This is a genomic window from Microvirga terrae, from assembly GCF_013307435.2.
GTDB classification, from domain to species: domain Bacteria; phylum Pseudomonadota; class Alphaproteobacteria; order Rhizobiales; family Beijerinckiaceae; genus Microvirga; species Microvirga terrae.
Genome location: NZ_CP102845.1, coordinates 1749344 through 1805648, shown reverse-complemented (window position 1 = coordinate 1805648; position 56305 = coordinate 1749344). Strand labels below are relative to the sequence as shown.

Below are 56305 nucleotides of genomic sequence, written 5' to 3'. Positions count from 1 at the left end.
CGATCCATTTCAGCCCGTGGCTGGCGATCTCCCAGTTCGCGTCCTTCATGGCGGCGACCGCCTCGGGGTTGCGCATGAGCGCCGTCGCGACCCCATAGACGGTCACTTGAAGGCCGCGTTCGGTGAACATGCGCCACAGGCGCCAGAAGCCCGCGCGGGAGCCGTATTCGTAGATCGACTCCATGCTCATGTGCCGCTGGCCGAGCCAGGGTTGAGCGCCCACGATCTCCGACAGGAACGCCTCGGAGGCGCGGTCGCCGTGCAGGATGCTGTTCTCTCCGCCCTCCTCGTAGTTGATCACGAACTGGACGCAGATCCGGGCTCCGTTGGGCCAGCCGGGATGGGGCGGGTTTCGGCCGTAGCCGACGAGGTCGCGCGGATAGGAGGTGTCAGGCAAGGTCAGCTTCCTCGATAGGTGGAATAGCTCCAGGGCGAGACGAGCAACGGGACGTGATAATGCCCGTCGGGCTCCGCAATGGTGAAGCGGATCGGCACGACGTCCAGGAACGGCGGATCGGCCGTGGCGGTGCCCAGGGCTTTGAAATACGCCCCGATGGCGAAAACGATCTCATAGGTCCCGGTGCGAAATGCCTCGCCGATCAGCAACGGCGCATCCGTGCGCCCATCCGCATTGGTGGTCGTGCGAACGACCGAGCGGCGTTGAGCCCCTTCGAGGGCGAAGAGCTCGATGGCGACGCCCCTGGCGGGCTTGCCGTTGGCGGTATCCAGAACGTGTGTGGACAGGCGTCCCATGAAACCTCGCGACAGGTCTGGTGTCCTTCGGGGTGTGGACTCTTTCGACGCCATGGTCCGCCGTCAAGCGCATCCATAAGTCTAGTTGCACAAGTCTTGGGCTTCCGCGACAGGGATCCTGTTGAAAAACCGGCCGAATGGGCCTTCCGCCGAGGGAGGCCGGGCCCTAGGCTGTGACGTCCTTCTCTGACCAAGTGGCTGCATGATCGACCCGCAAATCTCCGAATGGATCAGCCAGCTCATCCGCTGGGTCCATGTGATCACGGCCATCGCCTGGATCGGCTCGTCCTTCTATTTCATCCATCTGGACCTCAGCCTCAAGAAGCGCGATGGGCTGCCTGAGGGCGTCGGCGGCGAGGCATGGCAGGTCCATGGCGGCGGGTTCTACAACATGCGCAAATATCTCGTTGCGCCGCCCGAACTGCCCAGGGAGCTGACCTGGTTCAAATGGGAGAGCTATTCCACCTGGATCAGCGGCTTCTTCCTCATCGTGTGGGTGTATTATCTGCACGCGGATCTCTACACCATCGACCCGGCCATTCGCGCCCTCGAGGCCTGGCAGGCGCCGGCCATCGGGATCGGCGGCATCGCCCTGAGCTGGTTCGTCTACGAGGGGCTCTGCCGCTCGCCCCTCGGCAAGAACGGCGTCGTCCTGGGCGTCGCGCTCTTCGCCTACATCCTGGCGGCGGCCTTCGCCTTCACGCAGGTGTTCAACGGCCGCGCCGCGTTTCTCCACACGGGCGCGATGATCGCCACCTGGATGTCCGCGAGCGTCTTCTTCATCATCATCCCGAACCAGAAGAAGGTGGTGGCGACCCTGCTCGCCGGCGGCACGCCCGACCCGAAGCTCGGCAAGGAAGCCAAGCTGCGTTCGACGCACAACAACTATCTGACGCTGCCCGTCATCTTCCTGATGCTGTCGAACCACTACCCGCTCGCCTGGTCGTCGCGCTACGCGGTCGCCATCATCGGGCTGATCGTGATCGCCGGAGCGGTCATCCGGCATTACTTCAACTCGCAGCATGCGGGCAAGGGCTCGCCGTGGTGGACCTGGGCGGTGGCGGCTCTCTGCGTCTGGGCGGCGATCTGGCTGTCGATCATCGGCAAGCCCGGGAACGCCAACCTGGCGGCCGCTCCCGCGGATGCGACACCCGCGACCGTCACGGCCGCCTTCGACGAGGCTGTGCTCACGATCCAGTCGCGCTGCTCCATGTGCCACGCGGCCGAGCCGGTCTGGGACGGGATCAGGATCGCCCCGAAGGGCGTGCGTCTCGATACGCCGGAGGAGATCGCCCGGCATGCGGAGATCATCCGGGTCCAGAGCGTGCTGACCCACGCCATGCCGCCCAACAACGTGACCGAGATGACCCTGGACGAGCGGAAGGCCGTGGCAGCCTGGCTCGCCGCCAGGGACACCGCCACGCGCTGAAGCACAATCCTGTAACGACAACGACAACCCATGGAGGATCCCGTGACCGAACTCACGCTCGAGACGGCCCAGAAAATCGCCACCGAAACCCTCAAGACCGCGCGGGAAAAATCCTTCAAGCCGCTGTCCGTTGTCGTCTACGACGCCCGCGGCGCCCTCAAGGCCCTCCTGTCCGAGGACGGCACGAGCCTCAAGCGGGCCGAGATCGCCATGGGCAAGGCCTATGGCGCCCTGGCCCTGGGGGTGGGCTCGCGCGCCCTCCACAAGATGGCGACCGACCGCCCCTATTTCGTCGCCTCGGCCACCCATGCGGTCGGCGGGCAGCTCGTGCCCGTTCCGGGCGGCGTCCTGATCAAGGACGGACAGGGGCAAACCCTGGGTTCGGTGGGGGTCTCCGGCGACACCTCGGACAACGACGAGATCGCCGCAGCGGGCGGGATCAAGGCTGCCGGACTGGTGTTCGACACCGGCGCCTGAGCCTCTTACCAAACGTCAAGTTATTGATATGTCTGGTTTTTATAGGCGTTTTGGGATAGTACTGGACATAAACAGTTGATTGATCAACAAATAGGGCAAGGTTACTGCCCTAAAGGCTCTGACCGAGACAATCCAGAACCCTGAAATAAAATCAGAAAGGGAACGCGTCCGATGTCATCATGGATCAAACGCACGGCTCTTGCCGCCGTCGCCACGGCCGCCCTCATGGGCGCCGCGTCGGCTGAAGTCGTCTACAACCGCGCCAATTCGGGCGAGCCGGAAACGCTCGACACCCACAAGACCTCGACCGTCCAGGAATCCCACATCCTGCGCGACATGCTCGAGGGCCTCGTGACCTACAGCGCCAAGGGCGAAGCCATCCCCGGCCAAGCCGAGAAGTGGGAAGTCACCGACGACGGCAAGACCTATCGCTTTACGCTCCGCAACGGCCTGAAGTGGTCGAACGGCGATCCGGTGACAGCAGAGGATTTCGTCTATTCTTACCGCCGCATCATGGATCCGGCGACCGGCGCGAAATACGCCAACATCCTCTATCCCATCAAGAATGCCGAGAAGATCAACAAGGGCCAGGGCAAGCCCGAGGAACTGGGCGTGAAGGCGGTCGACGCCAAGACCGTCGAGATCACCCTCGAGTCGCCGACCCCCTATTTCATCGAGCTTTTGACCCACCAGACCAGCCTGCCCGTGCACAAGGGCTCGGTCGAGAAGTTCGGCAAGGACTTCGTGAAGCCGGGCAACATGGTGACGAACGGCGCCTACAAGCTGGTCGAGTTCGTGCCGAACTCCCACATCAAGCTCGCCAAGAACGAGAACTACTACGGCGCCAAGGACGTCCAGATCGATACGGTCAACTACTTCCCGACGCCGGACTTCGCCGCCATGGTGCGCCGTTATGAGGCCGGCGAGCTCGACACGACGGACGACGTTCCCGCCGACCAGATGAAGTCGCTCAAGGAGCGCTTCAAGGATCAGGTCCGCCTCGGCCCGTATCTCGGCACCTGGTACATGGTGGTGAACTCCTCCAAGGCTCCGTTCAACGACGTGAAGGTGCGTCAGGCTCTCTCCATGCTGGTCGACCGCGAGTTCATCGCCGAGCAGATCTGGGGCCAGACCATGCAGCCGGGCTACTCGTTCATGCCTCCGGGCGTGGGCAATTACGGCGAGCCGGCCTACATGAGCTACAAGGACCAGTCCCCGATCGACCGCGAGGACGCCGCCAAGAAGCTCCTCACGGAAGCTGGCTTCGGCCCCGGCAAGCCGCTGAAGGTCGAGATCCGTTACAACACCACGGACAACAACCGGAACACGGTCATTGCCATCTCCGAGCAGTGGAAGCAGGCCGGCATCGAGACCTCCTTCATCAACACGGACGGCAAGACCCACTTTGCCCACCTGCGTGACGGCGGCGACTTCGACATCGCCCGCTACGGCTGGATCGCCGACTACTCGGATCCGAACAACTTCCTGTTCCTGCTCAAGAGCGACAACAAGGGCTTCAACTACGGCAAGTACAACAATCCGGAGTTCGACAAGCTGCTCGACAACGCCGCCAAGGAACTGGATCTGAAGAAGCGTGCCGACATGCTCAAGCAGGCCGAGGCGATCCTCATGAAGGACATGCCCTGGATCCCGATCATGTACTACGGCAAGAGCAACCTGATCTCGCCGAAGATCAAGGGCTTCGTGCAGAACACCCGGGGCGTCTATCCGACGCGGTTCCTGTCGAAGACGCAGTAAAAATAAATCCGATAAGGGGGGCGGTCTGCTCGTCAGGCCGCCCTATTCTTTTATTGTTATGCTGTAGCAGCAGGAGGAGCTTCCCGTGCTCTCCTTCATCTTTCGCCGCTTCTTGTCGGCCATCCCTACCCTTTTCATCATCGTCACCATCTCGTTCTTCCTGATCCGGCTCGCCCCCGGCGGGCCGTTCGATCTGGAGCGGCCTCTGGAGGCCAAGGTGATGGAGAACCTCAACCGGATCTATCAGCTCGACAAGCCGCTCTTCGAGCAGTACCTGCTCTACCTCGGCGCGGTGGTGCGGGGCGATTTCGGCCCCTCGTTCATCCTGCGCGATTTCTCCGTGGGTGAGCTTTTCGCGCGCGGCCTGCCCATCTCGATGACCCTGGGCGCGCTCGCCCTTTCCTTCGCGGTCATCGTCGGCGGCACCCTCGGGTCCATCGCGGCTCTGCGCCAGAACAGCACCGTCGACTATCTGGTCACCGGCATGGGCGCACTCGGCCTCACCATCCCGAACTTCGTGGTGGCGCCGATCCTTCAGATCGTGTTCGGCCTGGCGCTCGCGTGGCTTCCGGTGGCCGGCTGGGCCAACGGCAACATCCGCAACCTCGTCCTGCCGGTCCTCGTGCTGTCTCTGCCGCAGATCGCGGTCGTCGCGCGCATGACCCGCGCGGCCATGATCGAGAACCTGCGTTCCAATCACATCCGCACCTTGCGGTCGCTGGGCCTGCCCACCCGGGTGATCGTGGCTCACGCCCTGCGCGGAGCCGCCCTGCCCGTGGTGTCCTATCTCGGCCCCGCCGCAGCCGCTCTGCTCACCGGCTCCGTGGTGGTCGAGACCATCTTCGGGCTGCCGGGGATCGGACGCTACTTCGTCGAAGGCGCGCTCAACCGCGACTACACCCTCGTCATGGGCACGGTCGTCGTCGTGGCCGTGTTCGTTCTGCTCTTCAATCTCGTGGTCGATATCCTCTACGCCCTTATCGATCCGCGCATTCGCTACGAGTGAGATCTCCCATGGCCGAAGGCGCCGTTCTTCCCGTCGAGACCATGACGGGCCCCATCACTGGACGCTCCCTCTGGGCCGAGGCCCGGGGGCGTCTCATCCGCAACCGCGCGGCGCTCACCAGCATCATCGTGCTGAGCCTGATCGCGCTCGCCTGCATCTTCGGGCCGTTCTTCACGGGCCATCCCTTCGACCGGGTCTATCCGGATTACGTGAAGGTGCCGGCGAGCCTGGAGGCCTATCCCAAGGCCGACCAGATCGAGCCGAACATCGAGCGCATCGGCGCCCGTGTTCGCGCCAGGGCCGAGAACATCACCATCGACAACGATGTTGTCCACATGACGCTCGTGAGCTCCAGCAGCCGGCCGATCGACGAGCGGCTTCTCGCCTATTTCGAACGCTCGGACCTGTTCGGGCCGGCGCGCGTCGTCGAGAAGCAGCAGGAGGGCCAGCGTCTCGTCGTCGACGTGCCGCTGAAGCGCCAGTACTTCTTCTTCGGCACCGACACCAACGGGCGCGACCTTCTCACCCGCACCATGAAGGCGGGTCAGGTCTCGCTCGCCATCGGCCTGCTCGCCACCTTCGTGGCGATCCTGATCGGGGTGATCTACGGCGCCACGTCGGGCTACCTCGGCGGGCGCGTTGACCTCGTGATGATGCGCGTCGTCGACATCCTCTACTCGCTGCCTTTCATCTTCTTCGTGATCATGCTGGTCGTGTTCTTCGGCCGCAACTTCGTGCTGATGTTCATCGCGGTCGGCGCCGTCGAGTGGCTCGACATGGCCCGCATCGTCCGCGGGCAGACGCTGTCCATCAAACGGCAGGAATACGTCCAGGCTGCCGAGGCCCTGGGCGTCGAGACGAAGGGCATCATCCGCCGCCACGTGATCCCCAACACGCTGGGGCCCGTGGTCGTCTACATGACGTTGCTCGTCCCGAAGGTCATCCTGCTGGAGAGCTTCCTGTCCTTCCTCGGCCTCGGCGTCCAGGAGCCGAACACCAGCCTGGGCGTTCTGATCTCGGAAGGCGCCAAGAACATCCAGGGCGCCACCTGGATGCTCATCTATCCCTCCGTCACGCTCGTCGCGATCCTCTTCTGCCTGAACTTCATCGGCGACGGCCTGCGCGATGCTCTCGACCCGAAGGATCGCTGACATGGTTGAACCCGTTCTTTCCGTCCGCAACCTTCACGTCCGTTTCCGCACCGGCGACGGCATCCTCCATGCGGTGAAGGGTATCGACCTCGACATCAACCCGGGCGAGACCGTCGCCATCGTGGGCGAATCCGGCTCGGGCAAGAGCCAGACCATGATGTCCGTGATGGGGCTGCTCGCCTCGAACGGCTGGGCCGAAGGCTCGGTGAAGTATCGCGGAGACGAGTTGGTGGGCCTCTCCCCCGACAGGCTCAACGCCTATCGGGGTTCCAAGCTCACCATGATCTTCCAGGAGCCGATGACCTCCCTCGATCCGCTCTACCGGATCGGCGATCAGCTGAGCCTCCCGCTCACCACCCATGGGGGTCTGAGCAAGGCGCAGGCCCGCAAGCGCGCCATCGAGCTCCTGGAGCTCGTGCGCATTCCGGACCCGGCCCGGCGCATCGACGCCTACCCGCACGAGATGTCCGGCGGCCAGCGCCAGCGCGTGATGATCGCCATGGCGCTCGCCAACAACCCGGACGTGCTGATCGCCGACGAGCCGACCACCGCCCTCGACGTGACCGTGCAGGCCCGCATCCTGGAACTCCTGGCGGATCTGCAGAAGCGGCTCGGCATGTCGATCGTGTTCATCACCCACGATCTCGGCGTGGTGCGCCGCTTCGCCGACCGCACCTACGTGATGAAGCGCGGCGAGGTGGTGGAGAGCGGCGATACCGAGGCGATCTTCGCCGCCCCCAAGCACCCCTATACGCAGATGCTCATCGACGCCGAGCCGACCGGCCGCAAGGAGCCGGTCGCGTCCACGGCGCCGCTGGTGCTCGATGCGCGCAACATCGGGGTTCAGTTCACGCTGGAGAAGAGCTTCTTCGGCAAGGCCACTCACGTCCTCAAGGCCGTCGACGACGTGAGCCTGCGGGTGCGCGCCGGCGAGACGGTGGGCGTGGTGGGCGAATCCGGCTCGGGCAAGTCGACCCTCGGCCGCGCCATCCTGCGCCTGCAGCCGGCCTCCGGCCTCGTGCGCTTCGAGGACCGGAACCTCATGCCCCTCGACCGGGGCGGCATGAGGCCCCTTCGGCGCCATCTGCAGCTTGTCTTCCAGGATCCGTTCGGCTCCCTCTCGCCACGCATGACGGCGGGGGAGATCGTGACCGAGGGCCTCCTCGTCCACGAGCCCAGCATCTCCCGCAAGGAGCGCGACCGACGGGCCGCCCAGGCGTTCGAGGAGGTGCAGCTCGACCCGGCCTGGCGCAACCGATTCCCGCACGAGTTCTCCGGCGGGCAGCGCCAGCGCATCGCCATCGCGCGCGCCATGATCCTGCACCCGAAGCTCGTGGTGCTCGACGAGCCGACCTCCGCGCTCGACCGCTCGGTCCAGAAGGAGATCGTCGATCTGCTGCGCAATCTGCAGAAGGCCCACGGCCTCGCCTACATCTTCATCAGCCACGACCTCGCGGTCGTGCGCGCGCTCTCGGACGAGATCATGGTGATGAAGAGCGGCAAGGTGGTGGAGCGCGGCACCGCGGAGGAGATCTTCGACAGGCCGCACGAGGACTATACCCGCGACCTGATCGCGGCGGCCTTCCTGACGGAGCGCGACAAGGCCGAAGCGGCTGCCCGTCCCCTGGCCTCCTGAGAGGCGAGCCTTTGTCTCCGCACGGGATCACCGGCCTTGTGCCGGTGATCCCGATTGCCTGAAACGCGGCGCTTTTCCAATCGGGATGGCCGGGACAAGCCCGGCCATGACGGGCAGGGTGTCACCTCGCGTGGACCACTGAAAGCGGGAACCAGATCGCCGGGCGCGGATTTGACTCCGCGCCATGGCAAAGCTCGCAGCCTATCGCGCCAAGCGCGACTTCACTAAGACCTCCGAGCCGGCGGGCAAGGCCTCCCGGCGCCGGGGGGCGTCCTTCGTCGTCCAGAAGCACGACGCCTCCCGTCTGCACTACGATTTCCGCCTGGAGCTCGACGGCGTCCTGAAGAGCTGGGCTGTGGCCAAGGGACCGAGCCTGGTCACGGGCGAGAAGCGCCTTGCGGTCCATGTGGAGGATCACCCGCTCGATTACGGCGACTTCGAGGGCACCATCCCGGAGGGCCAGTACGGCGGCGGCACCGTCCTGCTGTGGGATCGCGGGACCTGGGAGCCGGACGGCGATCCGCACGAGGGCTACGACAAGGGCCGCCTCACCTTCCGCCTCGAGGGAGAGAAGCTGCACGGGACGTGGCACCTCGTCCGCATGGCCAAACGCCCACGCGAACGACAGGAATCCTGGCTGCTGATCAAAGCCGAGGACGCCTATGCACGGACCGAGGATGATCCGGATGTCCTCGACGAGAAGCCGCTGTCGGTGAAATCGGGCCGCTCGCTGGAGCAGATCGCGCCCGACCGCCCGGCCAAGCGTTCCACGACGAGAAAAGCACCGGCGACAAAGGCGGTATCGCCGAATGCTGAAAAGACCACGAAGCGAGCCTCTGCGAAAGCCAAGCCATCCGACCGTTCGATCGAAGTGGCGGGCGTGACCCTCACCCATCCCGACCGCGTGTTGTGGGAAGACCAGGGAGTGACGAAGCAGGAACTGGCGGCCTTCTATGCCGGCATCTCCGATTGGCTGCTGCCGCATCTGGTCGACCGACCGCTGACGCTCATCCGCTGCCCGGGAGGGGCGGAGAAGAAGTGCTTCATCCAGCGTCACTCCTGGGTCGGCATGAGTCCCTTCATTCATTCGGACACGGTGGAGGACGGGACGACCAAGCAGGAGATTCTGACGGTCCGCGACATCCGGGGCGTCGTGGCTCTCGTGCAATCGGGCGTGCTGGAGATGCACGTGTGGGGCGCGACCCTGGCCGATCTGGAACGGCCCGACCGCCTCGTCTTCGATTTCGATCCCGGTGAAGGCGTGGACTGGCCCGCGGTGATCGCGGGAGCGCGCGCCGTCCGCGAGCGCCTGAAGGCGCTGGGGCTCGAAAGCTTCGTCAAGACGACCGGCGGCAAGGGCCTTCACGTGGTCGTGCCGCTCAAGCCGCGGGCGCCGTGGAAGGATGCTCTCGCGTTCACGCGGGACATCGCCGAAGCCATGGCGGCCGACGAGCCGGACCGCTACACGACCACGTCCGCCAAGCAGGAGCGCGAGGGACGCATCTTCATCGATTACCTGCGCAACAATCGCGAGGCCTCGGCGGTCGCGCCCTACTCCACCCGCTCGCGGCCCGGCGCTCCGGTCGCCACGCCGGTGACCTGGGAGGAGCTGTCGTCGGATCTCAAGCCCAACGGGTTCACGGTCGAAAACCTGAGCAATCGTCTCAAAGCGCTCAAGCGGGATCCCTGGGCCGACATGGGCAAGGCCGATCAGGTGCTGCCGGAGCGCGCACGGTCGAAGCGCGCGCCGCGGAAGAAGTAGCGTCAGAAAATCGGAGCCCTGAGCCCCTCCGCCTCGAGCGCTTTCTGAACGGCAGGTCGGGCCAGCACGCGCTCGGCCAGCGCGTTCAGGTTCGGGATGCTGCGCGGCGGACGCGGCATGCCGCGTCCCCAGCGGACCAGCATGAACAGGAAGAGGTCGGCGGCGGAAAAGCGTTCGCCGAGAAGCCACGTCTTGTCTCCGAGCTGCGCGGAAATCACGTCGAACATGCGGTCCAGGCGCTCGCGCGCCGCGTCCTTGACGGTCGGCGCGGCGGCCTCGTCGGTCACGTGCTCGTGCGGATAGAACCAGGCGCGAAACTCCGTCTGCGGCGTGTTCGTGAGGTGGATGATCCACTTGTAGAACTCGGACCGCTCCGCGGTTCCGAGCGCGGGAGCAAGGCCCGATTCGGGAAACCTGTCGGCGAGATGCAGCACGATGGCGGCAGTCTCGAACAGCACAAGGTCGCCATCGATGAGAACCGGGATGCGCCCGCTCGGGTTGAGCTTGAGATAATCCGGGCTCTTCTGGGCGTCCTGCCCGCGATCCACGAGGCGCAGCTCGAACTCGGCGCCGATTTCCCGGAGCATCATGTGCGGCAGCAGGCTGGCATTGCCGGGATAGTAGTAGAGTGAAAGCATCGTGGCAGCCCCTTCCAATTTGACTGGCAGGTCTCTGGTACGTCCTGCCGCAAAGCCCGTAAAGAGCGCGCCGGCCGCGATCCCAACCTTCCTTTCACGCGGTTCCGCCCTATCGTCCTCAACACGTGGAGGATCGGGGATGGCGGATCAGGAACAGGACTTGCGGAAGACGCTTCGGGTCGAGCCCGGCGAGAAGGCCCGGCTGAAGGACCGCGACCCGCGGGACAAGACGATCTTCGAGGACAGCGACGAGACGAAGGCCGCGACGGCTGCTCTCGCGAAGGACATCGACATCCTACAGGACCGACTCTATGCGGAGGGCTCCCGCGCCCTGCTCGTCATCCTTCAAGGCACGGACACGTCGGGCAAGGACGGCACGATCCGCGGCGTGTTCAACGCGACCGGGCCCCTGGGCGTCTCGGTCCATGCCTTCGGTCCGCCCTCGCGGCTCGAACTGGAGCACGACTTTCTCTGGCGTGTGCATGGCGCCTGCCCGCGGCGTGGCACCATCGGGATCTTCAACCGCTCCCATTACGAGGACGTGCTCGTCGGCAAGGTGCGCAAGCTGGCGCCGGAGGATGTGATCGAACAGCGCTACGAGCAGATCAACGCGTTCGAGAAGATGCTCGCGGAGAATGGCACGACCATCCTCAAGTTCATGCTTCACATCTCGAAGGATGAGCAGAAGGAACGCTTGCAGGAGCGGCTCGACGACCCGACGAAGCACTGGAAGTTCAACCCGGGCGACCTGGAGGACCGGGAGCACTGGGACGACTACCAGGAGGCCTACGAGATCATGCTCAACCGCTGCTCGACCCCGTGGGCGCCCTGGCACATCATCCCGGCCGACCGCAAATGGGTCCGCAACGCGGCCATCGCGACCATCGTCAAGGCAACCCTTGAAGAAATGGATCCGCAATACCCGGAAGTCTCCTGGAAGCCGGGCGACTTCAAGGTTTTCTAGAGTATCGGACCCAAAAGTGGAATCCACTCTTGGGATTTGATCCGATGCTCCACTCGTCGAAGGGCACCTCGGCTCTACTGCTGGATGCCCGGATAGGCCCACAGGCCCGAAACGCGCATGAGATCGCGGTAGATCACCATGCGCTCATCCTTCGAGACCTTGGCCGCCTCCTCGAGGGACGGCGCATCGAGAGCGACGACAGGCAGGATCGGCGCGTCGATGCCGTATTGCCGGAAGGCGTCCTCCAGAAGCGTGCGGGCCCGGCGCATGTGGCTGGAACTCGTCACCAGGATGACCGCGTCGGCCGTGTGGCGCTTCAGGAGATTGGCGACGTTGAGCACGTTGCCGACCGTGTCCTTGGACTTGTCCTCGATCAGGATGCGGTCCCGGTCGACGCCCCTTTCCACCAGCCACTTGGTCATGACGTCGCCCTCGGTGACGCCCGCCTGAGGCTGGCCGCCGGTGACCATGATCCGGGCCGTGGGATTCGCGTTCGCGGCCTTCAGGGCCACGTCGAGACGGTCGAGGAGCGGCTTCTCCGCCGTGCCGTCCTTGGCCAGCGCATAGCCGAGGGCCACGATCATCACGCGGCCCGAAATCGTCGGCACGTCCATGTTAGGGCGCTCGGCCATGATGGCCTCCGCGCGGGCGAAGCGCTGGCGGTAGGCGTCCGATCGCGCCCGATCGAGTGCCGCCAGCGCCTGATCCGTCAGGGCGGCCTCGTCGGCCTTGCCCTCGATGCGGGCGAGCGCCGCGAGCCAGGCCTGGGCCTCGAAGGAGGCCGGATCCTTGGCCAGGATGTCCTCATAGGTCGCGCGGGCGCCGGCCAGGTTCTTCTGCAGGATCTGGGACGACGCGACGGCGAATCGGAAATCGAGGCGCTCCGGCGCCAGGGTGGAGGCCTCCGCGAAGGCCTTCTCCACCACGTCGTAGCGGCCGTGCAGGGTGATGCCCTTGAAGACCTCCGCCTCGGCCTTCTTCACGTCCCCGCCCGACCAGTAATATTGCATCCCTGTATCCACGAGCGTCTTGATGCGGCCCGTGTTGCCCGGGTCGAACGCGAGCGCTGCGAACGAGGTGGAGAACGTGAGGAGAGCGGCTGCCGCGAGGGGCGCGATCTTACGCATGGAAGGCTCCTTGATTGTGCCGGGCCATTCAAGCTGGATCCGACGATGATCGGATGTCAAACCGATTTCCATCCACAGCCCGTGCTGAACTTTCGGATGGTCTTGCCGAGGCTGGGTTTAAGCGCGACAATAATCCTTATGAAGAGCATTCTCGTTCCGATCGAAGACCACGGCATCGTCGAGCCGCAGCTGCAGGCGGCCCTGCATCTCGGCCGCCTGTTCGACAGCTATATCGAGGGGATCGCCATCACCCCCGATTACCCGGTCGTCCTGCCGGTGGACATCGCCATCGGCGTGCCCTCCCCGATCACGCCGGAGAACCGCCTGGAAATGGCCCGCGCCTGCCGCGAGCGGTTCGAGGCTTTCATGACGACGCAGCAGATCGCGCGCGCCTCCGCGGGCCTGCCGGGCCTGAGCTCGGGTTGGCGGCAGGACGGCCTGATGGAGGACGCCTTCCTGGGCGCCTATGGCCGCGTGTTCGATCTCGTCGTGGTGGGCCGGCCGGACGGCTCGAACGGCCAGACCCGCCTGTCCACCGTGGAGGCGGCCCTGTTCGAGACGGGCCGCCCCGTTCTCATCGCGCCTCCCAACCCGCCCAGGACCTTCGCAGAGACCGCCGTGATTGCCTGGAACCGGAGCACGGAAACCGCCCGCGCCGTGCTGGGATCGATGCCCCTGCTCAAGAAGGCCCGGCGCATCGTCGTGCTCGAACTCGAGGATTGGGGCGTTCCCGGCCCGTCGGGATCGGAGCTCGCCCGGCATCTGAGGATGCACGATCTGCCCGCGGAAGCCGTCACGGCGGCGGATCCTTCGAACAGGCCCGGCGAGACCATCCTGTCCGAAGCCGGCGCTCTGGGCTGCGACCTGCTCGTGAAGGGCGCCTATACCCAGAGCCGTCTGAGGCAGATGTTCTTCGGCGGCGCCACCAGCCATATCCTGAGCAACACGACGATTCCCGTCCTGATGGCTCACTGACAGGAAATGCCATTCGCCATGTTCAGAGACGTCGCCGTCGTCCTCGACGATCGCTTCCAGCACCTGTTCAAGGGATCGGCGCGTCTGGAGAAGCTCTACGAGGGCTGCCGCTGGGCGGAGGGCCCGGCCTATTTCCCGGCGGGCCGCTATCTGGTCTGGAGCGACATCCCCAACGACCGGATGATGCGCTTCGACGAGACCTCGGGCTCGGTCAGCGTCTTCCGCCATCCGGCAGGCTATTCCAACGGCAACAGTGTGGACCGTCAGGGCCGCCTCGTCACCTGCGAGCACGGCCACCGGCGGGTGACCCGCACGGAGCACGACGGTTCCATCACGGTGCTGGCGAGCCACCATGAAGGCAGGCGCCTCAACTCTCCCAACGACGTAGTGGTGAAATCCGACGGCTCGATCTGGTTCACGGATCCGGCCTACGGCATCGATTCCGACTATGAGGGCCACAAGGCGGACAGCGAGGTCGGCGCCTGCCACGTCTACCGGGTCGATCCGCATTCCGGCGACCTGCGTGTCGTGGCCGACGATTTCGTCCGCCCGAACGGGATCGCCTTCTCGCCCGACGAGACGCGCCTCTACGTGGCCGATACGGGCGCGACCCATGTCAAGGACGGCCCGCGCCATATCCGGGTCTTCGACGTCGATGCCGACGGCAATTTGACGAACGGGAAGGTCTTCGCCACCTGTACGGCGGGCCTGTTCGACGGCTTCCGGCTCGACGAGGCCGGGCGGATCTGGACCAGCGCCGGCGACGGGGTCCATTGCTACGACCCCGACGGCACGCTGATCGGCAAGATCCTGGTGCCGGAAGGGGTCGCCAACCTGGTGTTCGGCGGACCGAAACGCAACCGGCTCTACATCTGCGCCACCACGTCGCTCTACGCGATCATGCTGCCGGTGAACGGGGCCCGGACGTTCTAGCTCCGGGTTCGGCGAGATCAGCGGGCGCCCTGAATCTGGGCCTCGACGGCCGCCTTGTCGATCACCGACCAGACCTGCACGATCCTGCCCTCCCGGAACTCGTAGAAGACGTTTTCCGCGAAGGTGACGCGCCTACCATCGACGGGAACGCCGAGAAACTCCCCCTTCGGGGTGCAGTCGAAGCGCAGGCGGCTTGCGATGCGCGGCGAATCCGACACCAGCAGGTCGATGACGAAATGAAGGTCGGGGATGTCGCGGACGTCCCTCTCCAGCATCGCGCGATAGCCGTCGAGCCCGATCCGCCGGCCGTTATAAACGACATCGTCATGGACGAACCGCTCCAGCCCTGGCCAGTCCCGCTCGTTCAGGCAGGCGATGTAGGCCCGGTAAGCATTGGAAAGATCGGATTCGGTCACGGCGATGGCTCCGTGTTCGCGGATATATGAGACGAAGTTTGCCGCCTGGGCGGAATGATTCAAGGGTGGCGGGAGGTTGGCCCCTGTCATCGGTTTGCGCTCGACGCTAGCGCCCGCAACGTCATGGCCGGTCTTGTGCCGGCCATCCCGATCGGATGAGCGGTGTGCCTTACGGGTCGGGATCCCCGGCACAAGGCCGGTGATGACGACCCGGGCGTGGCTCCCGGCTAATCGCTCACGCGGTCGCGCCCCGCGACCGTCATGAGGGTGGCGGTGAGCAGGGCGATCTGCTTTTCCGTCCCGTCTCGGACCGCGAACACGTCGGTCTGGGCCAGGGTGAGCGTCCGGCCCGCCTTGACGACCCGGCCCCGCGCGACGATGCGCTCGCCGATCCCGGGCGCCAGGAGGTTGATCTTGAACTCGGCCGTCAGGACGCCCGCGCCGGGCGGCATCAGGGTCAGGGCCGCATAGCCGGCAGCGGAATCCGCGATGCTCGCGATGGCTCCCGCGTGGACGAAGCCGTGCTGCTGAGACACCGCCCGGGATGCCGGCAAGGCGATCTCCACCAGGCCCGGCGAGACGCTGACCAGGGATGCGCCCAGGGTTTCCATCAGGCCTTGAGCCGCAAAGCTCGCCCGGACGCGTGCCTCGCCGCCTGGATCTTTCGGTGCCGTATCGTTCATGGAGGTCTCCCCGGGGTTCATCCAGAATCGGCGATCAAAAGCCTTGGAATCAAGCCGCTTTTCCCGCATTGATCCGCCCCATGAGGCATACCGGTTCGTCTTCCGCCCCAAAAATCCGCTCGGGCATCCTCGTCGGCATCGGCCTGATGCTGCTGGGCGTGTTCATGTTCGCCATGAACGACGTCATGGGGAAATGGCTCGTCGCCACCTATTCGGTCGGCCAGGTCCTGCTCCTGCGCAGCGTCGCGGCCCTGGCGGTCCTGCTGCCCGTCATGCGCCGGCAGAAGGTTCCCTTCGCCATCCCGCCGAGGCCTGGGCTGCACGCGGTGCGGATCACCCTCTCGACCCTCGAGGTCGCTTGCTTCTACTGGGCCGTCACCTATCTGCCGCTCGCCGACGTGATGACCTATTATCTGGCCGGGCCGATTTATGTGGCGGCCTTCGCGGCGTTCTGGCTCGGCGAGAGGATCGACAAGCCGCGCATCCTCGCCATCGGGGTCGGCTTCGTGGGCGTGCTGATCGCCCTGCGTCCGTCGCCCGCCACGCTGTCGCTGCCGGCCCTCATCGCGCTCGCCGGAAGCCTCTTCTATTCGCTCCTGATGATCACGACCCGCAAGCTGCGCGAGACCGACGACGCGACGCTCGTGTTCGGCCAGATTCTCGGTGCGCTCATCTTCGGCCTTGTCACCGCGCCCCTCGCCTGGGTGACGCCCGGGCCCGTCGAGCTGGCGGGTCTGTTCCTGCTCGGCATCGTGTCCATGGCGGCTCATGTCTGCGTGAACCGTTCGCTCAAGATCGCGCCGGCCTCCGTGGTCGCACCGTACCAATACACCCTCATCGTGTGGGCCATCGTGCTGGGCTACCTGTTCTTCGGCGACGTCGTGGGATTCTGGACCCTGGTCGGCGCCGCCGTCATCTGCGGCGCGGGTCTTGCCCTGATACTGCTCGAACGCGAGGCCGCGCGGCGCGGCCGCGTGGCGAAGGACATCGAGACGCCGGTGCTGCCGGAGGCGTGATATCCACGCTCGGGCCATCCGTTTCTCAAAGGGATGGTCCGAGAGTCGAACTTGACATGCTGCACTGCGAAGCCGTCAATGAACCTATAAAACACGGGGAGTTCGATGCGCCTGAAGCTTACACTTGCCGCCGCTGCGGCTGGCATTCTCTTTGCATCCGCGGCCTTCGCCCAGGACATCAAGATCGCCCTCATCGCGGGCAAGACCGGGCCGCTCGAGGCCTATGCCAAGCAGACCGAAGCCGGCTTCATGATGGGTCTCGAATATCTCACGAAAGGCACGATGGCGGTGAACGGCCGCAAGATCAGCGTCATCGTGAAGGACGACCAGCTCAAGGCCGATCTCGCCAAGACCCTGCTCGAACAGGCCTACAACGACGACAACGTCGACCTCGCGGTCGGCACCACGTCGTCGGCCGCGGCGCTCGCGATGCTGCCGGTGGCCGAGGAGAACGGCAAGGTGCTGATCGTGGAGCCAGCCGTGGCCGATGCGATCACGGGCGAGAAGTGGAACCGCTTCATCTTCCGCACCGCGCGCAACTCGACCCAGGATGCTTACGGGGCCGCGGCCGCCGTCCCGGCGAGCGGCGACGTCTCGATCGCGACGCTCGCGCAGGATTACGCCTTCGGCAAAGACGGGGTCGCGGCGCTCAAGAACGCGCTCGCACAGATCCGGCCGAACGCCAAGGTGGTGTTCGAGGAATATGCGCCGCAGAACGCAACGGACTTCACGGCCTCCGCCCAGCGCATCTTCGACGCGCTCAAGGACAAGCCCGGCAAGAAGATCATCAACATCATCTGGGCCGGCCAGCATCCCTTGCCCAAGATCGCCGACCTGAAGCCCGAGCGCTTCGGCATCGAGATCGCGCCCGGCGGCAACATCCTGCCGGCCATGCAGATCTACAAGAACTATCCCGGCATGGAAGGCGCCGTGTACTATTATTATGCCTTCCCGAAGAACGCCATGAACGACTGGCTCGTGACGGAGCACCAGAAGCGCTTCAACGCGCCGCCGGACTTCTTCACCGCGGGCGGCTTCGCGGCCGCGTCAGCGGCCGTCACGGCGATCCAGAAGGCGGGCGGCACCGATCCGGAGAAGCTGATCGCCGCCATGGAGGGCATGACCTTCGAGACGCCCAAGGGACCGATGACCTTTCGCAAGGAGGACCATCAGGCCCTGCAGGACATGTACCATTTCAAAGTCAAGGCCGACGGCAAGGACGCGAACGACCTGCTCGACCTCGTCGGCGTCATCCCGGCCGACAAGATGCCGATCCCGGTTCGCAACAAGCGCTGAGCCGACGTGATCCCATCCACGACAGCGACGCCCGCGCTCGAAACGCGCGGGCTGACCGTTCGCTTCGGCGGCCATGTAGCGGTCAACGACGTGTCGTGCCGGTTCACGCCGGGCACGCTCACAGCGATTGTCGGCCCCAACGGCGCCGGCAAGACGACCTACTTCAACCTGATCTCCGGGCAGCTCCGCGCCACGTCCGGACAGGTCGTCGTCGCGGGCGAGGACATCACGCGGCTGCCCGCCTCGGCGCGCACGCGGCGAGGCCTGGGTCGCGCGTTCCAGCTCACCAACCTGTTTCCGCAGCTCACGGCGCTCGAGAATGTCCGCCTCGCGGTGCAGAGCCGGGCGGACGCAGGCTGGTCGATGTTCAGGGTGTGGAACGCGCGCCGCGACCTGATCGACAAGGCGGAGAGCGTGCTGGAACGGGTGCGGCTCGCTGACAAGCGGCACGTGGCCCCGAAGGCCCTGTCGCACGGCGACCAGCGCAAGCTCGAGGTGGCGCTCCTGATCGCCATGGAGCCCAAGGTCTTCATGTTCGACGAGCCGACCGCCGGCATGAGCGTTGATGAGGTGCCGACCGTGCTCGAACTCATCCACGACATCAAGGAGCGCGGCGACGCCACAGTGCTTCTCGTGGAGCACAAGATGGACGTGGTGCGCTCGCTCTCCGACCGGATCATCGTGCTGCACAACGGCACCCTCGTGGCCGACGGCGAGCCCGCCGCGGTCATCGCCTCGCCGGTGGTGCAGGAGGCCTATCTCGGCGTGGAGGCCGCCCGTGGCTGAGCCCCTTCTCCAGCTCGCCGAAGTGCACACGCATATCGGCCCCTACCACATCCTGCACGGTGTCGACTTCGTCGTCCCGGCCGGCGGGTTGACCATGCTGCTCGGCCGCAACGGCGCGGGCAAGACCACGACGCTGCGCACCATCATGGGCCTGTGGCAGGCCTCGTCGGGCAGCATCCGCTTCGACGGCCGCGACATCACGAAAGCCGCCACGCCGGATATCGCGCGCTCGGGCATCGCCTACGTGCCCGAGGCCATGGGCATCTTCACGGATCTGACCGTGCGCGAGAACATTGTGCTCGCGGCCCGCAGCGGGCCGGTCGACAGGAGCAGGCTCGACTGGATCCTCGGCCTCTTCCCCGCCCTCAAGCGCTTCTGGAACCTGCCGGCCGGCAACCTCTCCGGGGGCCAGAAGCAGATGCTCGCCATCGCGCGCGCCATCGCGGAACCGCGCCGCCTGCTCCTCATCGACGAGCCGACGAAAGGTCTCGCGCCCGTGATGGTGCGCTCCATGATCGAAGCCTTCAAGGCGCTGAAAGCGTCCGGCGAGACGATCCTGCTGGTGGAGCAGAACTTCTATGCCGCCTCGGCGCTCGGTGACAATGTGGTCGTGATGGACGACGGGCGCATCGTGCATGCCGGCGCCATGAGCGACCTCGTCGCGGACGCGGACCTGCAGCAGCGCCTGCTCGGCCTTTCCCTGGATGCGCACCAATGAGCGACATGACCGCCGACACCGCCGTCGAGCTGCCGCGCGCCCGGACAGACTGGCTCCCGCTTCTTCTCGTTCCCGCCCTCGCTCTCCTGGCGCTGCCCTTCGTCGGCAGCCCCTCGACCTGGGTGACGCTCACCGTGGCGGGGCTCGCCATGGGCATGATGATCTTCCTCATGGCCTCGGGCCTCACCCTCGTGTTCGGCCTGATGGACATCATCAATTTCGGACACGGAGTGTTCATCTCGCTCGGCGCCTACGCGACGCTCCTCGTGCTCGGGCCGCTCGCCGGCTGGGCGACGGCGGATTCCGTCGGGCTCAATCTCGCGCTCCTTCTGCTCTGCATCCTCGTCGCCATGGCGGTGACGGGCGTGGTCGGGGCGGTGTTCGAGCGCGTCATCGTGCGTCCTGTCTATGGCAGCCACCTGAAGCAGATCCTCGTCACCATGGGCGGGCTGATCGTCGCCGAGCAGCTGATCCATGCCATCTGGGGCGCCTCGCCGATCCCGATCCCGCTGCCGCAATCCCTGCGCGGCGCCTTCGTGTTCGGCGACATCGTCATGGAGCGCTACCGCGTCGTGGCGGTCGCCATCGGGCTCCTGGTCTTCATCGCGATGCAGCTCCTGCTCAACCGCACCCGCCTCGGCCTGCTGATCCGGGCCGGCGTCGAGAACCCCGAGATGGTCGAGGCGCTCGGCTACCGGATCCGCCGCCTCTTCGTCAGCGTCTTCGTCGCCGGGTCGGCGCTGGCAGGCCTCGGCGGCGTCATGTGGGCCTTTTACCGCCAGACCCTCACCGCCGGCATGGGCATGGAGGTGATGGTGCTGGTCTTCATCGTCATCATCATCGGCGGACTCGGTTCCGTGGGCGGCTGCTTCGTCGGCTCGATCCTGGTCGCCCTGGTAGCCAATTACGTCGGCTTCATCGAGCCCAAGCTCGCCCTGATCTCCAACATCCTCGTCATGGCCCTGGTGCTGATCTGGCGTCCGCAGGGCCTGTTTCCGGTGGCCCGCCGATGAGCACGTCTCCCGCCTCCGTCCTCGCGCTTCCCTTCGACGAGACCCGCCCGCGCGGCGGCTTCCTGAACGCGATCCTGTCCTCGGACCTGCCGCGCTCCAAGGTGCTGAGCGCGATCCTGCTGGCGATCCTGCTGCTCCTCGCCGCGACCCCCTTCCTGTTCTCCGGCAGCCAGCCCCTGGGCACCGCCGCGAAGATCTGCGTGTTCGTCGTGCTGGTCGCGAGCTACGACCTTCTCCTCGGCTATTCCGGCATCGTGTCCTTCGCCCACACCATGTTCTTCGGCATAGGCGGCTACGGCATCGCGATCGCGCTCGAGCGCCTGGGCCCGACCTGGGGATCGGCCGCCATCGGCCTGGTCGCGGCGCTCGCGCTGTCTGCGACGCTCGCCGTCGCGATCGGCCTCCTGTCGCTGAGGGTGCGCGCCATCTTCTTCTCTATGATCACCCTGGCGGTGGCCTCGGCGGCGGCCGTGCTGGCGTCGCAACTGTCGGACGTGACCGGCGGCGAGGACGGATTGTCGTTCCAGCTGCCCCCGGCCCTGCGCCCCGCCTTCCGGCTCCTGTCGGAGCCCCTCTTCGGCACCGCCGTCAACGGGCGGCTCCTCGCCTATTACCTCGTCTTCTTCGTCTCGCTCGCCGTGTTCCTCGTCCTCCTGCGCATCGTGAACTCGCCCTTCGGACGGGTGCTGCAGGCGATCCGCGAGAACGAGTTCCGGGCCGAGGCCCTGGGGTACCGGGTCGTCGCCTACCGCACGGCCGCCTCGGTGATCTCGGCCCTCGCGGCGACGATTGCCGGCGCGCTGATGGCCCTGTGGCTGCGTTATAACGGACCCGACACCACCCTGTCGTTCTCGATCATGATCGACATCCTGCTCATGGTGGTGATCGGCGGCATGGGCACCCTCTACGGGGCAGTGATCGGCGCCGCCCTGTTCGTCCTGGCACAGAGCTACCTGCAGGTGCTGATGGCCGCCGGCAGCTCCGCCCTGGCGGGCCTTCCGCTCCTGCCGAACCTCGTCCATCCGGATCGCTGGCTCCTGTGGCTCGGGGCCCTGTTCGTGATTAGCGTCTACGCGTTTCCGGGCGGCATCGTCGGACGGCTGCGGCAAGCCGGGCAATAAAGGTTAGATCCGGAAACCTTCGCGAGCCCCGAACCGTTTTCTCCCAAAGAGCGGAGGAGACGTAATGAGCCGTGCCTTTGTTCGTGAAACCGAGGGTGGCGAAGCCTTCGAGGACCTTCCCGACCGGATGATCAGCCCGCATCATCTGGTGACGCCCTCGGGGCTGGCCCAGATGGATGCGGAAATCGAGTCCCTGCACAAGCGCCTCGCCCAGGCCCAGTCGGCCGACGACAAGGCCGAAGTGGCCCGTCTCAACCGCGACCTGCGCTACTGGTCGGCGCGGCGCGCCTCCTCCGAGGTGGTGCCGCCTCCGACCGACACGGCTCATGTGCGCTTCGGCGCCCGCGTCACCTTCGAACGGGAGGACGGACGGCGCCAGACCTACCGGATCGTCGGCGAGGACGAGGCCGACCCGGCCAAGGGCAGCCTGTCCTACGTGTCACCGCTGGCGCAGGCGCTCATGGGCAAGGAGATCGGCGACGTGGTGCCCATCGGGCAGACCACGGCGGAAATCGTCGAGATCGAGCTGTAGTCTTCCTGTCACCACCGGCCTTGTGCCGGTGATCCCGCTTGTCTGAAGCGCGCGCCATTCCGATCGGGATGGCCGGCACAAGGCCGGCCATGACCGGGTAAGGCTACGCCTCCTCCTCGATGAATCCCAGATCCGCCACCTGCTATCGCTTGCTCGGAACGATCGCCGTCGCTTCGACCTCGAGCCGGGCGGCCTTTTCCACGAGCCGCACGACCTGAACCAGGGCCATGGCCGGATAATGCGCGCCGAACACATCCCGGTAGGCGCGGCCCAGCTCGCGGAGATTGACGAGATACTCGTCGATATCGACCACGTACCAGGTCAGGCGCACGAGGTGCCGGGGCTCGGCCCCTCCCTCGGCCAGGATGGCACGGATGTTCTCGAAGATCTGGCGAGCCTGGGCGACGAAACCGTCGGCGAAGGTCTCGCTCTCGTCCCAGCCCACGATGCCGCCCGTCACCACGACCCGGCCCTCGGCCGCCATGCCGTTGGCGTAGCCCTTGGGTGTGCGCCAGTGCTTCGGGTTGAGAACCTCCGGCCCATCATCGATGCCCAGCATGGGAGCGCCTTCCAGTGCGGCTGTCATTGTGGTTTCCCCCCTTGACGATTGGCGACGGAACCGAGCTCACCGGAGCGTTGGCTCTCCAGCATCTTCAGAAGCTCTCGTGCGATCACGACTTTCTGAACCTCGGTGGCGCCCTCGTAGATGCGCAATGCGCGGATTTCGCGGTAAAGCTCCTCGACCTTGACGCCCTTGGTGACGCCAAGGCCGCCGAAGATCTGAACCGCCTTGTCGATGACGCTCTGCGCCGCTTCCGTCGCGTACATCTTGGCCATCGCCGCCTCGCGCGTGACCCGGGACGCACCCTGATCCTTGGTCCAGGCCGCCCGATAGACGAGAAGCGCCGCGCCGTCCACGCCGGTCGCCATGTCGGCCAGTGCGCCCTGGGTCATCTGCAGATCACCGAGCGGCGCACCGAAGAGTTTGCGCGAGGCGGCGTGCTGCAGTGCCTCGGCGAGCGCGCGGCGGGCGAGCCCAAGCGCGGCGGCTCCGACCGTGGAGCGGAACACGTCGAGGGTCGCCATGGCGACCTTGAAGCCTTCGCCGGGACCGCCGATCCGGTTTGCCACCGGAACCCGGCAGCCTTCGAAGCGCAGGGTCGCGAGAGGATGCGGCGCGATCACGTCGATGCGGTTCTCGATGCTCAACCCGGGCGTCTGCGCATCGACCACGTAGGCGGACAGGCCCTTTGCGCCGGGCGCTTCGCCCGAGCGCGCGAAGACCACGTAATGATCCGCGATCCCCCCGTTCGAGATCCAGGTCTTCACTCCGTCGATCCGCACGTGGTCCGATCCATCCGGTGTCGCCGTGGTGCTCATGGCCGCCACGTCCGACCCCGCCTCGGGCTCCGAGAGCGCGAAGGCCGCGATGGCCTCGCCCCGCGCGACCGGCGGCAGGTAACGGTCCTTGAGCGCATCCGAACCGAACAAGGTGATCGGCCCCGTGCCGAGGCCCTGCATGGCGAAGGCGAAATCCGCCAGGCCCTCGTGCGCGGCCAGCGTTTCCCGCGCAAGGCACAGGGTGCGTACGTCGAAGGACGGGAAGAGGCCGCCATGAGCCTGCGGCACCACCGCCCTCAGCCATCCGCCTTCGCCGAGGCGCCGCACGAGGCGGCGGCAGGAGGCATCCACGTCGTGGTGATCGACGAGAGGTCGGACCTCCCGGGCCGCCCAGGCGTTAAGCCCGGCGGCGAATTCCCGGTGCCGGCCCTCGAAGAACGGCCAGGAGAGAAAGCTCGCATCGATCACGTCAATCTCCCTTGAAAACCGGTTTCTCTTTCGCCGCGAAAGCGCGGTAGGCGCGGGCGAAATCCTCCGTCGTCATGCACAGGGCCTGCGCGACGGCCTCCGCCTCGATGGCCTCCTCCACCGACATGGCCCATTCCATGGCGAGCATGCGCTTGGTCATGGTGTTGGCATAGGTCGGTCCGGTGCCGATCGCGCCCGCGAGGATGCCTGCTTCCGTGGGAAGATCGGCGGCCGCGACGAGGCGGCTGAAGAAGCCCCAGCGCTCGCCCTCCTCGGCGCTCATGAACCGTCCCGTGTAGAGGAGTTCGGACGCGCGGCCCTGGCCGATGATGCGCGGGAGAATCGCGCAGGCGCCCATGTCGCAGCCGGCGAGTCCGACCTTGTTGAACAGGAACGCCACCTTGGCGCCGGGCGCCGCGAGGCGGATGTCGGACGCCATGGCGATGATGGCGCCGGCTCCCGCGCAGATACCCTCGACCGCCGCCACGATCGGCTGCGGCGCGGCGCGCATGGCCTTGACCAGTTCGCCCGTCATGCGCGTGAAGGCGGTGAGGCCCTTGGTGTCCATCTCGACGAGCGGACCGATGATCTCGAACACGTCGCCGCCGGACGAGAAATTGCCGCCGGCTCCGCTGATGACCACGGCCTTGACGTCTTCGTCCTTGGCGCAGGCGTGGAAGAAATCGGTCAGCTCGCGGTAGCTCTCGAAGGTGAGCGGATTTTTTCGGTCCGGACGGTTCAGGGTGAGGTTCGCCACAGGACCGTCGACGGTCAGGAGGAAATGACGCGGCTCGTAGGACGCGAGCGGCAGGGTGACGGAATTGGCAAACCGGGTCACTGATCGTCTCCCATGATGGCACGCCGGGCGGACAGCTTGGTCTTCGCGAGAAGCCGCATGAGATCCGTGCGGTCCTTTGCGTTGAGATCGCCGAAAAGGTCGGCGATCCAATGTTCATGCTCGCCCGCCATGGTCCGGAACTCGGCGCGGCCTTCGTCGGTCAGACTGATCACCATGGCGCGCCGGTCCGTCGGCGATACGGTCCGGACCACATGGCCCGACGCGACGAGCCGATCGACGAGGCCCGTGAGGTTGCCGTTCGACACCATCATGCGCTTCGAGAGATCGGACAGCATCATGCCGTCCGGAGCCTTGTCGAGCTGCGCCATCAGGTCGAAGCGGGGGAGCGTGACGTCGAAGCGCTCGCGCAGGCGGCGGCGCACCTCGCCCTCGATCAGGGTTGAGCAGGTGAGAAGCCGCAGCCACAGGCGCAGCTCCTCCCGGTGGTCCTCGGGCTGCTCGACGGCCTTGGTCTCGGCGTCGAGAGGAATGGCTTGGTCGTCCATCGTCACAGTTCTCCCCCGGCCACCACGATCGCCTGTCCGGTCACGGAGCGCGCGCTCTCGCCGCACAGCCAGACGACCGCATCGGCGATCTCCGCGGGATCGATCAGTCGACCCTGCGGATTGTGCTTCACGAGTTCGGCGAGCGCCTCGTCGCGGGTCCTGTTGGTTTTCGCCATGATCCGGTCGAGGCTCTCGGCCACCAGATCGGTGTCGGAAAATCCCGGGCAGACCGCATTGACGGTGACGCCGGTCTTCGCGGTCTCGAGCGCAAGCGCACGCACGAAGCCGATGACCGCGTGCTTGGCGGCGCAATAGGCGCTCACATAGGGATAGCCCTTGAGGCCCGCGGTGGACGCCACCGCGACGATGCGCCCGAAGCCGCGCTCCGTCATAGAGCCGAGGACAGCCTGCGCCATGGTGGTGACGCCGAGCAGGTTCACGTCAAGCATCCGCCGGAACATGTCGGGGTCCGATTTCAGGAACGGCGCGGACGCGGCCGAACCCGCATTGGCAATCATGAGATCGACCGGACCATGACGGTCGACCGCGGCCTGCACGGCGCGCTGAACCGCCTGCAGATCCGTCACGTCGGCCACGGTCGCCGCATGAGCGTCGCCCAGCGCGACCGCCTGTTCGAGCGACGCGGCAGACCTTCCGACGACGGTGACCGTCGCACCGGCCTTCACGAGCGATGCCGCGATGGCGCGGCCGATCCCGCGGCCGCCACCGGTCACCAGGGCATGCCGCCCCTTGAGAGGAGTCATGATCATCTCACTCCGCCGCGAGAGGCTTCTCGCCGGCCTCCATCTTCAGCTCCGCCCGGGTCTTGGGCTTCGCTTTCACCTTGAGCTCTTCCAGATCCTGACGGTCGCGAACGGAGTTGCGGAAGATCTGGTCCTTGCCGGCGAGATATTGCGGTGGGCAATGGATGTCCTTGGCGCCGTACCAGGCCGCGGCCTTCATGGTGAAGAACGGATCGACGAGATGCGGCCGGCCGAGAGCGACGAGATCCGCGCGGCCGGCGGCCAGGATCGTGTTCACCTGATCGGCCGCCGTGATGTTGCCGACGCACATGGTGGCGACCCGTGCCTCGTTGCGCACCTGATCGGAGAACGGCGTCTGGAACATGCGCCCGTAGATCGGCCGCGCCTGGCGGACGGTCTGTCCCGTCGAGACGTCGACGAGATCAACGCCGTGCTCCGCGAAGGCACGGGCGATCCCGACCGCATCGTCGCCCGTGATGCCGCCCTCGGCCCAGTCGGTCGCCGAGATGCGCACCGACATGGGCTTGTGCGCGGGCCAGACCTCGCGCATGGCGTCGAACACCTCGAGCGGAAACCGCAGCCGGTTCTCGAGAGAGCCGCCATAATCGTCCGTGCGCCGGTTCGTGAGCGGCGACAGGAAGCTCGCCAGCAGGTAGCCGTGGGCGCAGTGCAGCTCGAGCATGTCGAACCCGGCCCGTTCGCCGCGCCTTGCGGCCTCGACGAACTGCGACGTGATGAGGTCCATGTCGGCGCGGGTTGCCTCACGCGGCACCTTGCTGTCCTCGAAATAGGGAATCGGAGACGCCGAGCAGATGTCCCAGGCGCCCTCCTCAAGCGGCCGGTCGATGCCCTCCCACATGAGCTTGGTGGCACCCTTGCGGCCGGAATGGCCGAGCTGGAGGCAGAACTTCGCACCGGAATTGGCGTGAATGAAATCGACGATCCGCTTCCAGGCGGCCTCCTGCTCGTCGTTCCACAAGCCGGTGCATCCGAGCGTGATGCGCGCCTCCGGGGACACGCAGGTCATTTCCGTGAAGACCAGTCCCGCGCCGCCTGTGGCGCGCGCGCCGTAATGCACGAGGTGGAAATCCCCCGGCACGCCGTCCTTGGCCGAATACATATCCATCGGCGAGACCACGACCCGGTTCGGAACGATCATCTCGCGCAGGCGGAAGGGCTGGAACATGGGGGTGTTCGGCCTCTCCACCGAGACCTCGAAGCCCTGCTGCCGCACCTGCTTGGCGAAGGTCCGGTCGACCGCCGCCACGAAGTCGGGCGCGCGCAGGCGCAGGTTGTCGTAGGTGATCGCCTTGGCGCGGGTCATCACCCCGAACGCGAACTGCACCGGGTCGAAATCCCAGAAGCGCGCCACGTGCTCGAACCAGACCAGGGACACGTCGGCCGCGTGCTGCGTCTTCTCGACCTCCTCGCGACGCCCGGTCTCGTAGAGGGACAGCGCACCCTCGACGCCGGGCTCGCGGCGGAAGGCCTCGTAGAGCGCGATCGCATCCTCCATGGCGAGCTTCGTGCCCGACCCGATCGAGAAATGCGCCGACGCCTTGGCATCGCCGAGCAGCACCTTGTTGCCCATCACCCAGCGCTTGCTGCGGATCATCGGGAAGTTGCGCCAGATCGACCGGTTGGTGAGAATGCGGTGCCCGCCCAGGAACCAGCCGAAGATCTTCTCCATGAGCGCGGCCGACTCGGCCTCGCTCATGTCCTTCAGCCCGGCCCGCTCGAAAGTCTCCGGATCGGTCTCGAACACCCAGGTCGAGCGATTCGCCTCATATTGGTAGGCATGGGCGATGAACGGCCCCCACTCCGTTTCCTGGAAGATGAACGTGAAGGCGTCGAGCGGCTTCGTCGAGCCCATCCAGGTGAACTTGTTGGGCCGCAGGTCCACCTCCGGCTGGAAGTGGTCCGCATAGCGCTCGCGGAAGCGGCTGTTGATGCCGTCCGCCACGACCACGAGGTCCGCGTCGGCGAACAGGCTCTCGTCGTCCACGTCGGCCTCGTAGCGCAGGCCCACGCCGAGCTCCTCCGCCCGATCCTGCAGGATCAGGAGCAGCGTGCGGCGCGAGCAGCCGCAGAAGCCGTTGCCGCCGATCCGGTGCTCGGTGCCGCGGAAATGGATGGCGATGTCGTCCCAATAGGCGAATTCCCGCACGATCCGCCGGTAGCTGGGCAGGTCGTACTTCTCGAAATTGTCCAGGGTCGCGTCGGAGAACACGACTCCGAAGCCGAACGTCTCGTCGGCGCGGTTGCGCTCATACACCGTGATGTCGGAATCCGGCCGAAGCTTCTTCAGCAGGATCGCGAAATAGAGCCCCGCCGGGCCACCGCCGATGATCGCCGTCTTCATGAGAATCCTACCCAACGATTGCGCTTATTGTTTTAAGCTTAAAATAATTGCGGATCAACCTGCCGCCGCCGATCCTCCGCCGGATCCTGCAAGCGGGACAGTCAGGCGCTCATCGCCGCCTGGTGGTTGTCGGCCTCCTGGGCGATCTGGCGCAGGGCGAAGCGCTGCAGCTTGCCGGTCTGGGTGCGCGGGAGGGCGTCCACGAACTCGATGAGTCGCGGGTACTTGTAGGGCGCGATCTCGGCCTTCACGTGATCCTGGAGCACCTTCGTCAGATCGGGCCCGGGCGTCTGGCCGGGGCGCAGAACCACATAGGCCTTGACCACAGTGCCGCGCCCGTCGTCGGGCGCTCCCACCACGCCGCATTCCGCCACGGCCGGATGGGTGAGGAGCGCGGCCTCGACCTCCGGGCCGGCGATGTTGTAGCCGGCCGAGATGATCATGTCGTCGGAGCGGGCCTGGTACCAGAAGTACCCATCCTCATCCATGAGGTAGGTGTCACCGGTGACGTTCCAGCCGTCCAGCACGTATTTGCCCTGCCGATCGTCGGCGAGATAGCGGCACCCGGTCGGCCCGCGCACCGCCAGACGGCCGATGCTGCCGGGCGGCAGGTCGCGCCCTTCTTCGTCGATCACCTTCGCCTCGTAGCCCGGGACCGGCTTGCCGGTCGCGCCGGGGCGGATCTCGTCCTCGGTGGCGGCGATGAAGATGTGCAGCATTTCCGTCGCGCCGATCCCGTCCATGAGCCGGATGTTCGTGGCGGCCTTCCAAGCCTCGAACGTGCCCTTCGGCAGCGGCTCGCCGGCCGAGACGCATTTGCGCAGGGACGAGATGTCGTAGCCCTCGAGCTTCGACAGCATGGCGCGATACGCGGTCGGCGCCGTGAAGCAGATGGTCGCCCGGTACTGCATGATGGCGGGCAGAAGATCGTCGGGACCCGCCTTCTCCAGCAGCACGGTGGAGGCGCCGACCCGCATGGGGAACAGCACGATCCCGCCGAGCCCGAAGGTGAAGGCAAGCGGCGGTGAGCCGATGAAGCGGTCGCTCGCCTCCGGCCGCAGAACGTTCCCAGCATAGCCGTCGCAGATCGCCAGCATGTCCCGGTGGAAATGCATGGTGCCCTTGGGCTCGCCCGTCGTGCCGGAGGTGAACCCGATCAGGCAGACGTCGTCCGCCGCCGTATCGACCGCTTCGAATTCCGGCGACACCTCCGCCATCAGGGCTTCGAGACTGTCGGATTGTCCCGAGCCCCAGTACACCACGTGCTGCAGATCCGGGGCCAGCGTCCGGGCTCGCTCCATCTCGTCCGCCAGCCGATGGTCGCAGAATGCGATGGTGATCTTCGCCTTTTTCAGCGGATAAGCGATTTCCTTGGCGCGCAGGAGCGGCATGGTGGCCACCACGATGCCGCCGGCCTTCAGGACCGCCATATAGGCGGCCACCATCATCGGATTGTTGGCGGACCGCAGCAGGACGCGGTTGCCGGCCACGAAGCCGAGCCGGTGGACCAGGACGTTGCAGATGCGGTTCACTCGCTCCTGCAGTGCCCGGTAGGTCAGGGTCTCGGTCGGGCAGATCAGACAGGGTTCGTCCCCCCGGCCCTCCTCGACCCACCGATCGAGAAACGCGACGGCGCAGTTCAGGCGCTCGGGATATTGGAGCTCCGGCCGGGAGAACCGGAATTCCGGCCACTGGTCCCGAGGCGGAAGATTGTCCCTCGCGAAGGTATCCACATGCGCCGTGTCGGCCATCGTCCGCTCCTCTGTCTTATTGTGAGCCGGGAGGACGCGGCGCGTTCAGCTTGGCCAGGCCCAGGCGGCACGCCGGGGGATCGCGCTGCATGGCGAACCCCGTGTCGCTGCCCGTCCGCGGCCAATCACGCGCTCGTCATTCCGCCTGCCTTCGTGTGCGAAATAATCCGCTTGAAGAACCGGAGAAATATTTTAATCTTAAAACAATCCTTGGCAATCCCAAAGATTGGGCAAAGACTGGGGATGCCGGGGGAAGAGCTCCGACAAAGGGAGTGTTCGGCAGAAACGATTTGCGGCAGAGTAGCGCCGCCTTGTCCGTCGAGACGCCTCGCGTCCCGCCGGAAACAATCACGCAGCACAGCAAATGTGCGCAGGGAACAGCCACTCGGGAGACAATGATGAACGTGACGATCAAAACCCTTGGCCTCGCAGCCGCCGTCGGATTGGCGGCGGTGCCGGCCATGGCGCAGGAGAAGCTGAAGGTCGGCCTGCTGCTGACCCTGTCCGGCCCTTCGGCCGTGCTCGGCCAGCACGCCCGCGACGGCTTCCAGCTCGCGGTGAAGGACCTCGGCGGCAAGCTCGGCGGTCGCGATGTCGAGGTGATCGTCGTCGACGACGAATTGAAGCCCGACGTGGCGGTGACCAAGGTGAAGGGCCTTCTGGAGCGCGACAAGGTCGATTTCGTGGTCGGACCGATCTTCTCCAACGTGGCGGTCGCGACGCAGAAGCCCATCGTCGACGCCAAGACCTTCTACATTAGCGTGAATGCCGGCCCCTCGAACCTCGCCGGCAAGAGCTGCAGCCCGTACTTCTTCGCCACGTCGTACCAGAACGACCAGAACCACGAGGTTCTCGGCAAGGTCGCACAGGACCGCGGCTACAAGAAGGTCTACCTGCTCGCGCCGAACTACCAAGCCGGCAAGGACGCGCTCGCCGGGTTCAAGCGCCACTACAAGGGCGAGATCGTCGAGGAATCCTACACCCCGCTGAACACCCTCGACTTCCAGTCAGAGCTTGCCAAGATCGCCTCCATGCAGCCGGACGCGATCTTCACCTTCATGCCGGGCGGCATGGGCGTGAACCTGGTCAAGCAGTACCGTGCGGCTGGTCTTGCCGACCGCATCCCGTTCCTCTCCGCCTTCACCGTGGACGAGACCAACCTGCCGGCGCAGCAGGATGCCGCCATCGGCATGCTGAGCGGCTCGAACTGGGCTCCGAACATGGACACCCCGGAGAACAAGAAGTTCGTCGCAGCCTTCGAGGCCGCCTACAACACGGTGCCGGCCTCCTACGCCATGCATTCCTACGACGCGGCCCTGCTGATCGACTCCGCCCTCAAGGCGACCGGCGGCAAGACCGACGACAAGGAGGCGCTGCGCGCCGCCATCAAGAAGGCGGAGTTCAAGTCCCTGCGCGGTGACTTCAAGTTCGGCGCGAACGGCTTCCCGATCCAGGACTTCTATCTCGTCAAGGCCGCGAAGCGTTCCGACGGCAAGCTGGAGACGGAGATCGTCGAGAAGGTGTTCGACGACTACACCGACGCCTATGCCAAGGAATGTGCCGCCACGAACTGACGCGCATCGCAACAGCGAGCGGTCCGTCCTCGCGGAGCGGATCGCTCGTTGGTCTTTGACGCAAACTATCCCGGTGCTTCCGCATGGAAGCGCCCGATCGGAGCTTGGTCGATGCAGGCCACTAGCCGGTGACGTGCCGATGAACGCAACACTTCTCTTCGTCCAGGCTCTGAACGGCCTCCAATTCGGCCTCATCCTCTTTCTCATCGCGGCCGGGCTGACCCTGGTGTTCGGCGTGATGGACTTCATCAATCTCGCCCATGGCGTGCAGTACATGGTCGGCGCCTATCTGGTGGCGGCGTTTAGCGCCTGGACCGGGAGCTTCGGCTGGGCGCTGCTCCTCGCCCTGCCCTCCGCGCTAGCCTTCGGCCTTCTGCTCGAAGTGCTGGTCTTCAGGCATCTCTACGATCGCGATCATCTCGACCAGGTGCTCGCGACCTTCGGGGTGATCCTGTTCCTGAACCAGGGCGTGAAGTTCGTCTGGGGCGCAGCCCCCCTGAGCGTCCCCGTTCCCGAACTCTTGTCCGGCTCCATCGAGATCGCGAGCGGCCTTCTCTATCCTGTCTATCGCCTCGCGATCATCGCAGCAGGCCTCGTGGTCGCGGCCCTGCTCTACGCCCTCGTCAACCACACGCGGGTCGGCATGCTCGTGCGCGCCGGCGCCAGCAATGCCGCCATGGTGTCGGCGCTGGGCGTCAACATCCAGCGGCTGTTCATGATCGTGTTCGGCTTCGGCGCCATGCTGGCGGGCTTTGCCGGCGCGATGGTGGCGCCGATCCTGTCGGTCGAGCCTGGCATGGGCGACAACATTCTGATCCTCGCCTTCGTGGTCATCGTGATCGGCGGAATCGGGTCGATCCGCGGTGCGTTCCTCGCAGCCCTCCTGATCGGCCTGGTGGATACGGTCGGGCGCAGCTTCGCCCCGAACCTGCTGCGCCTCGTGCTCGATCCCGCGGCCGCAAGCCAGACCGGCCGGGCCATCGCCCCGATGCTGATCTACATCTTCATGGCTGCGGTGCTGTTCTTCCGCCCGTCCGGCCTGTTTCCCGTGAAGCGCTAAGGTGCGTCAATGACCGAACTCGCCGAAACGCACGCCGCTCCCATGCCGTCCCTCAGGCCACGGCTCGAGATCGTTCCCATCCTGCTCTTTGCCGCCTTCGCGGCCGCGCCGCTGCTGGCCATGGCGTCCGGGGCAGAGGGCTATGTCCTGTCTCTGCTCACGCGCGTGATGATCTTCGGCATCGCCGCCATGGCGCTCGACCTCATCCTCGGGTACGGGGCGCTCGTGAGCTTCGGCCACGCGGCCTTCCTCGGCATCGGCGGCTATGCGGTCGGGATCCTCGCCAGCCACGGCATTGAGGATGCCCTCGTGCAGGTTCCCGTCGCGCTTGCGGCCTCCGCGCTCTTCGCCCTGGTCACAGGGGCGATTTCGCTGAGGACCAAGGGTGTCTATTTCATCATGATCACCCTGGCCTTCGGGCAGATGCTGTACTTCCTCGCCACGTCGCTGGCAGCTTACGGCGGCGACGACGGCATGACCCTGTCGTCACGCAGCCTCTTGGCCGGGTCGAGCATCTTGGAGAGCGATTTCGCCTTCTACTGGGTGTGCCTGCTCTGCCTTCTCGGCGCCTATGCGTTCTCGCGCTCGGCCGTCGCGTCGCGGTTCGGCCGCGTCCTGCGCGGCACGCGGGAGAATGCCGTGCGCATGGAAGCGATCGGCTTTCAGCCCTTCCGGTTTCAGCTCATGGCCTATGTGATCAGCGGCATGCTGGCGGGGCTCGCCGGCTGCCTCTTGGCGAACCAGGCGGAGTTCGTCAGCCCCGCCTTCATGACGTGGCAGCGCTCCGGCGAACTGATCTTCATGGTCGTGCTCGGCGGTCTCGGCTCCCTGCATGGCGCCATCGTCGGTGCGGCCGCGTTCCTGCTGCTGGAGGAATTCCTGCCGGAACTCCTGCATGGTCTCAGCTTCTTCCTGAGCGAAGAGGCGCGCGCTCATCTCGCCGAGAACTGGAAGATGGTCTTCGGTCCCCTTCTCATCCTGATCGTGCTGTTCGCCAGAGGCGGGATCATGGGCCTGCTGCGGAGGCCTCGCCATGGCTGATCCCCTGCTCGAACTGCGCCACCTTCGCAAAGCCTATGGCGCTCTCGTCGTCACGGACGACGTCAGCCTCTCCGTTCAGCCCGGCGAGCTGCATGCCATCATCGGGCCCAACGGCGCGGGCAAGACGACGCTGATCCATCAAATTTCGGGAACGTTGTCATCCGATTCCGGATCCGTTCTGTTCGCCGGCGAGGACGTAACGGGTCTTTCGATGCCGCAGCGGGTCGGGCGCGGGCTCGCGCGCTCATTCCAGATCACGTCGATCCTGCCGGCCTTCTCCGCTCTCGAGAATGTGGCGTTGGCCGTTCAGGCGCGCGCCGGATCAAGCTTCCGCTTCTTCGGCAACGCGTCGCAGGAGAAGGCCTTGAACGAACCTGCCATGGATTGTCTCGCTCAGGTCGGGCTGGCCGCTCGCGCTCACATTCCCGCGGGCCTGTTGTCCCATGGCGAGAAGCGCCAGCTTGAACTCGCCATCGGGCTCGCCACCGAGCCGAGGCTGCTGCTCCTCGACGAGCCGCTCGCCGGCACCGGCCATGACGAATCCCAGCGTGTGGTCGAGACCCTGCGCCGCCTGAAGAGCCGCCTCACCATCGTGCTGATCGAGCACGACATGGATGCGGTCTTCTCCCTGGCCGACCGCGTCTCCGTGCTCGTCTACGGCCGTGTGATCGCCACCGACACGCCGGAGCGGATCAGGGCGAATCCTGAGGTTCGAGCGGCCTATCTCGGTGAGGAGGAGATGGTCTGATGCTCTCCGTCCGACAGCTTCAGGCGTCCTACGGCGCCGCGCAGGTGCTCTTCGACATTTCTCTCGAGGTGAAGGCCGGCGAGGTGGTGACGCTTCTCGGCCGCAACGGCATGGGCAAGACCACCACCATCCGGTCCATCATGGGCCTGCTCCGCCCCCGGGGCGGCGAGGTGCACTTCGACGGCGCTGCGGTAACGGGCCTCGCGCCCTATCGCATCGCGAAGACCGGCATCGGCCTTGTGCCGGAGGGTCGGCAGATCTTTCCGACACTCACGGTGGAGGAGAACCTCGTTGCAACCGCGTCAGCCCGGCGCGGTGAGCGGCGATGGACCCTCGATGCGGTGTATGATCTCTTCCCGCGCCTGAAGGAGCGCCGGAGCAATCTGGGCACGCAGCTCTCCGGCGGCGAGCAGCAGATGCTGGCCGTCGGCCGAGCGCTCATGACGAACCCCAAGCTGCTCATTCTCGACGAAGCCACCGAAGGGCTCGCGCCTTTGATCCGCGCCGAGATCTGGACGTGCCTCAAGCGCCTCAAGGGTGAACGCCAGTCGATCCTGGTGATCGACAAGAACATCGGCGCCCTGGCGAGCTTCGCCGACCGCCACGTGATCATCGAGAAGGGCCGCTCGGTCTGGACCGGAACGAGCGATGAGCTCATGACCGATCCGAGCCTCAAGGACCGGTATCTCCACGTTTGAGGACCCATTCATGGCGGCCGACGATCTCGACCTCGAAGCCGAGTACAACAACCGGGCGCGCGTTCCCGAGCACCCCGTCCACATCGCCGGCTGGCAGCGGGATTCGGCGGCCTATCGCGACAGCGCCCATTGCGAGCTCGATCTCGCCTACGGCCCCGGGGCTCGCCACCGTCTCGACTTCTTCCACCCACCGGGCGGGGAAGCGGGAGGGCCGGTCGTTCTGTACATTCATGGCGGCTACTGGCAGGCGCTCGACAGAACCACATCGAGCCACCTGGCGCGCGGAGCCAACGAACGCGGGCTGACGGTCGCGATCCCGAGCTACACCCTCGCGCCAGCCGCAAGCCTCGCCGAGATCGTGTCCGAGATCGAGGCCGCGGCCGATTTCGTCATGCGGCGCACAGGGCGCCCTCTCGTCGTCAGCGGCCATTCCGCCGGAGGGCACCTGACGGCGTGCCTCATGGCGCGCTCCGGCGGGCTCCGGTTCCCGGTCCGGGCCGCGATGCCCATTTCCGGTCTGTTCGACCTGCCGCCGTTGGTCCCGACGTCGATCAACAGGGCGCTCGGGCTGAGTGTCGAGGAAGCGCACCGCCTGAGCCCATTGGAATGGGACCCGCCCGCGGGCGGCCGTCTCATCGCGGTGGTCGGCGGGGCAGAAAGCGGCGAGTTCCTGCGCCAGTCCCGCGCCATCGTGGATCGCTGGAGTAAAGCGGGCGTTGCGACCCATTATCACGAGGTGCCGGGCGCAAACCATTTCGACGTCATCGCCGGGCTCGCCAACCCAGGCGACCCGCTCGTGGATCTGCTCCTGGAGCTTGCAACCGACGCTTGATCGACCTGCCGGTGGAAACAGGAACCCGCACCGACGTCCGACGTTGCGTTTCTCAGTGAGGCTGACACGGATCGGCTGGTGACGCATGCCTGTCGCGCTGGCATTTCTTTTTCTTCTCGCGATGGCTTGGCCGCAGGCGCTTCGGGCGTCGGAGGACGTCTGGCAGGCACTGCGGCAAGGCGGCACTATCGCGCTCTTTCGACACGCTCGCGCGCCGGGAACCGGTGACCCGCCCAACTTCCGGCTTGAGGATTGCACGACCCAGCGCAATCTCTCGGCAGAGGGGCGCGCCCAGGCACAGGCGATCGGTGCGGCGTTCCGGTCACAGCAGGTTCCTGTCGAGCGGGTTCTCTCGAGCCGCTGGTGCCGAGCGCTCGATACCGCCCGCCTGGCTTTCGGTACCCTGGCGGAGCCTTTCCAGCCGCTGGATTCGTTTTTCGCGGGACAGGACCAAGAGCCGGCAAGGACTCGGGCCGTGCGTCGCACCGTCCAGGAATGGCGCTCCAATGGCGTCCTGGTGCTCGTCACGCATCAGGTCAACATCACAGCCCTCACCGGGATCTTTCCCGGCGAGGGAGAAATGCTCGTCCTCAGGCCGAAGCCCGGCGCCGGATTCGACGTCGTTGGAAGGGTGAAGCTTTAGACGCTATGTGTCCGCCCTCAACTGCTCGACCACACCCTGGCTCATGTAGGGGTGGCCCGCCTCGTTGAGCGCACGATCCAGAGCCTCGATGGCGACGAGGATTTTCGTGAGTTCCTCGGCCATCTCGATGGAGGGCAGCGGCGCCTCGGAGATCTGACGCGCCATCTCCCTGCGCCGCTTCACGAGGTTTTCGCGTGCAGCATTGAGCTCGCTGATTTCTTCGGACGTCATAGCTTCCTCACGTTCGAGACTGTCTTCATTATAAAGTCGGCCGGGCCGGATCCGTTCACGGCATCGCCGTCTCGGCGTTCCGGGATTGCAGAAGATCATTCATTCTTCAATGGTGTCGAGGAGATCCAGAATCCGCTTGTGACGCTCGTCCGTATGCTCGCTCGACGCCGACAAGATGAGGCGTTCCTTGCTCCAGTGCAGCGTCCCTCGAGACTCGTCGATCGCTCTCTGCAGGGAAGGCTTCTGCGACGAGCCGGGCCGAAACGTCAATGCAATCGCCTGAGGTCCCGCATCGATGCGGGCGATCCCCATGCGCCGGCAGAGCTGCCGGATGTTCGCCAGCCTCAGGAGGCTCTCGACAGGATCGGGGATGGGACCGAACCTGTCCTCGATCTCCGCTTCGATCTCGTCGATCGTATCCGATGAGTCGAGACGCGCAAGACGTGCATAGAGACTGATCCTCATCTCGGGATCGTTCACGTATTCGTCGGGAACCGTGCCGGTCATTCCGATGCTCAATTCAGGCGTCCAGTCGTCGTTCAAGGTCTCGCCGCGCAGAGCGTGTTTGAGCATGTGCTGGTAGAGATCAGTGCCGATGAGCTTGACGTGACCCGACTGCTCCTCACCGAGAAGCGCTCCGGCTCCGCGCTGGTCGAGATCCTGCGCGCTGATGGCGAAGCCCGCCCCGAGGCGATCGAGGGCAGTCAGGGTCCGCAATCGCTTCTCCGTCGCTTTCGGAAGATCCTCACCAGGCTCAGTCAGCAGATAGGCCACACCCCTGATGCGCCCTCGCCCGACGCGACCGCGGAGCTGATGGAGCTGCGCCAGGCCGAAGCGGTCCGCGCGCCACACCAGCATCGTATTGGCGCGGGGAACATCCAGGCCGCTTTCGATGATGTTGGTGGCGAGAAGGACGTCGCCCTCGCCATCGGCGAACCTGACCATCACGTCATCCGTCTCAGACGGATTCATCTGTCCATGGGCAACCATGATCTGCAGTTCGGGAACGAGCTTCGTCAGCCGCTCGCACATCGGATCGATGTCCTCGACCCGGGAGCAGACGACGAAGCTCTGGCCACGGCGGCGGCGCTCGCGCATGAGGGCTTCCCGGACGCTAGCGGGATCGAACGGGGTGAGGAATGTGCGGATCGGTTGCCGACGCGCGGGAGGTGTCGCGATGATGCTCAATTCCTGCAAGCCGACCAAGGCGGATTGCAACGTCCGGGGTATCGGCGTGGCCGTCAGGGTGAGTACGTGCCCGTCTGCCGCGAGCGTTCTGAGTTTCGCCTTCTGGGCTGCGCCGAAACGCTGCTCCTCGTCGATGATCACAAGGCCGAGGTCCTTGAAAGTGACACCTTTCGCAGCAAGCGCATGAGTGCCGATGACGACGCGGATCGATCCATCCGCCAATCCCTTCTTCACAGCCCGGGCCTCGGCCGGTGCCACGAGGCGGGAGAGATGGGCGACCTCGATCCCCAGGCCGGCAAAGCGCTTTTGGAAGCTGCGCACATGCTGGCGTGCAAGCACGGTCGTGGGCGCGACAACGGCGACCTGCTTACCGGCGAGCGCAACGGCCGCGGCGGCGCGCAGGGCGACCTCGGTCTTGCCGAAACCGACATCACCGCAGACCAGGCGGTCCATCGGCCGACCCGATGACAGATCTTCGAGAACTTCCTCGATACCGCGGACCTGATCGGCTGTCTCTGAGAATGGAAAGCGGGCGACAAACCGTTCATAATCACGGCTTGGTGGCACGAGCGGCTCCAGTTTCATACCCTTGCGGGCGTCGACCAGCCCCATGATCCGTTCGGCCGTTTCCTTAATCTCCGCTTCGATCGTCTCGCGTCTGCGCGACCATGCATCGCTGTTCAGCTTGTCCAGGGAGATCGAATCCGCCATTGGGCCATAGCGCCAGATGCGATCCATCTCCTTTGCCGGCATCAGGAGCGTCGTGTCGGCCGCGTATTTCAGTCTGACGGCGTCGCTCATGCCGGCATCGCCGGCCGGAATGGTTTCCATCCCCTCGAGCACTCCCATGCCATGATCGATGTGGATGACGGCGTCGCCGATCTGAAAACCGTTGTCCATGAGGCTCGAAGCCGTGGTGCTGGCGTCTCTCTCGATCCCGCTGCTGATGCGGCTGCCCAGGATATCGCCGGCCGTGATCAGCACGATGTCGTCGCGCTCATCGATGAAGCCCTTCCTGATCTCGACCTGCAGGGCGAACCATCCCGCGGGAGGTCCGTCGACGACATCGTCCCAACTCTCGGCAGCCTCGGCACGTCCGATGGATTGAACACGGCGCTTGATCCGGCCGAGATCCGAACGTGCGGCCGCAGCAAGAATGATCTGGCGACCGGCATCCATCTGCGCACGCAGGAAGTCGGCCAGATCCTTGGAGGGCCGCGACGCGATCGCGAAGTTCGGCACCGCGACCCGCCGCGTATCGTCCTCGGATGCGGCATGAATGTACGTGACCCGTCGCCGCGACAGCAGGTCCGCCCATTCGTCGTCCTGGACAAAAAGTCGTTCAGGCGAGACAGCCGATCCTTTGGCGCCTCCCTGTCCACGCATGCTCGTCCGATTGTCGTAAGCATCGGCGACCTGCTCCATCACGAGCGGTCGCCTCTCCTCGGCCTTTCCGTCCACGATGACGGTCGCATCCGGCCAGTAGTCGAAGACCGTCTCCAGATGCGGGCAATATTCCGGCAGGAGATGCTCGATCCCGTCGAAACGCTCGATGGATGGATCGCTCTCCTCTGTCTGCGGCAGGACGAGTTCGGAAGCGGGCCCGATCATGAGATGGCCGACCTCCGTTTCGGTGAGTTGGGAAATCGGATCATAGGAGCGGATGGCCACGACGCTTTGTCCGTCGTGCTCGATCCGGTACGGCGAGGAGCGGTCGGCCGGGAACAGATCGATCACCTGTCCTCGGAAAGCCGCCTCGCCCGGCTCGTCCACGCGCTCGTCGAGGATGTAGCCGGCGCGATGAAGATAGTCCTTGAGGGCGTCCGACGACAGCTCCTCGCCGGCCGTGAGGCCGAAGACGGCCTCATCCACGATGCCGCGCTGCGGCACGCGCTGAAGGGCGGCGGCCGCACTCGTCACCAGGAGACGTGGCTTCGTGCTCGATCCGCTCATGCGCCGGAGCACGGCCATGCGCCGACCCATGATTTCGCGCGAAGGCGAAGCGCGGTCGTAGGGGAGACAATCCCAGGGCGGCAAGAGATCGATGTCGAGATTGGGAGCCAGGCCCCTCATGGCCTGCACCAACAGCTCGGCCCAGCGCTCCCCACCTGCGACATAGATCGCTCCCGCCGGCCCGGCCTCCCTGACCTGCTCGAGCAGGCGGACGGCATGGAGTCCGAGGAGAGATGGCAAGGTAAGGTCGATCCGCCTGATGTCCTCAGAGGGGGCAGGCTTGGCACGCATGGGGCACTCATGTGACGGGGCTCGGGACCGAAGACAACGTTCAGGCGCCGTCCCAGTTGCAGGCACGCCTCCGGCGAGTGGCCCCGACAGCATTTTGTAAACCATCCTTGTCCATAGTCGGAACATGACCTATGGGAATGCAAAACGTCTCTGCCTTGGACTGGCTCTGCTCTCGTGCTCCACCTTCGGGAGCCATGCGGATGCCTTTGCGGCTGCTGAAAATCCAAACCCTTCCGGTCCAATTCAGGCATCGCAGAGCAACCCGGCTCCTCCCGTGGCAGGAACCGATCTGCGGCCGAAAGCAGCACCTGCGGCACCGGTCAAGCCCGCGGAGAAGACCGTGCCCACGCCGGTGATCTCGATCTCGCAGGATCCCCGTCCGACCCTGGACGGGAGCACGTTCATCAATACGATGCGAGCGGCTTGGACCTACAAGCGCATCGCCGAAGCGGGAGGGTGGCCAAATCTGCCTGCGGGCACGGTTCTCAAGGCGGGCGACAAGGGCCCGCTCGTCGCGACCCTGCGGCAGCGGCTCGCCGCGGAGGGCGATCTTCCGGCCGATCTGAGTTCGGGCGTGATCTTCGACTCCGATCTGACCGGGGCGGTGAAGCGCTTCCAGGCCCGTCACGGCCTACCGGAATCCGGAGCGGTCCGGGCACGGACCTTGGATGCGCTGAACGTCCCGGCGCTCGTGCGGCACCGCCAGCTGACCGCCTCCGCACAAAGGCTCGCGGGATCCACGTTTTCGTTCGGCGACCGCTACGTCGTAGTGAACATTCCATCGGCCGCCGTCGAAGCCGTGGAGCGCGGACAGGTCGCCCGGCGCTACGTGGCCATCGCCGGAAAGGTCGACCGTCCCTCGCCGACCGTCGAGACCCGCGTGACGGCCGTCAACGTCAATCCGACATGGACCGTGCCGGTCTCCCTGATCAAGAAGGACATCATCCCCCACGTTCGGAAGGATCCCGGATATCTGGAGAAGATGAAGATCCGCATTCTCGATGCGAAGGGCCAGGAAGTCGACCCCAAGACCCTCGACTGGTCGACGGACAATGCGGTGAACTATACGCTCCGCCAGGATCCCGGCGCGATCAACTCGCTCGGGCAGATCCGCATCGACATGCCCAACAAGCATGCCGTCTACATGCATGACACGCCCAAGAAGCAGCTCTTCGCGCAGGATGCCCGCTTCCATTCCTCAGGCTGCGTCCGCGTGGCCGAAGTCGCCGATTTCGCCGAGTGGCTCTTGCGCGGCACGAACGGTCAGGCCGGCGGGTGGACAAGGGACGCGATCAATACGGCCATATCGAACACGACCCGTCAGGACATCCGGCTCGAGAAGCCGGTTCCCGTCGCCTGGATCTATCTGACCGGCTATGCGACGGCAGACGGCGCCGTGCATTTCCGAGACGACGTCTATGGACTCGACATGGCGAAGAGCGATCCCGTTCTGGAGCCTCAGATCGTCGATGTGCCCGCGACGGCGTCCATCAAGCCCAAGCGCCTCTGATGCGCCTTGGCTAGAGGCTTTTCCGGCGCAGCAGCCGTCCGGATGACGGAACGACTGCGCGGGCCTTGTGCGACTCGAAGGCGGCATCCTGGAACACGTCGATCGCGGCGACGGCCTGTGCCCGCACGGCCGCAATCCAAGCCGGATCGCGCGGCGAAAACCGGTCCGTCGCATGAGCCAGCTGACGGCACCGTTCCTCAACGACGCGACGCGCTTCCCTCAGACGGGGATTCGGGTCTGTGGACCTCGCCAATTCGTCGCAAAATCGGAGCACGTCCTGGGTAAGATTCTCACCCGTGTAGAGTCCCGAATAATGATCGATCATGCTGCGGACGTACCCGAGAGAGTCACGGATCTCCTGCCGCAAAAGTGTCTCGCTGCTCATCGCATCCTTATCCGAAAAGGAGCCGCATTCGCGCCGGGACCGGCGACGATGGGGTATGGCCCAGAGACCTCTAAAAAGTTGTTAGCCCGGTTGCCCCGCCTGCGATTCGACAGGGACCTTGGGTGGTGCCGGGACCGGCGCACCGCTGTTCTGGGTGACCGTCAGGCGGGACGACCACACTCTCTCAAGGAGGGGACCTGCAATAATTCCAGCGACGAACGCGAACGCAGCTACGATCAGGCCAATTCGGCCGCAAAGGCTCAGCACATCCTTGTATGCCATAAACCTTCCTCCCGTCTGCTTTGTTGATAGAATCCTAAGGGACCTCTCGTTGGGAGCCAAGAGACAAACGCACAGATTGTCGAAACGGCTCCAGCTGGGCAGATGAAAAACAAGGCGGAACGTGAGGAAAATGCGAAGCTTTTCGCCCTCGCGAACCTGTGCACTATTTTTGCGCACGGACTTCCGAAAGCGGGACAGCGCAACGGATCGTAATATTGTACTGCCGATTTCTGAGATGATCGGCATCCTGTCAGGGGGTTGTCCCAGGGCCGCGATCGCCGTTCGCCGGATCACCCGCTTGAACTCGCTCGGAACATCTGAACATTTCGAGCGCCGTGGGATTGAACACAGGTTCATGGGATACGATGCATGCCGCCCTCCGCCGAATACCGCGCCTCGACGCTCCATCAGGAACTCGGTCCGGACTTCTACGACATCGTTCAGCCGGCGCGGTTCCCGCAGCATGTTCTGCGCTATCGCAACCAGCGCTGGGCCGAGCGGGTCGGGCTCGGATCGCTCGCTGACGAAGAGTGGCTCGACCATTTCGGGCGCTTCGAGCCGCTTCCCGGCAGCTTGCAACAGCCGCTTGCCCTGCGCTACCACGGACACCAATTCCGGACCTACAATCCGCATCTGGGCGACGGACGCGGGTTCCTCTTCGCACAGTTCCACGACGGGCAGGATGGCAGGCTCCTCGACCTCGGCACGAAAGGCAGCGGTCAGACCCCGTGGTCGCGCCATGCGGATGGCCGCCTGACCCTGAAGGGCGGCGTGCGCGAAGTGCTGGCGACCGAAATGCTAGAGGCGCTCGGCGTCGAGACCTCGAAAACCTTCAGCTTGGTGGAAACGGGCGAGGAACTGGAGCGCGGCGACGAACCTTCACCCACACGCTCGTCGGTTCTCGTGCGCCTCAGCCATTCCCATATCCGCATCGGAACGTTCCAGCGGCTGCTGTACCTGGACGACACCGCCAATCTCCGCAAGCTCCTCGACTACACGATCCGGACCTATATGCCGCAAGCATGGCGCGACGAGGAAGCCGGTCGTGCATCGGCGTTCCTGGAAGAGGTCTGCCGGCGCGTGGCCCGCATGGGAGCGCAGTGGATGGCGGCCGGTTTCGTGCACGGCGTTCTCAACACCGACAACATCAACGTCACGGGCGAAAGCTTCGATTATGGTCCGTGGCGTTTCCTCCCCGTCTATGAACCCGGCTTCACGGCCGCTTACTTCGACGAGACCGGTCTCTATGCCTTCGGGCGCCAGCCCGACACGCTGCTGTGGAACCTGTTCCGCCTCGCGGAATGCCTGCTTCCGCTCGCCGAGCAGAGCAGCCTCGAGCAGGCGCTGGGCGCCTTCGAGCCCGCCCTGCACCGGGAGTTCACCGGTGCCGTCATGCGGCGCCTCGGGCTCCGATCGAAAGGCTTCGAGCAGGATGGAGCCTTGGCCAAGGCGTTGTGGACCTTTCTCCATGAGACCAAGGCGCCCTTCGAGCAGACCTTCTTCGATTGGCACGGTGGTCGTGCAAGTGCGGAGCGGGCCGCCGCAAGCCCGTCCGCGAACTTCTACGCACAGACCTCCTTCGAGCCCGTTCGCACGGCGCTCGGCACCTTCGATCCGGCACCGGGACTCCGGCTCGACCATCCCTATTTTGCCCGTCCCACGCCCTGCACCATGCTGATCGATGAGGTCGAAGCGCTCTGGGCACCGATCGCCGCGGCGGACGACTGGTCGGCCTTCAGGTCGAAGCTCACCGAGATCCGCGGCATGGCCGAGGCCTGCGGAGCAGAATGTCCCGTTCAAGCTTGATCAAACTAAGCCGTATCTCACATTGAGCACTGCTGCTTAGCTCAGCCGCCTCAAGTGTCGACGAACCTTCCATTTCGAAACGAACATCATTCTGCTGAGAGAACGGAACGTTATTTCGTGATATGCGTCTTCTAGCCAAGTGGGCCGCCGCGATGCGGCTCATCACCGAAACTCGTTCTATGCAGGTGAACCCTATGAAGCGTTCATGCGCTCTTGCTTTGTCCAGCACCACCCTCCTCCTCGTCCTGGCAACGCCGTCCGATGCCCAGAGCGTCGGAGCCGGCCGGCAATGCGTGCCCGCTGTTGCCGATGCCTCGCTGTACCGAAACTGCCGGCTCCATATCATCCACGGTCAGGAAACCTGTCGCTGCGCCGTTCGACCTCAAGCGATGCACCGGTTGGACCATCCGGTGGATGGGGACCGGTCCGACGCCGTGACCGGATCCATCGGCAGCGGCCCTGCCGCTATTCCCGGGTCTGATCGCGGTGCTTCCGGCACGATCGGCAGCGGCACACATGGTGCAGGCAACACGGGTGCTGCCGGGGCCGGCGCGAGCCCGGGCCGTAGCGGGGCTGTGGCAGACAGCGGCACTCCCGGCACGGCCAGCCCCGGCACTGGTCGTAGCAGTGGCAATGCGAGTGGGTCGGCTGGCTCGTCCGTCGGCGGCGGCGCAGGCGGGAACGCTGATGTCGGCGTCGGCAGCCACGGCAACGGTTCCTCGAATCCGGACCGCTCCAACAATGGCGGCGGGACCGATCACGACGGTCGCGCCGGACGTGACAATCGCGGAAACGGCGGCCACGGCAACAATGGCCACGGGAACGACGACGACGGCAACGACTCGTCCAATCCGGGCCGCTCCAACAACGGCGACGGCACCGATCAGGACGGCCCTGCCGGGAATGGTGGACGTGGCAGTGGCGGCGGCAAGCGCTGACGCGGCGTGAGCCCCATGCGACAGGTCCTTGGCTGACGCCTTCAGCCAAGGACCTGGATGGTGCGATCACGCCTTCGTTTCAACGGGTCGGTTCAGAACATCGCCTGAGCCCAAACTTGCGTATTCTATCCAATCAGGAGAACAAAGCCTGCGACCGCAACCGCAGCGCCGGCCAATCGGCTAACATGCATCTGACGGGCTGTGATCGTTGCGAACATCATGCCGGCTCCAAGCAGCAGGACGGTCGCCAGGGTGAAGCCGAGGCTGTAGAGCACGACGCTGGCCCCGGACGGGATCTCCATCCCGTGAGCATGGCCATGGAACACCGCAAAGGCGCCGACGAGGGCGGCCGCAGCCTGGACCGGCCATCGCCGCCCCCATGTGACGACGGCGCCCAGCACGACCACGGACAGGGCGATGCCGGATTCGACGGCTGGAACCGCGATGCCGATCAGGCCTAAGACTCCGCCCGCCAGCATCATGGCGACGAAGCTCGTCGGCAACGCCCACACGGCCTGTCCTCCGAGCAGGGCCGCGAAGAGGCCGACGCTCACCATGGCCAGCACATGGTCGATCCCGCCCAGCGGATGCGAGAATCCGGACAGGAAGCCCGATGCAGAAGCATGACCCGTGTGGGCCAAAGCCGGCATGGCTGCCGCGATGAACAGCGTGGCAAGAACCGAGCGTTTGAACATTTTGAAGATCCCCTATTAGGCCGCGGCCGACAGACCGCCGGCCCGCTCGATGAATGCCGCGATGGCGTCGACGCCTACGCCGTCGCGGATGTTGCTGAACACGTATGGACGCTGGCCGCGCATGCGCTTCGTGTCCTCCTCCATGATCGAAAGGTCTGCCCCGACATGGGGCGCCAAATCGATCTTATTGACCACCAGGAGATCCGAGCGCGTGATGCCGGGACCGCCTTTGCGCGGGATCTTCTCTCCCCCGGCGACGTCGATGACGTAGACCGTCAGATCAGCGAGCTCGGGCGAGAACGTGGCCGCCAGGTTGTCGCCGCCGGATTCCACCAGCACGATGTCGAGGGCCGGGAAGCGCTTGCGCATGGTGGCGATGGCGGCAAGGTTGATTGACGCATCCTCGCGGATCGCCGTATGTGGGCATCCTCCCGTCTCCACGCCCATGATGCGCTCCACCGGCAGTGCGCCGGCAACCGTCAGGAGCCGAGCATCCTCCTTGGTGTAGATGTCGTTGGTGATGGCGCAGATGTCATAGCGCTCGCGGAAGGTCTTGCAGAGCGCCTCCATCAGGGCCGTCTTGCCAGACCCGACCGGTCCGCCGATGCCGACCCGCAGGGGTCCCGTGTGAGAAGTCATGATCGAAACAACCTCGTATACTGGTTCTCATGATGGAAAGAGCCGAGATCGGCCCGGAAGGTCGAGCCGCCGATATCGTCGAGCGTGAGAGCCATGGCCTCTCTGGCAACCGTCTGCACCGTGTCGGCAAGAGCGGCGGACACGCGGATGCCTGCCGTCTGGCCGATGGGCGCGAGGCGGATGGCCGCCGACACGAGCGTCTGCACGAGCCCGAAGAGATAGGCGGGCGATGTGAGCGGCAGGGGAACGGCATGGGCCGCCGCCGCCATGCCGATGGCGACCGGAAAGGCGACATCGCCCTCGAGCGGCGTCAGCCGGGGCGACGGCCATGCGGCGAGCGTCGCATCCAGGAAGCTGCGCCCCTGCTGGCTGGTCTCGAGATAGAGTTCGGCGGAGGGCGACAGGGCAAGCGCGAGTTCGTTGACGGTCTCGAGAGCGTCTCGATCATCCTGCTCGATGGCCCGGTAGGCATGGCTCAGGAGAATGGCGTCGTTGCGCCCCATGCCGAGCGTCAGGAGGTCGGTCAGCCAAGCCACGAGCGTCGCCTCGTCGGCAACGTCGCCGGCCTCCACGGCCCATTCGAGCGTGTGCGAATAAGCATAGGAGCCGACCGGATAAGAGGGCGACAGCCAGGCGAAGAGCGGCAGGATCGCTGCCTCCGATCCTTGAGCCCTTACTGTCACGGATACATCATCCATGGCCATTTCCGTGGTGATGTGAATGCCCGCCTTGCTCGTGGTGATGATAGGCACCGCGGACCGGTTGGAACGGCCGCTCGACGATCTCGACCCGGGCGCCCAGCCCGATCAGCATGTCGACCAGCACATGATCGTAGCCGATATAGATCGCCGTGCGGGTGATCTCCGCGGGCACGTGCCTGTTGCCGATATGCCAGGCGAGAGTCAGGAGGTCGAGCGGCTTCTCCGTGGTGATCTCAACGAGTTTCTCGGGCGCGGCCCGCACCTCGACGAGCCAGCCGCTCTCAAGCCGGATGGCGTCGCCGTCCTCCAGCACGTCGGCCCTGTCGAGGTCGAGCAGGAAGGCGGTTCCGCCCTCGGCATGGAGCATGATGCGACGGCGATGGCGGCCGCCATGATCGAGGGTGATGACGTCGACGATGCGGTCCTGCTCGACGGCCTCACGGCGAATGATGGATGTGGCGCGGATCATATCAGAACAGGAAGTATCGTTGAGCCATGGGAAGGATTGTTGCGGGTTCGCAGACGAGCAGCTCGCCATCGGCACGGACGTCGTAGGTTTCGGGATCGACCTCGATGACCGGGGTCGCATCGTTATGCACCATGTCTTTCTTGCCGATCCCGCCGCGGACGTTCTCGACCGCGACGAGCGGCTTCTGGACGCCGAGCTTTGCCGCAAGCCCGTTCTCCACCGCGGCCTTCGACACGAAGGTGAGCGACGTGGTGACGAGCGCCCGGCCGTAGGCGCCGAACATTGGCCGGTAATGCACCGGCTGCGGTGTCGGGATCGACGCATTGGGGTCGCCCATCAGAGCGGCCGCGATTGCGCCTCCTTTCAACACGAGATCGGGCTTCACGCCGAAGAAGGCCGGCGTCCAGACCACGAGATCGGCGAGCTTGCCGACCTCGACCGATCCGATGTGTCGGGACACGCCGTGGGCGATGGCCGGGTTGATCGTGTATTTCGCCACATAGCGCCGGGCGCGGAGGTTGTCGTTGCCGCCGCTCTCACCGGGAAGCGCGCCGCGCTGGACCTTCATCTTATGCGCGGTCTGCCATGTGCGGATGATGACCTCGCCGACGCGCCCCATGGCTTGGCTGTCGGACGACATCATCGACAGCGCGCCGATATCGTGCAGGATGTCCTCCGCGGCGATTGTTTCCTTGCGGATTCGGCTCTCCGCGAAGGCGAGATCCTCCGGGATTGATGGTGACAGGTGATGGCAGACCATGAGCATGTCGAGATGCTCGTCGATGGTGTTCACCGTATAGGGCCGCGTCGGGTTGGTGGAGGACGGCAGCACATTGGGCAGTCCAGCCACCTTGATGATGTCCGGTGCATGCCCTCCGCCCGCGCCCTCCGTGTGGAAGGCGTGGATTGTGCGGCCTTTGAAGGCCGCGATCGTGTCCTCGACGAAGCCGGATTCGTTGAGCGTGTCGGTGTGGATCATCACCTGCACGTCATAGGCATCGGCCACCGACAGGCAGCAGTCGATCGCCGCCGGTGTCGTGCCCCAGTCCTCATGGAGCTTGAGCGCACAGGCGCCGGCCTCGATCATCTCCTCCAGGGCGCCGGGCTTCGAGGCATTGCCCTTGCCCGTGAAGGCGAGGTTCATCGGAAAGGCATCGGCGGCCTCGATCATGCGGGCGATGTGCCACGGACCCGGCGTGCAGGTGGTGGCGAAGGTGCCGGTCGCCGGTCCCGTGCCGCCGCCGAGCATCGTGGTGATGCCCGACATCAGCGCCTCGTCGATCTGCTGTGGGCAGATGAAATGGATATGCGAGTCGAAGCCGCCGGCCGTGATGATCTTGCCTTCCCCCGCGATGATCTCCGTGCCCGGCCCGATAACGATGTCGACGTTGGGCTGCACATCCGGATTGCCGGCCTTGCCGATCGCGGCGATCCGCCCGCCCGCGATGGCGATATCGGCCTTCACGATGCCCCAATGGTCGAGGATCACCGCGTTGGTGATGACCGTGTCGACGGCGCCATGGGCGCGGGTCGCCTGCGACTGCCCCATCCCGTCGCGGATGACCTTGCCGCCGCCGAACTTCACCTCCTCGCCATAGGTGGTGAAGTCCTTCTCCACCTCGATCACCAGGGCTGTATCGGCCAGGCGAATGCGGTCGCCCACGGTGGGGCCGAACATGTCGGCGTAAGCCGAGCGTGGGAGCGAAGCAGGCTTTCTCGCGTTCGACATCAGAGCGCTCCCATCACGGCCTGTCGGAACCCGTGGACCTCGCGCCTGCCGGAAAGCGGAACGAGCACCACTTCGCGGGTGGATCCGGGCTCGAAGCGCACAGCCGTGCCAGGCACGATGTCGAGCCGCATGCCGCGCGCCTTCTCGCGATCGAACGATAAGGCGGGGTTCGTCTCGAAGAAATGATAATGGCTGCCGACCTGGATCGGACGGTCGCCGGTATTCGCCACGGTGACGACGGTACGCTCGGCGCCCTCGTTGAAGACGATTTCGCCCTGCTGCGCGGTCACCTCGCCGGGCACGTCCTTCGAGGCTGCGCCGCGGATCGGGTGATGCACGGTCACGAGCTTGGTGCCATCGGGAAAGGTCGCCTCCACCTGCACGTCGTGAATCATCTCGGCGACGCCCTCCATGACCTGGTCGACCGTGATCACATGTGCGCCGGCCTCCATCAGCTCAGCGACGGAGCGCCCGTCCCGCGCGCCCTCCACGACCGCGTCGGTGATGAGCGCGATGGCTTCCGGATGATTGAGCTTGACGCCGCGTTCCAGCCGGCGGCGGGCCACCATGGCAGCCATGGCGATCAGGAGCTTGTCTTTTTCGCGAGGAGTGAGTTGCATGGTTTGACCCTAGCTGAGCCAGACGCGCGGCATAGGCGCACCGCGGAAGGCGAGCAGAAACGGAACAGCGGCCTTGCGCAGCGACTCGATGGTCATGGCGCAGAAGCGGACGGCGAGAAGCCCGTTCCAGGCACCCGCCGCAGACTCGCAGCCGCCGCTAGAGGACAAATGGTTGCGCACCTCGTCGAGCCGCGCCTCGGCGTCCGGCGCCACATGGACCATGGTGGCGAAGGCACGGGCGCCCTTTCCGACACTGGGTTTCCGGAGACGATCGGCGATCGGCCCATCGAGGCGCAGCGTGTCGGCATAGACGAGGCGTCCTGCCCGCCTGATGCGCCAGCGATCCTCGAAGAGGCCGTCCGTGATGTGCTCGGCGCGCGCTTCGCGCCCGAACACGACAGCCTCGAACACGGTCAGCCGCGCATCCTCGGGCATGTCGGCCGTGAGGCTGCGGCGTAGGCGCGCCCTGTCGAACAGAATGGTTTCCTGCGGAAGCCAATCGAGCCGCGCGCCGGCCTCGACCGTGAGATCGACCGACAGCTCCGCGATTGGCCCGTCCGAGCGGTAGACCTTCTCGGCGGCCGGTGTCGCAACGGTGACGGCGGCGCCTGTGCGCGCCTCGACCGCGACGGAGAAGCGATCGCCGCACGCGATGCCTCCGGCCGTGTTGACGAGAACGGCATCGAGCCCTCGTCCCTCGCCCTTCGGAAGCCTGATCCGCATGGATCCGCTCTCCTCGATCCGCATGGGCCGCGTACGGCCGCCCAGGCCGGTCGCGCTGAACGCGACACGACCGACGGCACGCTGACGCTCTTGAGAGACCGGCGGGGAATTACCATCAAATGGCCAAGCGCTGACGTACATCGTCTCCCTCGAGCGCCGAGCGGTCGCCATCCTGCACGATCTCGCCGCGCTCCATCACCACGAACCGGTCGGCCAGGTCGCGCACGAAGTCGAAATATTGCTCGACCAGGAGGATGGCCATATCCTTCCGTTCGCGCAAGTAGGCGATCGCCCGGCCGATATCCTTGATGATCGACGGCTGGATCCCTTCCGTCGGCTCGTCGAGCACGAGCAGGCGCGGACGGGTGACGAGCGCCCGACCGATGGCGAGCTGCTGCTGCTGCCCGCCGGACAGGTCGCCGCCCCGGCGGCCCAGCATCGACTTCAGCACCGGGAACAGCTCGAAGACCTCCTCGGGGATCGTTTTCTCGCCACGCTTCAATGGGGCAAAGCCCGTCTCGAGGTTTTCCTTGACCGTGAGGAGCGGAAAGATCTCCCGGCCCTGTGGCACGTAGGCGATGCCGAGCGCCGCCCGCTCGAACGGCTTCAGGCGTGCGATGTCCCGGCCGTCGAACCGGATGCTGCCGCCCGCGATCGACCGGTGGCCGGCGATGGCGCGCAGGAGCGACGTCTTGCCGACGCCATTCCGGCCGAGCACACAGGTGACCTCGCCCACGGAGGCGGCGACGGATACGCCGCGCAGCGCCTGCGCGGCGCCGTAGTAGAGGGATAGATTCTCGACAGACAGCATCGTCATCGCCCCAGATAGACCTCGACCACTCGCTCGTTGGCGCTTACCGCGTCGAGCGATCCCTCGGCGAGCACCGAGCCCTCGTGCAGGCACGTGACCTTCACGCCGAGGTCGCGCACAAAGGTCATGTCGTGCTCCACCACGATAACCGCCTGCGTCGTGGCAATGTCGCGCAGGAGATCGGCCGTGTCGGCGGTCTCCTGATCCGTCATTCCCGCAGCAGGCTCGTCGATCAGGAGGAGCTTGGGCTGCTGCGCCAGCAGCATGCCGATCTCGAGCCATTGCTTCTGGCCATGCGATAATTCCCCTGCCTTGCGATGGCGGTGGCCCGTCAATCGCACGCGTTCCAGCAGCGCGTTGATCCGCTCGCGCTCGCGGGCCGTGCGCCGCGACAGGAGGGTTGCGAAGGGAGAGCGGTTCTCTTTGAGGGCGAGCAGGATGTTGTCCTCGACGGTGTGCATCTCAAAGACGGTCGGGGTCTGGAACTTGCGGCCGATCCCGAGTTCCGCGATGGCGGCCTCATCAAGTGCCGTCAGATCGTGGGAGCCGTCGAACAGCGCCGTGCCCTCGTTGGGGCGGGTCTTGCCGGTGATCACGTCCATCATCGTGGTCTTGCCGGCGCCGTTCGGCCCGATGATGGCACGCATCTCCGAATGGTCGACGGCAAGCGACAGCGCATTCAGGGCGCGGAAACCGTCGAAGGAGACGGAGACGTTGTCGAGGTAGAGGAGGGTCGGAGTGACGGGTGCGCTCATGGGTTACTCCGCCGCCTGCGAGACCGGCTCGGACAGGGGCCTCGGCTTCAGCCGCTGTTCGGCGTGGGCATAAAGATCCTTGGCCGCGCCGAGAATGCCGCGCGGCATCAGGAGCGTGACGAAGACGAAGAGGCTGCCGAGCGCAAACAGCCAGAACTCCGGCAGCATGCCGGTGAACCAAGTCTTGCCCGCATTGACCAGGAGGGCGCCGAGGATCGGGCCGGCGAGCGTGCCGCGGCCGCCCACCGCCACCCAGATCACCACCTCGATGGAGTTCGCCGGCGCGAATTCGCTCGGGTTGATGATGCCGACCTGCGGCACGTAGAGCGCGCCCGCGACGCCTGCCAGCATGGCCGAGAGGGTGAAGACGGCGATCTTGTAGTGCTCGACCCGGTAGCCGAGGAAGCGGGTCCGGCTCTCCGCGTCGCGCACCGCCACGAGAACTTTGCCGAACTTGGAGTTCACCACCCACCGGCAGATGAGGTAACCGGCGGCGAGCGCCGCGACCGAGAGCACGAACAGGACGATGCGTGTGGACGCAGCCTGGATCGGGAAGCCGAGGATGTCCTTGAAATCGGTCAGTCCGTTGTTGCCGCCGAAGCCCATGTCGTTTCGAAAGAACGAGAGCATCAGGGCGAAGGTCATCGCCTGCGTGATGATGGACAGATACACGCCCGTCACCCGCGAGCGGAAGGCGAACCAGCCGAACACGAAGGCGAGGATGCCCGGCACGAGGAGCACCATGAGGGCCGCGAACGGGAACCAATCGAAGCCCTGCCAGAACCAGGGGAGTTCCTTCCAGTTCAGGAACACCATGAAATCAGGCAGGACCGGATCGGCATAGACGCCCCGCGGGCCGATCTGGCGCATCAGATACATCCCCATGGCATAGCCGCCGAGGGCGAAGAACGCGCCGTGGCCCAGCGAGAGGATCCCGCAGAAGCCCCAGATCAGATCGACCGAGAGGGCGAGCAGCGCGAAGCACACGTACTTGCCGAGCAGCGGCACGAGGTGATCCGACAGGTGGAGCGGGGATCCCGGCACCACCGCGCCGTTCAGGACGGGAACCAGCACGGCGGCCGCCGCGAGCAGGAGGAGGACGATGATGCTCTGACGATCGAGCACGGATTGCGTTGTCATGCTTCGACCGCCCTGCCTTTCAGCGCGAAGAGCCCGCGCGGACGCCTCTGGATGAACAGAATGATCGCGACGAGCAGCACGATCTTGCCGAGCACCGCGCCCGCATAGGGCTCGAGCAGCTTGTTGGCGATGCCGAGCGTCATGGCGCCGACCAGCGTGCCCCAGAGATTGCCGACGCCGCCGAACACGACCACCATGAAGCTGTCGATGATGTAGCCCTGACCCAAATTGGGGCTCACGTTGTCGATCTGCGAGAGCGCCACGCCGGCGATGCCGGCGACGCCAGATCCAAGGCCGAAGGCGAGCGCGTCGATGCGGTTCGTCCGGATCCCCATGGAGCCCGCCATGCGCCGGTTCTGCGTGACGGCACGGACATAGAGCCCGAGCGACGTGTAGCGCAGGACGAGCAGCAGGGTGGCGAAGACTGCGAAGGAGAAGACCACGATGGCGATGCGGTTGTAGGTGAGGCTCAGCCCCCCGATCTCCAGTGCGCCGCTCATCCAGGCGGGGGTTCCGACCTCGCGGTTCGTCGGGCCGAAGATCGTGCGCACGCCCTGCTGCAGGATGAGCGAGATGCCCCATGTTGCGAGCAGCGTTTCGAGCGCCCAACCGTAGAGGAAGCGGATCACCGTGCGCTCGATGAGGATGCCGATCAGGCCAGCCACGAGGAAGGCGAGCGGCAGCGCGATGAAGAGCGATACGCCGAACAGGCCGGGCGCGTGGGTGCGGATCGTCTCCTGGACCAGGAAGGTCGTGTAGGCGCCGATCATGACCATTTCGCCATGGGCCATGTTGATGACGCCCATGGTTCCGAAGGTGATGGCCAAGCCGATGGCTGCGAGCAGCAGGACGGACCCGAGGGAGATGCCGTACCAGACGTTCTGCGCGGCGTTCCAGACCGCCAGCCGCGAGCGGATCCCCTCGGCCGCCTTGGTGGCGGTGTCCGACACATCCGCAGGTGTTCCCTGAGGCAGGGACGAGAGAAGCGCCAGCGCATCCTGATCGCCGCGGGCGCGCAGGGTGTCGATGGCTGCGAGCATCTCGGACGACGAGGCATCTGGCTTGGCCAGGAGGACGGCCGCGCGAGCGCTCTCGAGAGCTCCCTTTACGGCCGCGTCGCTCTCCTGCGCGATGGCGGTTTCGAGGGTCGGCAGTGCTGCCCCATCACGCGAGCGGAACACCGCGCGGGCGGCATCGAGGCGTATTCCGGCATCGGGGCTGAGCAGAGTCATGCTGCCGAACGCCGCTTCGACAGCGCGCCGGACGCGGTTGTTGACGCGCACGGGCTTGGCGCCTGCGGGAGATTCGATCGACCGTCCGGTCGCCGCTTCCGCGAATTGGCCGGCCGAGTTGCGAATGTACACCTGCCCGGCGGCAACCATCAGGCGGCCATCGCGCAAGGCTTCGACGAGGTTCAGCGCCTGCGGGTGACCGCTCCCCGCAACGGCGCCGATCGCGGCCTCCGTATCGGAATAGCTGTCCGCCGCGAACTTGGGCAACGCGTCTTCATAGGGTCCCGCCACGACGGCGGACGCCATTCCGATCAGCAGAACGAAGGCCTGCAGAAGGCAGCGCAAGCGGGTCATGCAATCTTCTTCAAAAGGAGGACAAGGTGAGGACGGCCGCGACGGCCGCCCCCATTTTCGTCAGGCGGTCAGGCGCCGCACTTCTTCGTGACCGTGTTGTAGTTGCCGCACTTGAGATCCTTCCAGTCGGCAATCAGGTCCTTCGAACCGTCGAGATACTTGGACCATGCGTCGCCGGGAACGAGCGCGTCGGTCTGAGAGACGGTCTCGAACTGCCCATCCTCCTTGATCTCGCCGATCAGGACCGGCTTGGTGATGTGGTGGTTCGGGAGCATCTTGGACGTGCCCCCCGTGAGGTTCGGGACCTCGACGCCGACGATCGCGTCGATCACCTTGTCCGGATCGATGCTGCCTGCCTTCTCCACCGCCTTCACCCACATGTTGAATCCGATCACGTGCGCTTCCATGGGATCGTTGGTGACGCGCTTGTCGTTCTTGGTGAAGGCCTTCCACTTCTCGATGAAGGCCTTGTTGTCCGGCGTATCGACCGACTGGAAGTAGTTCCAGGCCGCGAGGTGGCCGACGAGCGGCTTCGTGTCGATGCCGGCGAGTTCCTCCTCGCCGACCGAGAAGGCCACGACCGGAATGTCCGTCGCCTTCACGCCCTGGTTCGCCAGCTCCTTGTAGAATGGCACGTTGGCGTCGCCGTTGATGGTGGAGACCACGGCGGTCTTCTTGCCGGCCGAGCCGAACTTCTTGATGTCCGCCACGATGGTCTGCCAGTCCGAATGGCCGAACGGCGTGTAGTTGATCATGATGTCCTCGACCTTCACGCCCTTGGACTTCAGGTAGGCCTCGAGGATCTTGTTGGTCGTGCGCGGATAGACGTAGTCGGTTCCGGCGAGAACCCAGCGCTCGACCTTCTCTTCCTTGGCCAGGTAATCGACGGCGGGGATCGCCTGCTGGTTCGGCGCAGCGCCCGTGTAGAACACGTTGCGCTCACTCTCCTCGCCCTCGTACTGCACCGGGTAGAAGAGGATGCTGTTCAATTCCTTGAACACCGGCAGCACGGACTTGCGCGACACGGATGTCCAGCA

The 56305-nt window shown here is 65.5% G+C and carries 55 protein-coding genes (2 of these 55 cut by a window edge); 27 read left to right on the top strand and 28 right to left on the bottom strand.

Translation table 11 applies throughout. The features are described 5' to 3' along the window. A protein-coding gene (gene puuE / locus HPT29_RS08440; protein WP_173949531.1) for an allantoinase PuuE crosses the window boundary here: on the bottom strand, positions 1–397 show its start. Its footprint begins 1046 nt before the window's first position; the window shows 397 of its 1443 coding nt (coding positions 1–397); the start codon lies at positions 395–397; its stop codon lies off the left edge, out of view. A 2-nt stretch (positions 398–399) separates the two neighbouring features. Continuing rightward, on the bottom strand, positions 400–753 hold the full coding sequence (gene uraH / locus HPT29_RS08435; RefSeq protein WP_173949532.1) for a hydroxyisourate hydrolase: 354 nt from the start codon (positions 751–753) through the stop codon (positions 400–402). Between the two features lie 202 nt (positions 754–955). Between uraH and HPT29_RS08430 the strand changes: the two genes are divergently transcribed. From HPT29_RS08430 to ligD, 7 genes are all read left to right on the top strand, one after another. Then, complete coding sequence (locus HPT29_RS08430; RefSeq protein WP_173949533.1) at positions 956–2182, top strand: urate hydroxylase PuuD; 1227 nt, start codon at positions 956–958, stop codon at positions 2180–2182. Between the two features lie 42 nt (positions 2183–2224). Then, positions 2225–2659, top strand: coding sequence for a GlcG/HbpS family heme-binding protein (locus tag HPT29_RS08425; RefSeq protein WP_173949534.1), 435 nt, complete (start codon positions 2225–2227; stop codon positions 2657–2659). A 171-nt stretch (positions 2660–2830) separates the two neighbouring features. Continuing rightward, on the top strand, positions 2831–4417 hold the full coding sequence (locus HPT29_RS08420) for a peptide ABC transporter substrate-binding protein (RefSeq protein ID WP_173949535.1): 1587 nt from the start codon (positions 2831–2833) through the stop codon (positions 4415–4417). 85 nt (positions 4418–4502) lie between these two features. Continuing rightward, a complete protein-coding gene (oppB, locus tag HPT29_RS08415; RefSeq protein ID WP_173949536.1) occupies positions 4503–5423 on the top strand; it encodes an oligopeptide ABC transporter permease OppB in 921 nt (306 codons plus the stop codon). 8 nt (positions 5424–5431) lie between these two features. After that, complete coding sequence (locus HPT29_RS08410) at positions 5432–6574, top strand: ABC transporter permease subunit (RefSeq protein WP_210272353.1); 1143 nt, start codon at positions 5432–5434, stop codon at positions 6572–6574. Between the two features lies 1 nt (position 6575). Further along, on the top strand, positions 6576–8210 hold the full coding sequence (locus HPT29_RS08405; protein WP_173949537.1) for an ABC transporter ATP-binding protein: 1635 nt from the start codon (positions 6576–6578) through the stop codon (positions 8208–8210). A gap of 184 nt (positions 8211–8394) precedes the next feature. Next, positions 8395–9972 carry a non-homologous end-joining DNA ligase gene (ligD, locus tag HPT29_RS08400; RefSeq protein ID WP_173949538.1) on the top strand — a complete coding sequence of 526 codons (1578 nt, stop codon included), beginning with the start codon at positions 8395–8397 and terminating at the stop codon, positions 9970–9972. Between the two features lie 2 nt (positions 9973–9974). On the opposite strand, the gene HPT29_RS08395 is transcribed toward ligD, so the two are convergent. Then, entirely contained in the window at positions 9975–10610 is a 636-nt protein-coding gene (locus tag HPT29_RS08395) for a glutathione S-transferase family protein (RefSeq protein ID WP_173949539.1), read from the bottom strand. A 139-nt stretch (positions 10611–10749) separates the two neighbouring features. On the opposite strand from HPT29_RS08395, the gene HPT29_RS08390 reads away from it, so the two are divergent. After that, complete coding sequence (locus HPT29_RS08390; RefSeq protein WP_173949540.1) at positions 10750–11574, top strand: polyphosphate kinase 2 family protein; 825 nt, start codon at positions 10750–10752, stop codon at positions 11572–11574. Between the two features lie 74 nt (positions 11575–11648). Here the strand turns inward: HPT29_RS08390 and HPT29_RS08385 are convergent, their stop codons facing one another. Beyond that, a complete protein-coding gene (locus HPT29_RS08385) occupies positions 11649–12701 on the bottom strand; it encodes a YdcF family protein (RefSeq protein WP_173949541.1) in 1053 nt (350 codons plus the stop codon). A gap of 138 nt (positions 12702–12839) precedes the next feature. Here HPT29_RS08385 and HPT29_RS08380 point away from each other — a divergent pair, with 138 nt between their 5' ends. After that, positions 12840–13676 carry a universal stress protein gene (locus HPT29_RS08380; RefSeq protein ID WP_173949542.1) on the top strand — a complete coding sequence of 279 codons (837 nt, stop codon included), beginning with the start codon at positions 12840–12842 and terminating at the stop codon, positions 13674–13676. 18 nt (positions 13677–13694) lie between these two features. After that, positions 13695–14609: an SMP-30/gluconolactonase/LRE family protein gene (locus tag HPT29_RS08375; RefSeq protein ID WP_173949543.1), complete on the top strand. Its 915-nt coding sequence runs from the start codon at positions 13695–13697 to the stop codon at positions 14607–14609. A gap of 17 nt (positions 14610–14626) precedes the next feature. On the opposite strand, the gene HPT29_RS08370 is transcribed toward HPT29_RS08375, so the two are convergent. Continuing rightward, a complete protein-coding gene (locus tag HPT29_RS08370; RefSeq protein WP_173949544.1) occupies positions 14627–15025 on the bottom strand; it encodes an ester cyclase in 399 nt (132 codons plus the stop codon). Between the two features lie 227 nt (positions 15026–15252). Continuing rightward, entirely contained in the window at positions 15253–15708 is a 456-nt protein-coding gene (locus HPT29_RS08365; protein ID WP_173949545.1) for a PaaI family thioesterase, read from the bottom strand. 80 nt (positions 15709–15788) lie between these two features. Between HPT29_RS08365 and HPT29_RS08360 the strand changes: the two genes are divergently transcribed. The 7 genes from HPT29_RS08360 (at position 15789) to greA (ending at position 22190) form a co-directional block, all read left to right on the top strand. After that, positions 15789–16724 (top strand): DMT family transporter, encoded by a 936-nt coding sequence (locus HPT29_RS08360; protein WP_173949546.1) that lies wholly within the window; start codon positions 15789–15791, stop codon positions 16722–16724. A 105-nt stretch (positions 16725–16829) separates the two neighbouring features. Continuing rightward, positions 16830–18020: a substrate-binding domain-containing protein gene (locus HPT29_RS08355; RefSeq protein WP_173949547.1), complete on the top strand. Its 1191-nt coding sequence runs from the start codon at positions 16830–16832 to the stop codon at positions 18018–18020. Positions 18021–18026: 6 nt separating this feature from the next. Beyond that, positions 18027–18806 (top strand): ABC transporter ATP-binding protein, encoded by a 780-nt coding sequence (locus tag HPT29_RS08350; RefSeq protein WP_173949548.1) that lies wholly within the window; start codon positions 18027–18029, stop codon positions 18804–18806. After that, the gene (locus HPT29_RS08345) at positions 18799–19524 is read left to right on the top strand and encodes an ABC transporter ATP-binding protein (protein WP_173949549.1); all 726 of its coding nucleotides are present in this window, start codon (positions 18799–18801) and stop codon (positions 19522–19524) included. Before HPT29_RS08350 ends, HPT29_RS08345 begins: the two co-directional genes overlap by 8 nt. Beyond that, positions 19521–20537, top strand: coding sequence for a branched-chain amino acid ABC transporter permease (locus HPT29_RS08340; RefSeq protein WP_173949550.1), 1017 nt, complete (start codon positions 19521–19523; stop codon positions 20535–20537). Before HPT29_RS08345 ends, HPT29_RS08340 begins: the two co-directional genes overlap by 4 nt. Next, the gene (locus HPT29_RS08335) at positions 20534–21658 is read left to right on the top strand and encodes a branched-chain amino acid ABC transporter permease (protein WP_259060519.1); all 1125 of its coding nucleotides are present in this window, start codon (positions 20534–20536) and stop codon (positions 21656–21658) included. Before HPT29_RS08340 ends, HPT29_RS08335 begins: the two co-directional genes overlap by 4 nt. Before the next feature lie 64 nt (positions 21659–21722). Continuing rightward, positions 21723–22190 (top strand): transcription elongation factor GreA, encoded by a 468-nt coding sequence (greA, locus tag HPT29_RS08330; RefSeq protein WP_173949551.1) that lies wholly within the window; start codon positions 21723–21725, stop codon positions 22188–22190. Between the two features lie 142 nt (positions 22191–22332). On the opposite strand, the gene HPT29_RS08325 is transcribed toward greA, so the two are convergent. The 7 genes from HPT29_RS08325 to HPT29_RS08295 form a co-directional block, all read right to left on the bottom strand. Further along, entirely contained in the window at positions 22333–22776 is a 444-nt protein-coding gene (locus tag HPT29_RS08325; RefSeq protein ID WP_173949552.1) for a RidA family protein, read from the bottom strand. Continuing rightward, positions 22773–23999: an acyl-CoA dehydrogenase family protein gene (locus HPT29_RS08320; protein ID WP_173949553.1), complete on the bottom strand. Its 1227-nt coding sequence runs from the start codon at positions 23997–23999 to the stop codon at positions 22773–22775. Before HPT29_RS08320 ends, HPT29_RS08325 begins: the two co-directional genes overlap by 4 nt. 1 nt (position 24000) lies before the next feature. After that, the gene (locus HPT29_RS08315; protein WP_173949554.1) at positions 24001–24837 is read right to left on the bottom strand and encodes an enoyl-CoA hydratase family protein; all 837 of its coding nucleotides are present in this window, start codon (positions 24835–24837) and stop codon (positions 24001–24003) included. Then, a complete protein-coding gene (locus HPT29_RS08310; protein ID WP_173949555.1) occupies positions 24834–25343 on the bottom strand; it encodes a MarR family winged helix-turn-helix transcriptional regulator in 510 nt (169 codons plus the stop codon). Before HPT29_RS08310 ends, HPT29_RS08315 begins: the two co-directional genes overlap by 4 nt. Positions 25344–25345: 2 nt before the next feature. After that, the gene (locus HPT29_RS08305) at positions 25346–26113 is read right to left on the bottom strand and encodes an SDR family NAD(P)-dependent oxidoreductase (protein ID WP_173949556.1); all 768 of its coding nucleotides are present in this window, start codon (positions 26111–26113) and stop codon (positions 25346–25348) included. 1 nt (position 26114) lies between these two features. Further along, positions 26115–28469, bottom strand: coding sequence for a bifunctional salicylyl-CoA 5-hydroxylase/oxidoreductase (locus tag HPT29_RS08300; RefSeq protein ID WP_173949557.1), 2355 nt, complete (start codon positions 28467–28469; stop codon positions 26115–26117). A 101-nt stretch (positions 28470–28570) separates the two neighbouring features. Continuing rightward, on the bottom strand, positions 28571–30220 hold the full coding sequence (locus HPT29_RS08295) for a benzoate-CoA ligase family protein (RefSeq protein ID WP_173949558.1): 1650 nt from the start codon (positions 30218–30220) through the stop codon (positions 28571–28573). Positions 30221–30618: 398 nt separating this feature from the next. Between HPT29_RS08295 and HPT29_RS08290 the strand changes: the two genes are divergently transcribed. The 7 genes from HPT29_RS08290 to HPT29_RS08260 all read left to right on the top strand — a co-directional run bounded on the left by HPT29_RS08290 (position 30619) and on the right by HPT29_RS08260 (position 36816). Continuing rightward, complete coding sequence (locus HPT29_RS08290) at positions 30619–31794, top strand: ABC transporter substrate-binding protein (protein ID WP_173949559.1); 1176 nt, start codon at positions 30619–30621, stop codon at positions 31792–31794. A 139-nt stretch (positions 31795–31933) separates the two neighbouring features. Further along, on the top strand, positions 31934–32854 hold the full coding sequence (locus tag HPT29_RS08285; protein WP_173949560.1) for a branched-chain amino acid ABC transporter permease: 921 nt from the start codon (positions 31934–31936) through the stop codon (positions 32852–32854). Positions 32855–32863: 9 nt separating this feature from the next. Beyond that, the gene (locus HPT29_RS08280; RefSeq protein ID WP_173949561.1) at positions 32864–33895 is read left to right on the top strand and encodes a branched-chain amino acid ABC transporter permease; all 1032 of its coding nucleotides are present in this window, start codon (positions 32864–32866) and stop codon (positions 33893–33895) included. Next, positions 33888–34643: an ABC transporter ATP-binding protein gene (locus HPT29_RS08275; protein ID WP_173949562.1), complete on the top strand. Its 756-nt coding sequence runs from the start codon at positions 33888–33890 to the stop codon at positions 34641–34643. The genes HPT29_RS08280 and HPT29_RS08275 overlap by 8 nt, the downstream gene beginning before the upstream one ends. Continuing rightward, positions 34643–35341, top strand: coding sequence for an ABC transporter ATP-binding protein (locus HPT29_RS08270; RefSeq protein ID WP_173949563.1), 699 nt, complete (start codon positions 34643–34645; stop codon positions 35339–35341). The genes HPT29_RS08275 and HPT29_RS08270 overlap by 1 nt, the downstream gene beginning before the upstream one ends. 10 nt (positions 35342–35351) lie before the next feature. After that, entirely contained in the window at positions 35352–36173 is an 822-nt protein-coding gene (locus HPT29_RS08265; RefSeq protein WP_173949564.1) for an alpha/beta hydrolase, read from the top strand. A gap of 85 nt (positions 36174–36258) precedes the next feature. Next, positions 36259–36816: a histidine phosphatase family protein gene (locus HPT29_RS08260; protein WP_173949565.1), complete on the top strand. Its 558-nt coding sequence runs from the start codon at positions 36259–36261 to the stop codon at positions 36814–36816. Positions 36817–36819: 3 nt separating this feature from the next. Here the strand turns inward: HPT29_RS08260 and HPT29_RS08255 are convergent, their stop codons facing one another. Then, positions 36820–37047, bottom strand: coding sequence for a hypothetical protein (locus HPT29_RS08255; RefSeq protein WP_173949566.1), 228 nt, complete (start codon positions 37045–37047; stop codon positions 36820–36822). Between the two features lie 99 nt (positions 37048–37146). Further along, positions 37147–40479 (bottom strand): transcription-repair coupling factor, encoded by a 3333-nt coding sequence (mfd, locus tag HPT29_RS08250; RefSeq protein ID WP_173949567.1) that lies wholly within the window; start codon positions 40477–40479, stop codon positions 37147–37149. A 340-nt stretch (positions 40480–40819) separates the two neighbouring features. On the opposite strand from mfd, the gene HPT29_RS08245 reads away from it, so the two are divergent. Then, a complete protein-coding gene (locus HPT29_RS08245) occupies positions 40820–41989 on the top strand; it encodes a L,D-transpeptidase family protein (RefSeq protein ID WP_349774716.1) in 1170 nt (389 codons plus the stop codon). Positions 41990–41999: 10 nt separating this feature from the next. Here HPT29_RS08245 and HPT29_RS08240 read toward each other — a convergent pair whose 3' ends face one another. Continuing rightward, positions 42000–42374, bottom strand: a complete 375-nt coding sequence (locus HPT29_RS08240) for a hypothetical protein (protein ID WP_173949569.1) — start codon at positions 42372–42374, stop codon at positions 42000–42002. 651 nt (positions 42375–43025) lie between these two features. Between HPT29_RS08240 and HPT29_RS08235 the strand changes: the two genes are divergently transcribed. Both HPT29_RS08235 and HPT29_RS08230 read left to right on the top strand, forming a co-directional pair. Beyond that, positions 43026–44462: a protein adenylyltransferase SelO gene (locus HPT29_RS08235; RefSeq protein ID WP_173949570.1), complete on the top strand. Its 1437-nt coding sequence runs from the start codon at positions 43026–43028 to the stop codon at positions 44460–44462. Positions 44463–44656: 194 nt separating this feature from the next. Further along, positions 44657–45400 carry a hypothetical protein gene (locus tag HPT29_RS08230; RefSeq protein WP_173949571.1) on the top strand — a complete coding sequence of 248 codons (744 nt, stop codon included), beginning with the start codon at positions 44657–44659 and terminating at the stop codon, positions 45398–45400. A gap of 125 nt (positions 45401–45525) precedes the next feature. Here HPT29_RS08230 and HPT29_RS08225 read toward each other — a convergent pair whose 3' ends face one another. The 12 genes from HPT29_RS08225 to urtA all read right to left on the bottom strand — a co-directional run. Continuing rightward, the gene (locus tag HPT29_RS08225; protein ID WP_173949572.1) at positions 45526–46095 is read right to left on the bottom strand and encodes a HupE/UreJ family protein; all 570 of its coding nucleotides are present in this window, start codon (positions 46093–46095) and stop codon (positions 45526–45528) included. A gap of 15 nt (positions 46096–46110) precedes the next feature. Beyond that, a complete protein-coding gene (gene ureG / locus HPT29_RS08220) occupies positions 46111–46737 on the bottom strand; it encodes an urease accessory protein UreG (RefSeq protein WP_173949617.1) in 627 nt (208 codons plus the stop codon). Next, positions 46731–47432, bottom strand: a complete 702-nt coding sequence (locus HPT29_RS08215) for an urease accessory protein UreF (protein WP_247654681.1) — start codon at positions 47430–47432, stop codon at positions 46731–46733. The genes ureG and HPT29_RS08215 overlap by 7 nt, the downstream gene beginning before the upstream one ends. Continuing rightward, complete coding sequence (locus HPT29_RS08210; protein WP_173949574.1) at positions 47425–47904, bottom strand: urease accessory protein UreE; 480 nt, start codon at positions 47902–47904, stop codon at positions 47425–47427. Before HPT29_RS08210 ends, HPT29_RS08215 begins: the two co-directional genes overlap by 8 nt. Position 47905: 1 nt before the next feature. Beyond that, positions 47906–49633, bottom strand: coding sequence for an urease subunit alpha (gene ureC, locus HPT29_RS08205; RefSeq protein ID WP_173949575.1), 1728 nt, complete (start codon positions 49631–49633; stop codon positions 47906–47908). Then, the gene (locus HPT29_RS08200) at positions 49633–50253 is read right to left on the bottom strand and encodes an urease subunit gamma (protein ID WP_173949576.1); all 621 of its coding nucleotides are present in this window, start codon (positions 50251–50253) and stop codon (positions 49633–49635) included. The genes ureC and HPT29_RS08200 overlap by 1 nt, the downstream gene beginning before the upstream one ends. Before the next feature lie 9 nt (positions 50254–50262). Continuing rightward, positions 50263–51000, bottom strand: coding sequence for an urease accessory protein UreD (locus HPT29_RS08195; protein WP_490722750.1), 738 nt, complete (start codon positions 50998–51000; stop codon positions 50263–50265). 91 nt (positions 51001–51091) lie between these two features. After that, positions 51092–51787: an urea ABC transporter ATP-binding subunit UrtE gene (gene urtE / locus HPT29_RS08190; protein ID WP_173949578.1), complete on the bottom strand. Its 696-nt coding sequence runs from the start codon at positions 51785–51787 to the stop codon at positions 51092–51094. A gap of 2 nt (positions 51788–51789) precedes the next feature. Beyond that, entirely contained in the window at positions 51790–52542 is a 753-nt protein-coding gene (gene urtD / locus HPT29_RS08185; RefSeq protein WP_173949579.1) for an urea ABC transporter ATP-binding protein UrtD, read from the bottom strand. A gap of 3 nt (positions 52543–52545) precedes the next feature. Then, entirely contained in the window at positions 52546–53682 is a 1137-nt protein-coding gene (gene urtC, locus HPT29_RS08180) for an urea ABC transporter permease subunit UrtC (protein WP_173949580.1), read from the bottom strand. Beyond that, positions 53679–55268, bottom strand: coding sequence for an urea ABC transporter permease subunit UrtB (gene urtB, locus HPT29_RS08175; protein ID WP_173949581.1), 1590 nt, complete (start codon positions 55266–55268; stop codon positions 53679–53681). The genes urtC and urtB overlap by 4 nt, the downstream gene beginning before the upstream one ends. 68 nt (positions 55269–55336) lie before the next feature. Then, positions 55337–56305, bottom strand: partial view of an urea ABC transporter substrate-binding protein gene (gene urtA / locus HPT29_RS08170; RefSeq protein ID WP_173949618.1) — the 3' portion only. The gene runs 288 nt beyond the window's last position; only the last 969 of its 1257 coding nucleotides appear in the window; its start codon lies off the right edge, out of view — the gene reads right to left on this strand; its stop codon occupies positions 55337–55339.

Excerpts from the sequence above, each read along its gene's own strand:
- uraH (WP_173949532.1), bottom strand. The coding sequence starts at position 753 with ATGGGACGCCTGTCCACACACGTTCTGGATACCGCCAACGGCAAGCCC.
- HPT29_RS08430 (WP_173949533.1), top strand. The coding sequence starts at position 956 with ATGATCGACCCGCAAATCTCCGAATGGATCAGCCAGCTCATCCGCTGG.
- HPT29_RS08420 (WP_173949535.1), top strand. The coding sequence starts at position 2,831 with ATGTCATCATGGATCAAACGCACGGCTCTTGCCGCCGTCGCCACGGCC.
- HPT29_RS08410 (WP_210272353.1), top strand. The coding sequence starts at position 5,432 with ATGGCCGAAGGCGCCGTTCTTCCCGTCGAGACCATGACGGGCCCCATC.
- HPT29_RS08405 (WP_173949537.1), top strand. The coding sequence starts at position 6,576 with ATGGTTGAACCCGTTCTTTCCGTCCGCAACCTTCACGTCCGTTTCCGC.
- ligD (WP_173949538.1), top strand. The coding sequence starts at position 8,395 with ATGGCAAAGCTCGCAGCCTATCGCGCCAAGCGCGACTTCACTAAGACC.
- HPT29_RS08395 (WP_173949539.1), bottom strand. The coding sequence starts at position 10,610 with ATGCTTTCACTCTACTACTATCCCGGCAATGCCAGCCTGCTGCCGCAC.
- HPT29_RS08390 (WP_173949540.1), top strand. The coding sequence starts at position 10,750 with ATGGCGGATCAGGAACAGGACTTGCGGAAGACGCTTCGGGTCGAGCCC.
- HPT29_RS08385 (WP_173949541.1), bottom strand. The coding sequence starts at position 12,701 with ATGCGTAAGATCGCGCCCCTCGCGGCAGCCGCTCTCCTCACGTTCTCC.
- HPT29_RS08380 (WP_173949542.1), top strand. The coding sequence starts at position 12,840 with ATGAAGAGCATTCTCGTTCCGATCGAAGACCACGGCATCGTCGAGCCG.
- HPT29_RS08375 (WP_173949543.1), top strand. The coding sequence starts at position 13,695 with ATGTTCAGAGACGTCGCCGTCGTCCTCGACGATCGCTTCCAGCACCTG.
- HPT29_RS08365 (WP_173949545.1), bottom strand. The coding sequence starts at position 15,708 with ATGAACGATACGGCACCGAAAGATCCAGGCGGCGAGGCACGCGTCCGG.
- HPT29_RS08360 (WP_173949546.1), top strand. The coding sequence starts at position 15,789 with ATGAGGCATACCGGTTCGTCTTCCGCCCCAAAAATCCGCTCGGGCATC.
- HPT29_RS08355 (WP_173949547.1), top strand. The coding sequence starts at position 16,830 with ATGCGCCTGAAGCTTACACTTGCCGCCGCTGCGGCTGGCATTCTCTTT.
- HPT29_RS08340 (WP_173949550.1), top strand. The coding sequence starts at position 19,521 with ATGAGCGACATGACCGCCGACACCGCCGTCGAGCTGCCGCGCGCCCGG.
- HPT29_RS08335 (WP_259060519.1), top strand. The coding sequence starts at position 20,534 with ATGAGCACGTCTCCCGCCTCCGTCCTCGCGCTTCCCTTCGACGAGACC.
- greA (WP_173949551.1), top strand. The coding sequence starts at position 21,723 with ATGAGCCGTGCCTTTGTTCGTGAAACCGAGGGTGGCGAAGCCTTCGAG.
- HPT29_RS08325 (WP_173949552.1), bottom strand. The coding sequence starts at position 22,776 with ATGACAGCCGCACTGGAAGGCGCTCCCATGCTGGGCATCGATGATGGG.
- HPT29_RS08310 (WP_173949555.1), bottom strand. The coding sequence starts at position 25,343 with ATGGACGACCAAGCCATTCCTCTCGACGCCGAGACCAAGGCCGTCGAG.
- HPT29_RS08305 (WP_173949556.1), bottom strand. The coding sequence starts at position 26,113 with ATGATCATGACTCCTCTCAAGGGGCGGCATGCCCTGGTGACCGGTGGC.
- HPT29_RS08300 (WP_173949557.1), bottom strand. The coding sequence starts at position 28,469 with ATGAAGACGGCGATCATCGGCGGTGGCCCGGCGGGGCTCTATTTCGCG.
- HPT29_RS08295 (WP_173949558.1), bottom strand. The coding sequence starts at position 30,220 with ATGGCCGACACGGCGCATGTGGATACCTTCGCGAGGGACAATCTTCCG.
- HPT29_RS08290 (WP_173949559.1), top strand. The coding sequence starts at position 30,619 with ATGAACGTGACGATCAAAACCCTTGGCCTCGCAGCCGCCGTCGGATTG.
- HPT29_RS08285 (WP_173949560.1), top strand. The coding sequence starts at position 31,934 with ATGAACGCAACACTTCTCTTCGTCCAGGCTCTGAACGGCCTCCAATTC.
- HPT29_RS08280 (WP_173949561.1), top strand. The coding sequence starts at position 32,864 with ATGACCGAACTCGCCGAAACGCACGCCGCTCCCATGCCGTCCCTCAGG.
- HPT29_RS08275 (WP_173949562.1), top strand. The coding sequence starts at position 33,888 with ATGGCTGATCCCCTGCTCGAACTGCGCCACCTTCGCAAAGCCTATGGC.
- HPT29_RS08270 (WP_173949563.1), top strand. The coding sequence starts at position 34,643 with ATGCTCTCCGTCCGACAGCTTCAGGCGTCCTACGGCGCCGCGCAGGTG.
- HPT29_RS08265 (WP_173949564.1), top strand. The coding sequence starts at position 35,352 with ATGGCGGCCGACGATCTCGACCTCGAAGCCGAGTACAACAACCGGGCG.
- HPT29_RS08260 (WP_173949565.1), top strand. The coding sequence starts at position 36,259 with ATGCCTGTCGCGCTGGCATTTCTTTTTCTTCTCGCGATGGCTTGGCCG.
- HPT29_RS08255 (WP_173949566.1), bottom strand. The coding sequence starts at position 37,047 with ATGACGTCCGAAGAAATCAGCGAGCTCAATGCTGCACGCGAAAACCTC.
- mfd (WP_173949567.1), bottom strand. The coding sequence starts at position 40,479 with ATGCGTGCCAAGCCTGCCCCCTCTGAGGACATCAGGCGGATCGACCTT.
- HPT29_RS08240 (WP_173949569.1), bottom strand. The coding sequence starts at position 42,374 with ATGAGCAGCGAGACACTTTTGCGGCAGGAGATCCGTGACTCTCTCGGG.
- HPT29_RS08235 (WP_173949570.1), top strand. The coding sequence starts at position 43,026 with ATGCCGCCCTCCGCCGAATACCGCGCCTCGACGCTCCATCAGGAACTC.
- HPT29_RS08230 (WP_173949571.1), top strand. The coding sequence starts at position 44,657 with ATGAAGCGTTCATGCGCTCTTGCTTTGTCCAGCACCACCCTCCTCCTC.
- HPT29_RS08225 (WP_173949572.1), bottom strand. The coding sequence starts at position 46,095 with ATGTTCAAACGCTCGGTTCTTGCCACGCTGTTCATCGCGGCAGCCATG.
- HPT29_RS08215 (WP_247654681.1), bottom strand. The coding sequence starts at position 47,432 with ATGGATGATGTATCCGTGACAGTAAGGGCTCAAGGATCGGAGGCAGCG.
- HPT29_RS08210 (WP_173949574.1), bottom strand. The coding sequence starts at position 47,904 with ATGATCCGCGCCACATCCATCATTCGCCGTGAGGCCGTCGAGCAGGAC.
- ureC (WP_173949575.1), bottom strand. The coding sequence starts at position 49,633 with ATGTCGAACGCGAGAAAGCCTGCTTCGCTCCCACGCTCGGCTTACGCC.
- HPT29_RS08200 (WP_173949576.1), bottom strand. The coding sequence starts at position 50,253 with ATGCAACTCACTCCTCGCGAAAAAGACAAGCTCCTGATCGCCATGGCT.
- HPT29_RS08195 (WP_490722750.1), bottom strand. The coding sequence starts at position 51,000 with ATGCGGATCGAGGAGAGCGGATCCATGCGGATCAGGCTTCCGAAGGGC.
- urtE (WP_173949578.1), bottom strand. The coding sequence starts at position 51,787 with ATGCTGTCTGTCGAGAATCTATCCCTCTACTACGGCGCCGCGCAGGCG.
- urtD (WP_173949579.1), bottom strand. The coding sequence starts at position 52,542 with ATGAGCGCACCCGTCACTCCGACCCTCCTCTACCTCGACAACGTCTCC.
- urtC (WP_173949580.1), bottom strand. The coding sequence starts at position 53,682 with ATGACAACGCAATCCGTGCTCGATCGTCAGAGCATCATCGTCCTCCTC.
- urtB (WP_173949581.1), bottom strand. The coding sequence starts at position 55,268 with ATGACCCGCTTGCGCTGCCTTCTGCAGGCCTTCGTTCTGCTGATCGGA.